This is a genomic window from Sphaerotilus sp. FB-3, assembly GCF_023706025.1.
GTDB lineage: Bacteria > Pseudomonadota > Gammaproteobacteria > Burkholderiales > Burkholderiaceae_C > Sphaerotilus > Sphaerotilus sulfidivorans.
On sequence record NZ_BQWE01000004.1, the window covers coordinates 1 to 55,616 of the forward strand.

General features: G+C 68.7%; 54 protein-coding genes and 1 pseudogene (1 of these 55 running past the window's edge). 20 read left to right on the top strand and 35 right to left on the bottom strand.

The features are described from left to right. Positions 1-241: 241 nt before the first annotated feature. Positions 242-2,023 (bottom strand): phosphoenolpyruvate--protein phosphotransferase, encoded by a 1,782-nt coding sequence (ptsP, locus tag NFT33_RS00595; RefSeq protein WP_251672549.1) that lies wholly within the window; start codon positions 2,021-2,023, stop codon positions 242-244. Between the two features lie 144 nt (positions 2,024-2,167). Between ptsP and NFT33_RS00600 the strand changes: the two genes are divergently transcribed. Continuing rightward, a complete protein-coding gene (locus NFT33_RS00600) occupies positions 2,168-3,031 on the top strand; it encodes a GNAT family N-acetyltransferase (RefSeq protein ID WP_149504352.1) in 864 nt (287 codons plus the stop codon). 19 nt (positions 3,032-3,050) lie between these two features. Here NFT33_RS00600 and NFT33_RS00605 read toward each other — a convergent pair whose 3' ends face one another. From NFT33_RS00605 to fliF, 16 genes are all read right to left on the bottom strand, one after another. Beyond that, complete coding sequence (locus NFT33_RS00605; RefSeq protein ID WP_251672550.1) at positions 3,051-3,323, bottom strand: HPr family phosphocarrier protein; 273 nt, start codon at positions 3,321-3,323, stop codon at positions 3,051-3,053. Then, on the bottom strand, positions 3,292-3,750 hold the full coding sequence (locus tag NFT33_RS00610) for a PTS sugar transporter subunit IIA (RefSeq protein ID WP_149504354.1): 459 nt from the start codon (positions 3,748-3,750) through the stop codon (positions 3,292-3,294). Before NFT33_RS00610 ends, NFT33_RS00605 begins: the two co-directional genes overlap by 32 nt. 67 nt (positions 3,751-3,817) lie before the next feature. Beyond that, positions 3,818-4,384 (bottom strand): hypothetical protein, encoded by a 567-nt coding sequence (locus NFT33_RS00615; RefSeq protein WP_251672551.1) that lies wholly within the window; start codon positions 4,382-4,384, stop codon positions 3,818-3,820. A gap of 51 nt (positions 4,385-4,435) precedes the next feature. Continuing rightward, on the bottom strand, positions 4,436-5,200 hold the full coding sequence (fliR, locus tag NFT33_RS00620; RefSeq protein ID WP_149504356.1) for a flagellar biosynthetic protein FliR: 765 nt from the start codon (positions 5,198-5,200) through the stop codon (positions 4,436-4,438). Positions 5,201-5,223: 23 nt separating this feature from the next. After that, positions 5,224-5,493, bottom strand: a complete 270-nt coding sequence (gene fliQ, locus NFT33_RS00625; protein WP_251672552.1) for a flagellar biosynthesis protein FliQ — start codon at positions 5,491-5,493, stop codon at positions 5,224-5,226. A gap of 34 nt (positions 5,494-5,527) precedes the next feature. Beyond that, entirely contained in the window at positions 5,528-6,277 is a 750-nt protein-coding gene (gene fliP / locus NFT33_RS00630; protein ID WP_220787122.1) for a flagellar type III secretion system pore protein FliP, read from the bottom strand. Positions 6,278-6,302: 25 nt separating this feature from the next. Beyond that, complete coding sequence (fliO, locus tag NFT33_RS00635; protein ID WP_251672553.1) at positions 6,303-6,713, bottom strand: flagellar biosynthetic protein FliO; 411 nt, start codon at positions 6,711-6,713, stop codon at positions 6,303-6,305. Further along, entirely contained in the window at positions 6,706-7,101 is a 396-nt protein-coding gene (gene fliN, locus NFT33_RS00640; RefSeq protein WP_149505318.1) for a flagellar motor switch protein FliN, read from the bottom strand. Before fliN ends, fliO begins: the two co-directional genes overlap by 8 nt. 43 nt (positions 7,102-7,144) lie before the next feature. Beyond that, positions 7,145-8,152: a flagellar motor switch protein FliM gene (gene fliM, locus NFT33_RS00645; protein ID WP_220787074.1), complete on the bottom strand. Its 1,008-nt coding sequence runs from the start codon at positions 8,150-8,152 to the stop codon at positions 7,145-7,147. Positions 8,153-8,188: 36 nt separating this feature from the next. Further along, positions 8,189-8,779, bottom strand: coding sequence for a flagellar basal body-associated FliL family protein (locus NFT33_RS00650; protein WP_251672554.1), 591 nt, complete (start codon positions 8,777-8,779; stop codon positions 8,189-8,191). A gap of 132 nt (positions 8,780-8,911) precedes the next feature. Next, on the bottom strand, positions 8,912-10,837 hold the full coding sequence (locus tag NFT33_RS00655; protein ID WP_251672555.1) for a flagellar hook-length control protein FliK: 1,926 nt from the start codon (positions 10,835-10,837) through the stop codon (positions 8,912-8,914). Positions 10,838-10,841: 4 nt separating this feature from the next. Next, entirely contained in the window at positions 10,842-11,300 is a 459-nt protein-coding gene (locus NFT33_RS00660) for a flagellar export protein FliJ (RefSeq protein ID WP_037481494.1), read from the bottom strand. A 20-nt stretch (positions 11,301-11,320) separates the two neighbouring features. Further along, positions 11,321-12,751: a flagellar protein export ATPase FliI gene (gene fliI, locus NFT33_RS00665; RefSeq protein WP_273469964.1), complete on the bottom strand. Its 1,431-nt coding sequence runs from the start codon at positions 12,749-12,751 to the stop codon at positions 11,321-11,323. Further along, the gene (locus NFT33_RS00670; RefSeq protein WP_251672556.1) at positions 12,748-13,605 is read right to left on the bottom strand and encodes a flagellar assembly protein FliH; all 858 of its coding nucleotides are present in this window, start codon (positions 13,603-13,605) and stop codon (positions 12,748-12,750) included. The genes fliI and NFT33_RS00670 overlap by 4 nt, the downstream gene beginning before the upstream one ends. Then, positions 13,589-14,584, bottom strand: a complete 996-nt coding sequence (fliG, locus tag NFT33_RS00675; protein ID WP_149504362.1) for a flagellar motor switch protein FliG — start codon at positions 14,582-14,584, stop codon at positions 13,589-13,591. Before fliG ends, NFT33_RS00670 begins: the two co-directional genes overlap by 17 nt. 21 nt (positions 14,585-14,605) lie before the next feature. Beyond that, complete coding sequence (gene fliF, locus NFT33_RS00680; protein ID WP_220787078.1) at positions 14,606-16,351, bottom strand: flagellar basal-body MS-ring/collar protein FliF; 1,746 nt, start codon at positions 16,349-16,351, stop codon at positions 14,606-14,608. Between the two features lie 163 nt (positions 16,352-16,514). On the opposite strand from fliF, the gene fliE reads away from it, so the two are divergent. Continuing rightward, entirely contained in the window at positions 16,515-16,853 is a 339-nt protein-coding gene (fliE, locus tag NFT33_RS00685) for a flagellar hook-basal body complex protein FliE (RefSeq protein ID WP_251672557.1), read from the top strand. Positions 16,854-16,949: 96 nt separating this feature from the next. Here the strand turns inward: fliE and NFT33_RS00690 are convergent, their stop codons facing one another. The 6 genes from NFT33_RS00690 to NFT33_RS00715 all read right to left on the bottom strand — a co-directional run bounded on the left by NFT33_RS00690 (position 16,950) and on the right by NFT33_RS00715 (position 23,247). Next, positions 16,950-17,669, bottom strand: a complete 720-nt coding sequence (locus NFT33_RS00690) for a flagellar brake protein (RefSeq protein ID WP_251672558.1) — start codon at positions 17,667-17,669, stop codon at positions 16,950-16,952. Positions 17,670-17,723: 54 nt separating this feature from the next. Then, on the bottom strand, positions 17,724-18,044 hold the full coding sequence (locus NFT33_RS00695; protein WP_149504366.1) for a flagellar protein FliT: 321 nt from the start codon (positions 18,042-18,044) through the stop codon (positions 17,724-17,726). Positions 18,045-18,123: 79 nt separating this feature from the next. Beyond that, entirely contained in the window at positions 18,124-18,507 is a 384-nt protein-coding gene (gene fliS, locus NFT33_RS00700; protein ID WP_251672559.1) for a flagellar export chaperone FliS, read from the bottom strand. 166 nt (positions 18,508-18,673) lie between these two features. Beyond that, positions 18,674-20,668 carry an O-linked N-acetylglucosamine transferase, SPINDLY family protein gene (locus tag NFT33_RS00705; RefSeq protein WP_251672560.1) on the bottom strand — a complete coding sequence of 665 codons (1,995 nt, stop codon included), beginning with the start codon at positions 20,666-20,668 and terminating at the stop codon, positions 18,674-18,676. 132 nt (positions 20,669-20,800) lie between these two features. Then, entirely contained in the window at positions 20,801-22,261 is a 1,461-nt protein-coding gene (fliD, locus tag NFT33_RS00710; RefSeq protein WP_251672561.1) for a flagellar filament capping protein FliD, read from the bottom strand. A gap of 146 nt (positions 22,262-22,407) precedes the next feature. Continuing rightward, positions 22,408-23,247 (bottom strand): flagellin N-terminal helical domain-containing protein, encoded by an 840-nt coding sequence (locus NFT33_RS00715; protein WP_251672562.1) that lies wholly within the window; start codon positions 23,245-23,247, stop codon positions 22,408-22,410. A 332-nt stretch (positions 23,248-23,579) separates the two neighbouring features. Here NFT33_RS00715 and NFT33_RS00720 point away from each other — a divergent pair, with 332 nt between their 5' ends. From NFT33_RS00720 to NFT33_RS00770, 11 genes and pseudogenes are all read left to right on the top strand, one after another. Continuing rightward, the gene (locus NFT33_RS00720) at positions 23,580-24,821 is read left to right on the top strand and encodes a hypothetical protein (RefSeq protein WP_251672563.1); all 1,242 of its coding nucleotides are present in this window, start codon (positions 23,580-23,582) and stop codon (positions 24,819-24,821) included. A 322-nt stretch (positions 24,822-25,143) separates the two neighbouring features. Then, positions 25,144-25,467, top strand: coding sequence for a flagellar transcriptional regulator FlhD (gene flhD / locus NFT33_RS00725; RefSeq protein WP_251672564.1), 324 nt, complete (start codon positions 25,144-25,146; stop codon positions 25,465-25,467). A gap of 38 nt (positions 25,468-25,505) precedes the next feature. After that, positions 25,506-26,041 (top strand): annotated as a pseudogene (gene flhC, locus NFT33_RS00730) (flagellar transcriptional regulator FlhC). Positions 26,042-26,250: 209 nt separating this feature from the next. Beyond that, positions 26,251-27,675 carry a glycosyltransferase gene (locus NFT33_RS00735; protein WP_251672565.1) on the top strand — a complete coding sequence of 475 codons (1,425 nt, stop codon included), beginning with the start codon at positions 26,251-26,253 and terminating at the stop codon, positions 27,673-27,675. A gap of 324 nt (positions 27,676-27,999) precedes the next feature. Beyond that, positions 28,000-28,827 carry a class I SAM-dependent methyltransferase gene (locus NFT33_RS00740; RefSeq protein ID WP_251672566.1) on the top strand — a complete coding sequence of 276 codons (828 nt, stop codon included), beginning with the start codon at positions 28,000-28,002 and terminating at the stop codon, positions 28,825-28,827. Between the two features lie 48 nt (positions 28,828-28,875). After that, positions 28,876-30,291, top strand: coding sequence for a hypothetical protein (locus NFT33_RS00745; RefSeq protein ID WP_251672567.1), 1,416 nt, complete (start codon positions 28,876-28,878; stop codon positions 30,289-30,291). A gap of 146 nt (positions 30,292-30,437) precedes the next feature. Continuing rightward, positions 30,438-31,295: a flagellar motor stator protein MotA gene (motA, locus tag NFT33_RS00750; protein WP_037481061.1), complete on the top strand. Its 858-nt coding sequence runs from the start codon at positions 30,438-30,440 to the stop codon at positions 31,293-31,295. Between the two features lie 39 nt (positions 31,296-31,334). After that, positions 31,335-32,282, top strand: a complete 948-nt coding sequence (gene motB, locus NFT33_RS00755) for a flagellar motor protein MotB (RefSeq protein WP_220787088.1) — start codon at positions 31,335-31,337, stop codon at positions 32,280-32,282. A gap of 36 nt (positions 32,283-32,318) precedes the next feature. Next, on the top strand, positions 32,319-32,717 hold the full coding sequence (cheY, locus tag NFT33_RS00760; protein WP_037481055.1) for a chemotaxis response regulator CheY: 399 nt from the start codon (positions 32,319-32,321) through the stop codon (positions 32,715-32,717). Positions 32,718-32,732: 15 nt separating this feature from the next. Further along, complete coding sequence (locus NFT33_RS00765) at positions 32,733-33,428, top strand: protein phosphatase CheZ (RefSeq protein WP_251672569.1); 696 nt, start codon at positions 32,733-32,735, stop codon at positions 33,426-33,428. Between the two features lie 106 nt (positions 33,429-33,534). Then, complete coding sequence (locus tag NFT33_RS00770; RefSeq protein WP_149504376.1) at positions 33,535-33,792, top strand: acyl-CoA-binding protein; 258 nt, start codon at positions 33,535-33,537, stop codon at positions 33,790-33,792. Here NFT33_RS00770 and NFT33_RS00775 read toward each other — a convergent pair. Further along, positions 33,770-34,900 (bottom strand): aminopeptidase, encoded by a 1,131-nt coding sequence (locus NFT33_RS00775; RefSeq protein ID WP_376744110.1) that lies wholly within the window; start codon positions 34,898-34,900, stop codon positions 33,770-33,772. The two genes, NFT33_RS00770 and NFT33_RS00775, sit on opposite strands and share 23 nt — an antisense overlap. A gap of 5 nt (positions 34,901-34,905) precedes the next feature. Then, positions 34,906-36,987, bottom strand: coding sequence for a molybdopterin-containing oxidoreductase family protein (locus NFT33_RS00780; RefSeq protein WP_251672571.1), 2,082 nt, complete (start codon positions 36,985-36,987; stop codon positions 34,906-34,908). Positions 36,988-37,552: 565 nt separating this feature from the next. Here NFT33_RS00780 and NFT33_RS00785 point away from each other — a divergent pair. The 3 genes from NFT33_RS00785 (at position 37,553) to NFT33_RS00795 (ending at position 40,432) form a co-directional block, all read left to right on the top strand. Beyond that, positions 37,553-38,746 carry a M20 aminoacylase family protein gene (locus NFT33_RS00785; RefSeq protein WP_251672572.1) on the top strand — a complete coding sequence of 398 codons (1,194 nt, stop codon included), beginning with the start codon at positions 37,553-37,555 and terminating at the stop codon, positions 38,744-38,746. A 131-nt stretch (positions 38,747-38,877) separates the two neighbouring features. After that, positions 38,878-39,450 carry a cysteine hydrolase family protein gene (locus NFT33_RS00790; protein WP_251672573.1) on the top strand — a complete coding sequence of 191 codons (573 nt, stop codon included), beginning with the start codon at positions 38,878-38,880 and terminating at the stop codon, positions 39,448-39,450. A gap of 7 nt (positions 39,451-39,457) precedes the next feature. Then, the gene (locus tag NFT33_RS00795) at positions 39,458-40,432 is read left to right on the top strand and encodes a GlxA family transcriptional regulator (RefSeq protein WP_251672574.1); all 975 of its coding nucleotides are present in this window, start codon (positions 39,458-39,460) and stop codon (positions 40,430-40,432) included. 21 nt (positions 40,433-40,453) lie between these two features. Here the strand turns inward: NFT33_RS00795 and pgi are convergent, their stop codons facing one another. Beyond that, a complete protein-coding gene (pgi, locus tag NFT33_RS00800; RefSeq protein WP_251672575.1) occupies positions 40,454-42,106 on the bottom strand; it encodes a glucose-6-phosphate isomerase in 1,653 nt (550 codons plus the stop codon). A gap of 16 nt (positions 42,107-42,122) precedes the next feature. Continuing rightward, complete coding sequence (tal, locus tag NFT33_RS00805; RefSeq protein ID WP_251672576.1) at positions 42,123-43,079, bottom strand: transaldolase; 957 nt, start codon at positions 43,077-43,079, stop codon at positions 42,123-42,125. A 3-nt stretch (positions 43,080-43,082) separates the two neighbouring features. On the opposite strand from tal, the gene NFT33_RS00810 reads away from it, so the two are divergent. From NFT33_RS00810 to NFT33_RS00820, 3 genes are all read left to right on the top strand, one after another. Next, positions 43,083-43,262 carry a hypothetical protein gene (locus NFT33_RS00810; protein WP_220787096.1) on the top strand — a complete coding sequence of 60 codons (180 nt, stop codon included), beginning with the start codon at positions 43,083-43,085 and terminating at the stop codon, positions 43,260-43,262. Positions 43,263-43,390: 128 nt separating this feature from the next. Next, positions 43,391-44,848: a glucose-6-phosphate dehydrogenase gene (gene zwf, locus NFT33_RS00815; RefSeq protein WP_149504384.1), complete on the top strand. Its 1,458-nt coding sequence runs from the start codon at positions 43,391-43,393 to the stop codon at positions 44,846-44,848. A gap of 61 nt (positions 44,849-44,909) precedes the next feature. Then, positions 44,910-45,761, top strand: a complete 852-nt coding sequence (locus NFT33_RS00820) for an SIS domain-containing protein (RefSeq protein ID WP_173806009.1) — start codon at positions 44,910-44,912, stop codon at positions 45,759-45,761. A 16-nt stretch (positions 45,762-45,777) separates the two neighbouring features. Here NFT33_RS00820 and NFT33_RS00825 read toward each other — a convergent pair whose 3' ends face one another. From NFT33_RS00825 to NFT33_RS00850, 6 genes are all read right to left on the bottom strand, one after another. Further along, positions 45,778-46,080, bottom strand: a complete 303-nt coding sequence (locus NFT33_RS00825) for an STAS domain-containing protein (RefSeq protein WP_251672577.1) — start codon at positions 46,078-46,080, stop codon at positions 45,778-45,780. Positions 46,081-46,091: 11 nt separating this feature from the next. Beyond that, complete coding sequence (locus NFT33_RS00830) at positions 46,092-46,727, bottom strand: MlaC/ttg2D family ABC transporter substrate-binding protein (RefSeq protein ID WP_251672578.1); 636 nt, start codon at positions 46,725-46,727, stop codon at positions 46,092-46,094. 127 nt (positions 46,728-46,854) lie between these two features. Next, positions 46,855-47,643, bottom strand: a complete 789-nt coding sequence (locus NFT33_RS00835; RefSeq protein WP_251672579.1) for an MlaA family lipoprotein — start codon at positions 47,641-47,643, stop codon at positions 46,855-46,857. Then, entirely contained in the window at positions 47,640-48,122 is a 483-nt protein-coding gene (gene mlaD / locus NFT33_RS00840) for an outer membrane lipid asymmetry maintenance protein MlaD (RefSeq protein ID WP_251672580.1), read from the bottom strand. Before mlaD ends, NFT33_RS00835 begins: the two co-directional genes overlap by 4 nt. A 33-nt stretch (positions 48,123-48,155) precedes the next feature. Further along, positions 48,156-48,944 carry a lipid asymmetry maintenance ABC transporter permease subunit MlaE gene (gene mlaE, locus NFT33_RS00845; RefSeq protein WP_251672581.1) on the bottom strand — a complete coding sequence of 263 codons (789 nt, stop codon included), beginning with the start codon at positions 48,942-48,944 and terminating at the stop codon, positions 48,156-48,158. Next, positions 48,941-49,753, bottom strand: a complete 813-nt coding sequence (locus tag NFT33_RS00850) for an ABC transporter ATP-binding protein (protein ID WP_251672630.1) — start codon at positions 49,751-49,753, stop codon at positions 48,941-48,943. The genes mlaE and NFT33_RS00850 overlap by 4 nt, the downstream gene beginning before the upstream one ends. Positions 49,754-49,925: 172 nt before the next feature. Between NFT33_RS00850 and NFT33_RS00855 the strand changes: the two genes are divergently transcribed. Then, positions 49,926-50,678: a methyltransferase gene (locus tag NFT33_RS00855; protein ID WP_251672582.1), complete on the top strand. Its 753-nt coding sequence runs from the start codon at positions 49,926-49,928 to the stop codon at positions 50,676-50,678. A 74-nt stretch (positions 50,679-50,752) separates the two neighbouring features. Here the strand turns inward: NFT33_RS00855 and NFT33_RS00860 are convergent, their stop codons facing one another. Beyond that, positions 50,753-52,225: a glutamate synthase subunit beta gene (locus tag NFT33_RS00860; protein WP_251672583.1), complete on the bottom strand. Its 1,473-nt coding sequence runs from the start codon at positions 52,223-52,225 to the stop codon at positions 50,753-50,755. Positions 52,226-52,253: 28 nt separating this feature from the next. Further along, positions 52,254-55,616 carry the 3' portion of a glutamate synthase-related protein gene (locus NFT33_RS00865; RefSeq protein ID WP_251672584.1) on the bottom strand. The gene runs 1,395 nt beyond the window's last position, so the window shows 3,363 of its 4,758 coding nt (coding positions 1,396-4,758); the start codon falls outside the window, past its right edge; its stop codon occupies positions 52,254-52,256.

Below are 55,616 nucleotides of genomic sequence, written 5' to 3' on the forward strand. Positions count from 1 at the left end.
TCACAAGGACCCGGATCCGAAGATCCGAGACACTCGCCTCAAACGCCCACGCTTATCGGCTGTTGATTTTTAAAGAGCTTGTCGCTGTCGTTTGCAGCGAGGAATCGAACTTTATCGACTCTTTCTTTCTTCGTCAAGACTTTTTGTTCTTTATTTTTGAACCCATCTTGCAAAGAAGGCCACCCGCCTCAGCGAGGGGCGAAATTTAGCACCTCCCGAGAGAAGGCGCAAGCACAGGATTTCAGACAGTCTGAGGGATCGCCGTCAAGGCACGCACGCGGCCGCTCGCCCAGACCGCACGAGGGTCTTCTGCTGCCAAGGCAAGGGCGGCGTGAGGCGCCAAGGGGGCGATCTCCGTGCGCAGGATGCGCTGCTTGATGGCGGGCAGCTGGCTGGGGTGCATGCTGAAGCTGCGAAGGCCGACAGCCAGCAGCATCTCGGTGAACTCGGCGTCACCGGCCATCTCGCCGCAGATGCAGACCTCCTTGCCCGCAGCGCGCGTGACCCGGATCGTCGAAGCCACCAGACCGAGAACCGCGGGATGCCAGGGATCGTAGAGATGGGCGACGCTCTCGTCGGCGCGGTCGATCGCCAGCGTGTACTGGATGAGATCGTTGGTGCCGATCGAGATGAAGTCGAAGTGCTTCAGGAAGATCGGCAGCATCAGCGCTGCTGCGGGCACCTCGATCATCGCGCCGACAGCGACATCGCCAAAGGCCGTGCCGTCACGCCGCAGCGACTCGCGGGCACGCTCGATCATGTCGAGCGCGGCACGAATCTCGCCGGGGTGGCTGATCATCGGCACCAGCAGCCGCACCGACCCGTGCTGCGCCGCACGCAGGATGGCGCGCAGCTGAACCATGAACATGCCCGGATCGGCCAGGCTCCAGCGGATCGCCCGCAGGCCCATCGCCGGATTGAGCGAATGCTCATGGCGCAGCTCGCTCAGGCTCATCCGGTCGAGCGGCTTGTCGGCGCCGATGTCGATCGTGCGGATGGTGACCGGCAGGCCGCGCAGCGCAATGACGACATCCCGGTAGGCCTCGTACTGCTCCTGCTCGTCGGGCAGCCGCCCGCCACGGTTCATGAACAGGAACTCGCTGCGGAACAGGCCCACGCCTTCGGCGCCGGCCTCGACCGCCGCGGCCGCATCCGACGGCAGCTCGATGTTGGCCAGCAGCTGGATGCGCTGCCCGTCCAGCGACACGGCGGGGCGATGGCGCAGCCGGGCCAGCCGATCGCGCTCGAGCTGTCCCTGACGCTGCCGGAAGCGATATTCCTCGAGGATCATCGGCGACGGATCGACGATGACCAGGCCGGCATCGCCATCGATGATGATCCAGTCGTCCTGGCGGATGATGCGGCTGGCATCGCGCGCGCCGACCACCGCAGGAATGTCCAGGCTGCGCGCGACGATCGCGGTGTGCGAGGTGCGTCCACCGACATCGGTGACGAAACCGCGAAAGACGCCGCCCTTGAACTGCATCATGTCGGCGGGAGAGATGTCGTTGGCCACCAGGACGACCGGCACATCGCCCTCGCACGACACCGGACCCAGCGCGGACCCGCCCCCCCGGCCCGAGTGCGCCGACAGCGTGCGGATCAGCCGCTCGGCGACCTGCTCGAGATCGGCCTTGCGCTCGCGCAGGTACTCGTCCTCCATCTCGTCGAACTGGCGAGACAGCATCTCGAGCTGGGCAGCCACCGCCCATTCGGCGTTGTAGTGCCGCTCCTCGATCCACTGGCGCGTCGCGCTGGCCAGCACCTCGTCGTGGAGCAGCATCAGGTGCACGTCCAGCAGGGCGACCAGTTCGGCGGGCGTGTCGCCCTGGACATCGAGCTTGAGCGCCTCGAACTCCCGGCAGACCTGATCGCGGGCCGCCTTCAGCCGGCGGATCTCGGCACCGACCTGATCCGCCTCGATGAAATAGTGGGCCACATCGACCCAGCTGGAAGCCACCAGCACCGCGCGCCCGATGGCCACGCCCCGGGAAACCGGCAATCCGAATACCTGAACGCTCATGGGGCCATGCTATCAGCGCCCCCCGCCCGCCCGCACCGGGATCGGCCCTCATCCGCAGGCCGACCCGTCATCGCGGCGTCATCGCCACGACATGCTCAGGTCACCGCACGGACCGAGCATCACGCCCATGACGAGGAGCGATCGATGAGGGAACTTCCGCTGCCCACGATGCCGCTGGCCGAGCTGCCAGCCGGCCGCCGCCGGGGACTTCTGCCGAGCCGGCCATCCACGCCGTCGCCGGCGGGCGCGGCCACTGCGGCGGCTGCGCCGGAACGGCTCAGCGTCGGCTGGGCACGGCACCAGGACGAGGTGCGCGAAGCCCAGCGGCTGCGCCATCAGGTGTTCGCGGTCGAGATGGGCGCCAGGCTGTCGCCGGTGAACGGCACGCCCGAAGGCCATGATGCCGACCTGTTCGACCCCTACTGCGAACACCTGATCGTGCGCTGCCTGGACGAGCGCTCGCCCCAGGCGGGCGAGGTCATCGGCACCTATCGGGTGCTGACGCCGCAGGCCGCGCGGCGCGTGGGCGGCTTCTACAGCGAGACCGAGTTCGACCTGACCCGGCTGCGCCCGCTGCGCGACCGCATGGCCGAACTGGGCCGCTCCTGCGTGCACGAGGACCATCGCCAGGGCGGCGTGATCCTGGGCCTGTGGGGCGCACTCGGCAGCTTCCTGGTGCGCAACGGCCTGGATTCGGTGATCGGCTGCGCGAGCATGTCGATGCGCGACGGCGGTCATGCGGCCGCCTCGCTGTGGGACCGTCTCTCGCGCACCCACCTGGCGCCGATCGAGCTGCAGGTGCGTCCACGCCTGGCGCTGCCGGTGGACGATCTGCGGCGCGACCTGCCGGTCGAGGCGCCGCCGCTGATCAAGGGCTATCTGCGCTGCGGCGCGACCGTGCTGGGCGCACCGGCCTGGGATCCGGACTTCCACACCGCCGATCTGCCGATGCTGCTGCAGCTGCGCGACCTGCCGGAAAAGTACCGCCGGCATTTTCTCGGCCACTGAACGGGCCGAGCCGCGGCTGTCAGCCGCCCTCGCCGAACTTGTCGTCGATCAGGGCGCGCAGGGCCTCCATCGCCTCCTGCTCGCGCTCTCCGCTGGTCTCGATCTCGATCTCGCTGCCGACACCGGCGGCGAGCATCATCACGCCCATGATGCTCTTGGCATTGATGCGGCGACCGTTGCGGTTGCTGATGAAGACATCGCAGGGGAAGCTGCCAGCCAGCTTGGACAGCTTGGCCGAAGGCCGGGCATGCAGCCCCAGCCTATTGCTGATGGTGATGGTGGTCTTGATCATGGGCACCGGGAAGAAAAGCCTGGTTCTGCGGCCGGGTCGAGGCGATCGGAAGCACGCCCTGCGCACCGCCCTGGACCGCACGGGCGAACAGCTCGTCCAGCCGTGCTCGGCCGGCATAGTTCAGCGTGCGCCACAGCATCGGCACGTTGACGCCGGCGAGCGCGCGCACCCGATTGCCGTCGACCAGCCTCTGCGCGATGTTGGAAGGCGTCGCGCCGAAGACATCGGTCATCACCAGCACCTCGGGATCATCGTCGAGCTCATCCGGCAGCAGGCTGCGCGCCTCGGCCTCGAGCGCCTCGGGGCTCATGTCGGGCAGCACGTCGAGCACGCGCAGCTGCTGCGCCTCGTCGGGAAAGGTGTGCGCCGCGATGGCCTTCAGCGCGGAAGCCAGCGGGGCGTGGGCGATGATCAGCAGACAGGCCATGGAACGATTGCTGCATTGCAAGGGTGCGGCATCATGCCATGCACGGCCGGTTCGTCACGCGCCCTGATCAAGGCGCCGGCCGCAGCGAGCCGATGAACTCCTGGGCACGGTCGCGCCAGCGCGACACCGGCTCGCCGCGGGTGATCGCGACCACCTGCAGCACCTGCAGGCCGCGCGCGGCGATCAGCACCTCGGCCTCGACCGCACGGGCATCGGCACCTCGCCCGCTCAGCAGCAGGCGCCGGGCCTCCTGCTGCGGAGTCAGGCCGGGGCCGGTCGCCTCCTGCGCCAGGGACTCCTCGGCCTGGAGATTGGCCGCCAGCCGGCTGCGCAGATGACGCAGCGTCTCGGACACCCGCGCCGGCTCGTCGATCTCGAAGAGGGTGACCGACCAGCCCAGGCCGCCGGCATCGCAGCTGGACATGCGTGCCGGCACGCTGCGCTCGAGCAGCCGCACCGCACGCTCGGCACGCTCGGGCCGGCAGGGAAACTGGATCACCAGGCCATCGGCCACCGCCACGTCGCGCCAGTCGAGCGCCGGCGCGCATCCGCCGCAGAGCAGGCCGGCTCCGGCCAGCAGCAGGACAGCACGGCAGCGGCGCAGTCGCGACAGGCAGGACACAGGCGTGAACATGCGCCGATTGTCGGCGGCCACATGCCCGGGCCGGCACCGGCCTTTCCCGCATCAGGGCTGGAACAGCCCGAGCAGCCGCTCGAGCACCGCCAGCATCGGGCGCTGCAGCAGCGGCAGCGTCAGCAGCAGCCCGAGCAGACCGACCGAGATCGTCACCACGAAACCGATCGAGAAGATCTGCAGCTGCTGAGCCACCCGGGAAATCACGCCCAGCACCAGGTTGACGAACAGCAGCATGGCCACCGTGGGCAGCGCGATCCACAGCCCGTAGCGGAACAGCTCCGCCCCCCAGACCTGGGGCTGGATGCTGAGCAGCAGATCGAAGGGATGGTCGGTGACCGGGAACTGGTGGAAGCTGGCCACCACCACCTCGACCAGCAGCAGATGCCCGTTGATCACCACGAAGAGCCAGGCGGCCATGGTGTTGAACAGCCGCGCCGACACGGTGCTCTGCCCGCTGGTGGTGGGATCGAAGAAGGTCGCGAAGTTCAGGCCCATCTGCAGGCCGATGACCTCGCCGGCGAACTCGATCGCGGTGAACACCACCTTGGCCGCGAAGCCGATGGTCACGCCGATGAAGACCTGCTGGACCACCATCGCCAGCGCGGTCGGGGTGTCGAGCGGCAGCACCGGCATCGGCGGCAGCACCGGCTGGGCGCACAGCGCCGTCAGCAGGGCCAGGCCGATGCGCGCGCGCACCGGAATCACCCGCATCGACAGCACCGGCGCGGCCGCGAACAGGCCCAGAATGCGCAGCAGCGGCCACAGCAGCGGCACGATCCACTGCAGCAGCTGCGCCTCGCTGAAGCCGATCACCGCAGGCGCGCCCGGGCCGGGCCTCAGCCGACCATCGAGGGAATGGCCTGCAGCATGCGCCGCAGGTACTCGACCAGCGTGGTGATCATCCACGGCCCGACCACCAGCAGCACCACCACCCCGGCGACGATCTTCGGCACGAAGGACAGCGTCGACTCATGCAGCTGGGTGGCGGCCTGCAGCACGCTGATCGTCAGACCGACGGCCAGGATGACCAGCAGCATCGGGGCAGCCACCATCAGCAGGATGGTCAGCGCCTCCTGGCCGATGGTGAAGACGAGGGAGGAATCCATCAGGGCGGTCCTGGAGCAGCGCGGCGGGTGCCGGTCAGGTGGCGAAGCTCGCCGCCAGCGAACCCAGCAGCAGGTTCCAGCCGTCGGCCAGCACGAAGAGCATCAGCTTGAAGGGCAGCGCCACCAGCACCGGCGACAGCATCATCATGCCCAGGCTCATCAGCACGCTGGCCACCACCATGTCGATGACCAGGAAGGGAATGAAGATCAGGAAGCCGATCTGGAAGGCCGACTTCAGCTCGCTGGTGACGAAGGCCGGCACCAGCACCCGCAGCGGCACCTGCTCGGCCTTGACCGAGGCATCGATGCGGCCGAGTTTCATGAACAGCGCCATGTCGGACTGGCGGGTCTGCTTGAGCATGAACTGGCGCATCGGCACCTCGGCGCGAGAGGCCGCCTCCTCGAAGGTGATCTGCGCGGCGGCGTAGGGCTTGTAGGCCTCGGTGTAGACCCGGTCGAGCGTCGGCCCCATGACAAAGAGCGTCAGGAACATCGACAGGCCGATGATGACCTGGTTCGGCGGGGAGGACTGGGTGCCCAGCGCCTGGCGCATCAGGCTCAGCACGATGACGATGCGGGTGAAGCCGGTCATCATCATCAGCATCGCCGGCAGGAAGGACAGCGAGGTGAGGATCAGCAGCGTCTGCACCGGCACCGAGTAGGTGCTGCCGCCACTGCCCTGCCCCACCACGATCGGCAGGCCGCCCGGCGTGGCCGGCGTGTTGGCCAGCACCGGCGCGGCGGCCAGCAGCGCGGGCAGCACGGGCAGCGCCAGCCGGGCCATCCGGACCAGAAGCGGCTTCGGCGATTCAGCTCGCATGATCGTTCTCGCGGACGGGCTGCACCGGCCCGGAGCGGCGCCAGCCCTCGAGCAGCCGCCGGAAGGCCGCATCGACCGGCGGCGCATCGGCGGCAGGAGCGGCATCGGCCGGGCCGGCCGGCAGCTGGTGCAGAACCGAGACCTGCTGCGCGGTCACGCCCAGCAGCAGCCGGCAGCGTGCCTCGCCCTCGCCGACCTCGACCAGCACCAGGCGCTGCTGAGGCCCCAGCGGGGTCTGCGACAGCACCCGCATCAGCGGTGCGGCCGCCGCACCCGACCGGAGACCGCCCCAGCCGCTGCGGCGCAGCAGCCACAGCGCCGCGGGAATCGACAGCAGCACCAGCGCCAGCCAGAGCAGCGACATCAGCGACGGCCCCACGGCCACGCCCCCGTCAGCCACCGCGGGAGAGCCGGCGCATGCGCTCGCTCGGCGTCACGATGTCGGTCAGGCGCACGCCGAACTTCTCGTTGACGACCACCACCTCGCCCTGGGCGATCAGGTAGCCGTTGACCAGCACATCCATCGGCTCGCCGGCGACGGTGTCGAGCTCGACCACCGAGCCCTGCGCCAGATGCAGGATGTTCTTGATCGGAATGCGGGTGCGGCCCAGCTCGACAGTGAGCTGCACCGGGATGTCGAGGATCAGGTTCAGATCCTTGCCCCCGGCCATGCCGGCGGCGCCGCCACCGCGCGGACCGCTGTCGAAGTCGGCGAACGGTGCCGGCGTGCCGTAGGCACCCGGATCGGACGGTTTTTCCTCGAGCGCGGCCGCCCACTCGGCGGCCATCGCGTCCTGTTCTGACAGGTCAGTGAGGTCGACCGAGGGATTTTCAGGCATTTTGATCTCCTATCCAGCTGACCTGCTGGTTGGTCAGCACACGCTCGATACGGATGGCGTAGTGGCCGCCGGAGGTGCCGTAGCCCGCCTCCAGCACCGGCACGCCGTCGACATGGGCCTTGATGGTCTTGCCCAGATCGAGCTCGATGAAGTCGCCGACCTTCATCGCCAGCAGCTGCTCGACGGTGGCGGGCGCCTTGGCCAGCTCGGCGACCAGCTCGACCTCGGCCGACTGGATCTGGTCGGACAGCAGGCTGATCCAGCGCTTGTCGGCGCCGGGCGCCTCGCCCTGGTTGTTGCTGCGCAGCACATCGCGGATCGGCTCGACATTGGCGTAGGGAATGCACACCCGCACCGAGCCCACCGACTCGCCAATCTCGATGGTGAACACCGTGGACACCACCACATCGCCGGCGGCGGCGATGTTGACGAACTGCGGCTGCATCTCCGATCGCTGGTAGGTCAGCTCCAGAGGATAGATGCCCTGCCAGGCCTTGTTGTATTCGCGCAGCAGGATCTCGACCATGCGCATGATGACGCGCTGCTCGGTGCCGGAGAACTCGCGGCCCTCGATGCGCGCCGGGAACTTGCCCACCCCGCCGAACAGCGCATCGATGAAGGCGAAGATCAGCGTGGGGTCGCAGACGAACAGCGCCGAGCCGCGCAGCGGCCGCATCGAGACGACGTTGAAGTTCGTCGGCACCATCGTCTCGCGCAGGAAGGCGCTGTACTTCTGCACCTTCACCTCGCCGACCGAGATCTCCAGATTGCGCTGGGCGAACTCGGTCAGCGCCGGCATGACGTTGCGGGAGAAGCGCTCGTTGATCACCTCGAGCATCGGCATGCGTCCGCGGACGATGCGATCCTCGCTGGCGAGGTTGTACTCGCGCACCGTGCCCTTGGGCGGACGCACGCCCTCGGTCTCGGCGACGGGAACATCACCGGTCATGCCCTGCAGGAGGGCGTCGACCTCATCCTGGGACAGGTTCTGCTGGCTCATGGGGTGCTCGCTGCGAAACCGGGCGCCGAGCCACGCTCACTGGACGATGAAGCTGGAGAAATGGACCTGCTGGACGGGGTTGTAGACCGGCGCACGCTTGCGCTTCTTCTTGCCGTCGTCCTCGCTCTCGTCGTCGATGTTGATGCCCATCGGGCGCACCACCTCGCGGGCGATCTCGGCGGCGAGCTGCTCCTTGCCCTCGCGGCCCTGCAGCTCGGCGGCGGTCTTGTGCGACAGGATCATCAGCACCGCGTTGCGGATCGCCGGCATGTAGGGCTTCATCTCCTCGGCGAACTTCGGGTCGTCGATCTCGAGGGTCACGCCGATCTGCGCATAGCGGTCGGCATCGCGGTCGGCCAGGTTGACGACGAACGGGTCCAGCGGCATGTAGGCCGGCGGCAGCTTCGGGTCGCGCTTGGCCGGCTTGGGTTTGGCGGCGGCGTGGGCTTCCTCGCCACCTTCCTCGGCCGCGGCAGCCTCGGCCTCGGCAGCCTTCTTCTTCCAGATCATGAAGCCTGCGCCGCCACCGCCCAGCAGCAGGACCACGACCACGCCGATGATGATGAAGAGCTTCTTGGAATTCTTCTTGGGAGCGGGTTGTTCCGCGCTCGCTGCCGCAGCCGACATGTCCTTCTCCTGCTGGTTGAGCCCCCCGCACGAGGGGCATCCGGATAGGGACGATTATTTGAAAACGGGGCGGGTGGCGAAGATCGGAAAAGCGCAGCAAAACCGGCGATTGATCCGACCCGCCCCGAAGGCTCAGGCAAACAGGTCGAGGCCGCCGGCGCGTGTAGGCGATCGGCGCACCGGTGCGGGCTCGACCGGATCCGCAGGGCGTGCCCGCCCTTCGGGCAGGTCGACGACAAAGCCGCTGCCCTGGCGGGACGAGGCCTGCTGGCCGCCGGCATCACGCGCCCGGCCCTCCTGGAAGGCGCCCGAGCCACCGGATCCGCCCGAACCGCCGGCCAGCGAATCGGAGCTGGCGCCCGACGAGGCCACCGGCGCGGTCTCGCCCACCGAGCTGCTGCCCAGCGACAGTCCGTCCTCGCCCAGCGCCGCCGCCAGTGCCGGCAGCGACTGCTCGAGCTGCTGACGGGTGGCCGCCTGGGTGGCGGCGAAGTCGACCGAGGCCACCGACCCCTCGATGGCGATGCGCACCGACACCGGCCCCATCTCGACCGGATTCAGGTGCAGCGTGACCTCGCGCAGCCCGTGGCGCGACAGGCTGGCGTGCTGTGCGACATGCGCCACCATCTCGTCGGCGAAATCAGGATGGCCGAAAGGCGTCTCGACACGCGACTCGGCCACGACCGCCGGAGCCGCCGACGCCGCGCCCTGGGCCGGCACCGTCGCCTGGGCCTGCGCCAGCGCGCCCACCCAGTCCTGGGCCGCTCCGGCAGGATCGAGACCCGCGGCCGGCTCGGTGCGATCGCTCGGCGCGGTGGAGCCGGTGCGCAGCGCCTCCAGGCCGGCGCCGATGCTCGGGCCGATCGGCATGCGGCTGTCGGTCGAACTGACCGCACTGCTCTGGGGCGCGGCTCGGGCCGGATCGGCCTGTACAGGCGTCGGCGATCCGGCAGCGACCACGGCGGCGGTGGCGGCCTGAGTCTCAGGCGCATGGCCGGACAAGGCCCGCGCCCCACCGACCTGTGCGGCTGCCTGCAGCCGCAGCGAGGCCTGCAGGGCACGATCGGCCGCAAGAGCAGCTTCGGAGGACAGCCTGTCGGACGAAAGAATCGGGCGATCGCTGCGCGTCTGCGGCCCTTCCACCGTACGCGCGGAACGACCGGACTGCCGCGAGAAAGCCGTTTCCCCCAAGGCCGCCAGAGCCGGACGGGCTTCGGAGGAGGCCAGCGCGCCGGCTGCTGAGGCACGGGCGGCCTCTGCGACAGACATGCTGTCCTGCAGACGCTGCTCCGGGACGCGGCCGGCCGGCGGCAAGGCCTCGCTGAAATCCGTGACAGGAGCGGCTCCGGGCATGGAGGCCTCATGGACGGCGGTCGCGCCGGGCATCGCACCGGCCCCGCGCTGCAGACGAGCCGGTTCACTGGTGGCCACCGGCGAGAACACCGGATCAGCAGATGCCCCGGTCGTCGTCTGCGGCGGAGCCATCTCGGACACCGACAGCAGCGTGGAGCCCGGTGCGGGCACCGCAGCCGGATCCGGCATCGGCGGCAGCTGCAGCTCGGGCGCTGGCGGCAGCAGGCCGTGCTCCATCCGCCAAGGCGCGTCGGCCTCGTCGGCGACCGGCTCCGGCTCGGCGGCGACGTCGCCCGGCGCTTCGATCTCGGCCGGCTCCCCTGAAGACGCCAGCAGCGCAGCAAGCCGATCAGCCGAGAGCCCTTCAGCGCCGGAGCCGGCATCCGCCAGCGTCGCGCGTGCAGAAGCCGTCTCGCGCCCGGCAGCGGCATTCATGCGCAGCCGCAGCAGCGCACTCAGGCTCAGCCCCCCCAGCGAAGTGCCGCCGCCCTCGCCTGCAGCCAGCGGCGATCGGTCCGCGGCTTCGGGATCTCCAGGCACTGCGGTCGGCGCCGTGGCGGCACCGGTCATCGACGATGACAGCAGACCGGCGAAGGTCGTGCCTGCGCCCGAGCCCCCCTCGGCAGAGGATGCGGCCCCCGATGGGGCTCCACCACGGCCGGCACGGGCCGGCAGCGGGGACAGATTGAGCAGGGATGGATCCATCGCGTCATCCGCCGTGGCCGGCGGCCTCCTGAAGTCGGTTCCAGGCCATGCGCGAGGCGCGCTCGTCGATCTGGCGCTGCTCCTGGCGGTCCTGGTGGTGGCGGACCGCATCGGTGCGGCGCTTGATCAGCTTGTTGATCGCGGCGACCCGGCGTTCGGCCTCCAGCGTCTCGGACTGGCGATGCGTCAGCACCTGCCGGGCCCGGTCGACCTGGGCGGACTGCATCGACACCGCCTGGTGCAGCCGGTCGGTGAAGGCGTGGTGGCACTGCACCAGCGGCATGGTGACCGACTGGCGCATCGCGCTGCTCCAGCGCGACTGGTGATCGCGGCTGTAGGTGGAGAGCTGTTCATGCTGGCGCAGCGCCGCGTCCAGCGCCGCATCGGCGCGACGCTGCTGGGCCAGCGCGGCATCGCGCTGGCGTTCGGCATGTTCGAGCAGGGTGACGAGGGACTGGGTCATCGATGGACTTCGGTCGGGGTTCAGACGCGGGTGATCTGGCGCAGCATCGCGACGCTGTCGCGCAGCTGCGCCCGGGCATGGGTGTCCTGCTGCAGCAGCGCCATCATCGCGGGCTGCGACTTGACGGCGGCATCGAGCTCGGCATCGTGGCCCGGCACATAGGCGCCGAGCTGGATCAGGTCGCGCGCCTTGCTGAGCTTGGACAGCAGCTTGCGCATCTGCCGCGCCGCGGCGATGTGCTCGCGCGGCACGACGTTGTTCATCACCCGCGAGATCGAGCGCTCGATGTCGATGGCCGGATAGTGGCCCGACTCGGCCAGCTCGCGCGACAGCACGATGTGGCCGTCGAGGATGCCGCGCGCGGCGTCGGCGATCGGATCCTGCTGGTCGTCGCCCTCGCTCAGCACGGTGTAGAAGGCGGTGATCGAGCCCTGGCCGGGGCGGCCGTTGCCGCTGCGCTCGACCAGCTGCGGCAGCTTGGCGAAGCAGCTCGGCGGATAGCCCTTGGTGGCTGGCGGCTCGCCGATGGCCAGCGCGATCTCGCGCTGCGCCATCGCATAGCGGGTCAGCGAGTCCATCAGCAGCAGCACGTCCAGGCCCTGGTCGCGGAAATGCTCGGCCACCGCGGTGGCGTAGGCCGCGCCCTGCAGCCGGCTCAGCGGCGGCGCGTCCGCCGGCGCGGCCACCACCACCGAGCGCGCCCGGCCGTCCTCGCCCAGGATGTCCTCGATGAATTCCTTGACCTCGCGGCCGCGCTCGCCGATCAGGCCGACGACGATGACGTCGGCCGCGGTGTAGCGCGCCATCATGCCCAGCAGCACCGACTTGCCCACGCCGGTGCCGGCGAACAGGCCGATGCGCTGGCCCTTGCCGACGGTCAGCATCGCGTTGATCGAGCGCACGCCGGTGTCCAGCGGCGTGCGCACCGGATCGCGGTCCATCGCGTTGATCGGCCGGCGCACCAGCGGCATCGGCTGCACGCCCGTCAGCGGCCCGCCGCCGTCCATCGGCCGCCCGCCCGCGTCGACCACCCGGCCGAGCAGGCCGTTGCCGATCGGCAGATGGCAGGAGCGGTCCTCGGTGCGGCGCCACATGTGGCGGCTCTCGCCAAGCTCGAGCGCAGGCACCGGCACCTCCATCGGCACCACCCGCGCGCCGCTGGCCAGACCGTGGATCTCGCCGGCCGGCATCAGGAAGGCGCGGTCGCCGGTGAAGCCCACCACCTCGGCCTGCACCGGCGGCTGGCCCGGCATCAGCACCTCGCACAGCGAGCCCACCGGCACGCGAATGCCGACCACCTCGAGCACCAGACCGGTCACCCGCACCAGCGTGCCCTGCACCAGCAGCGGCGCATCCAGGCTGGCGCGCTCGTGCATTTCCTCGAGGAATCGCACCCAGCGTCCGGGAATCTCGCCGGGTGCCGGACGGGCGCCATCGCGCATCGCCGTCATGAATGCGCTCCGTCACCCGAAGGATCGGCCAGCGACAGCGGACCGAGTGCGGCCATCGCACGCGCCCAGCGGGTGGCCACCCGCGCGTCGACCGTGCCCAGGTCGGACTCGACCAGGCAGCCGCCGCGCTCGATGTTCGGATCGGCCACCAGCCGGGCATGGCGGGTGCTGAACAGATCGCCGCAGCCCTGCTCCACCGCCACCAGATCGGACGGATTGAGCCGCACGCGGATGTGGCGCGCCGACAGCAGCACCTCGCCCAGCGCCTCCTGGGTGACACGCACCACCGCTGCGGCCGGCGTCTGCAGCTCGGTGCGCAGCACCTGGCGAGCCACCTGCAGCGCGATGCCGGCCACCCGGCGCGCGATCGCCTGGTCGAGCCCGTCGAGCTGGCGCTGGAACTGCTCCAGCGCCGCGGCGATCGGCACGCCGACCTCGGCCTCATGCTGCTGGCGATAGTCCTCGAGCGCGTTCAGGCCCTCCTCGCGGCCGATCCGCAGCCCCTCGTCGCGACCGAGCGCACGACCCTTCTCGAACGCCTCCTCGGCCAGATGGCGCGCCCGGGCCTGCTCGGCCTGGCGCGTCTCCTGGACCGCACGCAGCACCTCGGGCGGCGGCGCCGGCGGCTCGGCCGGCGGCGTCGGCTCGCCGCTGCGGCGGGCACGGGTCGCGGCCGGCACATCGAGCCGCCCCGGACTCCAGCGCACCACGTCGCCGAGTTCCTCGCGCGGAATGAAGCGGGTGAGCGAAGGCGGCACCGCCGCCGGAAGCGCCTGCAGGTCGATCGGCGCGAAGCCGGGATCGCGCGCCTGGCGCTGCACCCGCTCGGCGAAGGACTCAGAGGAACTGGCCATCGCTGCCTCCGCCCAGCATCAGCTGACCTTCGTCCGACAGGCGCCGGGCGATCTGCAGGATCTCCTTCTGCTCGGCCTCGACCTCGGCGACCCGCACCGGGCCGCGCGAGGCCAGATCCTCGCGCAGCATCTCGGCGGCGCGGCTGGACATGTTGCGGAAGATCTTCTCGCGCAGATCGTCGGTGGCGCCCTTGAGCGCGACCAGCAGCGACTCGCTCTGCACTTCCTTGAGCAGCGCCTGGATGCCGCGGTCGTCCACGCGCATCAGGTCGTCGAAGGTGAACATGCTGTCGGTGATCTTCTGCGCCAGCTCGGAGTCGGTCTCGCGGATGTAGTCCAGCACCGAGGCCTCGATCGCGGTGCCCAGCAGGTTGAGCACCTCGGCCGCGCTCTTGACGCCGCCCATGTTGGCCTTGCGCATGCGATCGCCGCCGGCCAGCACCTTCGACAGCACGTCGCTGAGCTCCTTGAGCGCCGCCGGCTGCACGCCGTCGAGCGTGGCCAGGCGGATCATCACCTCGTTGCGGTGCCCCTCGGGGAAGCGGCGCAGCACCTCGCTGACCTGCTCCGGCTCGAGGTGGACCAGGATGACCGCGACGATCTGCGGATGCTCGCGGCGCAACAGATCGGCCACCGCGGCCGGATCCATCCACTTGAGGTTGTCGATGCCCGGTGCGTCATTGACCCGCACGATGCGGTCGATCAGCAGATTGGCCTTGTCGTCGCCCAGTGCGCGGCGCATCACCCGGCGCACATACTCGTCGGTGTCGAGCTCGAGCAGGCCGGCGTCATGCACCTGCTCCTCGAAGCGCAGCAGCACCCGCTCGTAGCGGTCGCGCTGGATCGTCTTGGTGCGGGCCATCTTCTCGCCGAGCTTCTGCGCCTCCTTGGGCGTGAGGTGGCGGAAAACCTCCGCGGCCTCCTCCTCGCCCATCGAAATCAGCAGGATCGCCGCGTCCTCGAGTCCCTGGTCATCCATGGATCGACATCCTCGTGTTCATCATTCGGCTTCGGTGCCATTGACCCAGCCGCGCAGGATGCGCGCCACTGCGGCCGGATTCTTGCGGGTCAGGTCGCGCACCTCGTTGAGGCGGCGATCCGACGGGCTGAGTTCCTCCGGTGCGGCCAGGGCCGGCGTCGTGCCTGCGGCGCCACCGGTGCCGGCATCGGTCAGCGCCGGCAGCTCCTCGACATCGTCGACCACCGCATCGAGGCGGTTCTTCTCGCGCTCGAGCTCCTCGGCCTTGCGCATGTCGCGCAGCACCGGCCGGATCACGCCGAACACCACCGCCAGGCCGAGCGCCACCAGCGCCAGCGGCACCGCCAGCGTGCGCACCATCTCGAGCAGCTGCGGCTGCTTCCACAGCGGCAGCTCCGAGGTGTCGACCTCGACCGGCCGGAACGGCGCGTTGACCACCTTCACCGTGTCGCCGCGCTCCTTGACGAAGCCGACGCTCTCCTGGACCAGCGCGGTCAGCTTGTCGAGTTCCTCCTGCGACAGCGGCTGCGAGGTCGGCTGACCCTTCTTGTCGGTGCCGGCGCGGTGGTTCACCACCACCGCCACCGCCAGGCGCTTGACCGTGCCCGTGGCGGCGCGCACCACCCTCACCGTCTTGTCGACCTCGAAATTGGTCACCGCATCACGCCGGCCGCTGGAAGTGACCGCTCCAGCGGCGCCCCCCATCGGCTGCATGGTCTGGGCGGTGCCATTGACCGGTGCGCTGGCACCGGCCACCGGCTGGTTCGAGGCCGCACCGGGCACCCCCCCGACCATCTGGCCGCTGCCGGCGCCGCCGATGTTCTCCGAGGTCTGCGAGCTGCGCACCGCCGCGGGCTGGCCGCCCTGGTTGGGCCGGAATTCCTCGGTGGTCGACTCGGTCTGCGAGAAATCGATGTCGGCCGACACCTGGGCGCGCAGGTTGTCGCGTCCGATCACCGGCTCGAGAATGTCGAGAATGCGCTTCACATAGGCCTGCTCGACCCGGCTGACATGCTGCACCTGGGTGGCATCGAGCATGTTGGTCGCGCCGCTGCCGTCCTGAGCCTCCGACAGCAGCGCGCCGGTCTGGTCGAGCACGCTGACCGCCCGCGGGCTCATCTCCGGCACGCTGGCCGACACCAGATGCACGATGCCGGCGATCTGGGCCCGGTCGAGCGTCTGCCCCGGATACAGCGTCAGCAGCACCGAGGCGCTGGGCTTCTGCTGGTCGCGGAAGAAGCCGTTCTGGTTCGGGATGGCCAGATGGACGCGCGCGGCCTCGACCGCCGACAGCGCGGTGATCGAGCGCACCAGCTCGCCCTCGAGGCCGCGCTGGAAGTTGAGCCGCTCCTGGAACTGCGTCGTGCCGAAGCGGGCGCCATCCATCAGCTCGAAGCCGACCGCCGAGCCCTTGGGCAGCCCGGCCTGGGCCAGCTTCAGCCGCACGTCATGCACCTGGTCGGCCGGCACCAGCACCGCGCCGCCGCCCTCGCTGAAGCGATAGGGCACATTCATCTTCGACAGCTGCGCGACGATCGCGCCACCGTCCTTGTCGGAGAGGTTCGAGAACAGCACCCGGTACTCGGGGCGGCTGCTCCAGAGGACCGAGGCGACGATCAGGGCCAGCATCGCCGCGACGCCGCCGGCCAGCATCGCCTTGCGGCGCGGGGGCAAGGCCCCAAAGCGCTCCGTCAGCCGGGTCGGCCCGACCGCGAGGGTCGACGACTGGGGCGCAGTCAGTGTGGTCGGGCTGCTGGAGAGGTCCATGTCCATGTGTCAGTGGTCGCATGCCAGGACGGTCATGCCTGAACTGGATTATTCGGAGACCTGAGCCTCACGATGGTCCGAACAGCTTCGCGAACCCCGGGTTCTTCATACCATGTCGGCAGGAGCCGGCGCGTAGGATGCCCAAGCTGTGGAGGTACACCTCATGGACGTCAGACTCAAGCCCTTCGACTTCTCCCAGGCCCTGACCCGCACCGGTGCGCTGACCGATGCGGCAGGCGCGACGAATGCCGCCCGCCGCACCGCAGGCAGCGAACGCCGCGAGGACTTCTCCGGCGTGTTCAGCCATGCGCTGAAATCCGTCAGCGCCGCACAGAACGAGGCCGGCCGGCTGCAGCGCGAGGTCTCGCTCGACAGCTCGACCGTCTCGATCGAGGAGACGATGATCGCCATGCAGCGCTCCAACATCGGCTTCCAGATGGCGCTGCAGGTGCGCAACCGCGTGGTGCAGGCCTACAGCGAAGTGATGAGCATGCAGGTCTGAGCGCGACCGCCATCCAGAAGCAATGCAAAAGGCCCTGGCAGCCGTCAAGCTGCCAGGGCCTTCTTCATGGGACGTCCCGGATCAGTCCAGTCCGGGTCAGAGCGTCAGCAGGCGCGAACGGCGCTGGGTCTGGTCGATGTAGCGCTGCAGCTCGCGCTCGGTCACCAGATCGAGTCCGGCCAGCTCGCAGCCGATGCGCCAGTAGGCGCCGCCGATCGCCTCGACGCGCGACACATGCGAGATCACCAGGCCGGTGTTGATGCGGGTGCCGGCATCGAGCTCGAGCAGCACGTTGGGCAGGCGCTGCCCGCGCTGGAACAGCTCCAGCGGCTCGGCCAGCATCAGCGCCACGCCGGTGTAGCTCAGGTCGATGATGCGCAGCTCGAGCTGGCGACCGGCCAGCTCCGGATGCGCCATGCAGGCCTGGGCCCGGCCGCGTCCGATCGGCTGCACCCGGAAACTGCTGCGGCGCTGGAAGCGGAAGACCTCGCGCGGATAGGAGGCATTGAGCACGCTGCCGACGCGGCCGTTCACCAGCACCAGATCATCGACATCGAACTGGATCTTCACATTGTCCAGATAGGCGGTGGCGGTGAGATCGCCCGCACAGACCAGCCGCTGGACCGCCTCGGCCTTGGGATCGACGGAGAACACCAGCACCTGGTGCTCGCTGTCCTCGGCCCACAGCGAGGTGGAATAGGTCGGCAGGTCGGCCCCGCCCAGCGACACCGGAATGTCGTTCTGCACCATCTGCCGCAGCAGCGCACGAATCTCCACCTGCGAGCGCACCCGCAGATCGGCACTGGCCGCCGGCATCGCGCAATCGCGCCTTCGGATCGAACCGTCTCGTGACATCGCGCCTCCCTGCGCTCAGTGCAGCACGTTGTGCCCGGGATGAACGAGCATGCTGTCGAGATCCTCCAGCCACGGCTCGGCCAGGATGCGGATCTCGGCGTCGTTGCGCAGGATGCGCTGCATGATCCGGGACTTGACCTGGACCTCGTCGCAGGCCAGCCGGTTCTGGTGATCGGCCGCATGCTTGAGCTGGGAGATCAGGACGGCGCAGGCCCCTTCGAGCTTGACGACCCGATCCCAGTTGCCGACGCGGGCCGCCTCCAGCATGTCGGCGCTGGCCTGCTCGATGGCTTCGTAGTACTGCAGCAGCGGGCTCTTGCGGACCGGATCCGGCATCGGGTGTCGGGCAGTGGCGGCTTTGGACATGGTGGACCTATGGGAACACGTGGTGCGGCGGACGCAGCGAGCGTCCGGGTCAGGCCCTCGCCCCGCGTGCCACCTGCGGACCGATCTCGACCCAGGCCTCGCGGATCGGCCGGATCAGCCGGTCCGCTTCCTCGAGGATCGAGACGTCGTTGCGCAGGTTGGCCAGCGTCAGGCGCGAAATCACGTAGCTGTAGAGCGCGTGAAGGTTGTGGGCCACGTCGCCACCGGCCTCCAGGTCGAGGGCGGCCCGCAGGCCCTCGTCGAGGATGCGCACCGCCCTGCCGATCTGCTGGCACTTCACTTCGATCAGCTTCGCCTGCATGGCCAGCCGCGCTCGTCCGACGGATTCCAGGAAACCATCGAACAGCATCAGCACAAGCTGATGCGGCGAGGCCGCTTCCACCTGGGTCTCGAGACCGACCTGGGCGTACATGCGGGCGAACTGCTGCGCGCGACCGAAGGGAGATGACACCATGGCAGGAGAGAATGCGCTGTGATACATGGCTGGGTTCTTCTCGGGAACTGGGGCGATGGCGAACAGTTGTCACTGTCTTATCGTCGCGCCCGCGCCCCGACTTGAAGCATTGGCAGGGGTGGATTCAGGACAGTTCCGCGGCCAGCGGGGCGGGAGGCAGGCCAGCGTCCTGGCGCGCGACCATGCGCAGCAGCAGCCGCTCCAGGTCGCGCGCGAAGCGCCGGCCATCGAACAGGGGCGAATCGGTGCGAGCCTGCTCGAGCCGCAGGCGAAGCGCCGCGCAGGCCCCGGGCTCGGTCGCCAGCCGGATCGCCTCGGCGATGTAGCGGTCGATGTCGTCGCAGGCCAGATCGGACAGGCCCAGCGTGCCCAGCAGACTGCCCGCGACCCGGGAAGCAAAGCTGCGGCCCGTCAACGCCAGCACCGGCACGCCGGCCCACAGGGCATCGCTGGCGGTGGTGTGGCCGCCGCAAGGGTAGGTATCCAGGCACAGATCAGCCAGCGGCAGGCGGGCGCGGTGCAGATCGGCACGCAGGAAGGGCGCGAAGACCAGCCGCGCCGGGTCCAGACCGCGAGCCTGCGCCTCGGCGCGCAGACGCTGACGGGCCGGCTCGTGCTCGACCAGCAGCCACAGCACCGAGCCCGGCACCGCCTGAAGGATCCGGCACCAGGCCTCGAAGACCTCCGGCACGATCTTGTAGGGCATGTTGAAGCTGGCGAACACGAAACTCGCCTCGGCCGGCAGTCCGCACTGCGCGCGGGTCGGCGGCTCAGGCCGGCTGCGCGTGCTGTCGTTGGGCTGGTAGCAGTGCGGCATCTGGGCGATCCGCTCGGTGAAATCGGGCTGGGCCTCCAGCGGCGTCACCACCGGATCGCCGATGAAGTAGTCGATGAACGGCGCGCCCGTGGTGCCCGGATAGCCCAGCCAGGACACCTGCACCGGCGCCGGCCGGTGGGCCATCACGTCCATGCGTGCACCCAGCGTGTAGCCCTTCATCTCGATCAGCACGCCGATGCGGTCATCGCGGATGCGCCGCGCCAGATCGCCCGAGGTCAGATCGGCCGTCTCGCACCAGGCGGTCGCGGCGGCACGGATGCGCGCGCGCAAGGCCGAGCCGTCATCCGGACCGCCCGAGTACAGCCACAGCTCGAAGCGCTCCCGGTCGATCGCCTCGAGACATTCGGCGACCAGGATGGCGGTGGCATGGTTGTGGAAATCGCTCGACACCAGGCCGATGCGCACCCGGCCCTGCGGGCGCGGCACCTTCATTTCCGCCCGGCGCGGCACCGCCGCCATGCGGCCGGTCTGCTGGCGGCAGGTCAGGCGCGAAGCCCAGTGCAGCACCTCGGGGTCGTCGGTGAGCGTGATCAGCGGAAAGCCGTTGACGACCCCCGGCAGGGTCTGGCCCTCGGTGGCCTCGACACGCTGGATGCACTGAGCAAGGCGATCGAAGTCCTCGGCCAGACCGGCCCAGTCGCAGGCCCAGGAACTGGCATGGGCCGCGCCCACCGCCGCACCGAGATCCCGCGGCTCGTCATCGAGCAGCATGCGATGGCACAGCGCCGCCTCGGCATGGCTGCCGTGCTTCATGAAGCCATGCGCCATGCCGAGCAGGGCCTGCCGGCGGATCGACCGGTCCGGACCGGCCAGCGCCAGCGCCATCGAGCAGGCCTTGACCGTGCCCTCGAAGTCGAACAGCTTGATGCGGGCCTTGGCCAGCGCCAGATGCCAGCGGGCATCGCGCTCCACCGAGGCATCGAGCGACTCCAGCACCCGGACCACCTCGGCATTGCGGTGGCGCTCGAGCAGCAGGTCGGCCAGCAGCTGGCAGGTTCCCGCGCTGGAGCGGTCGAGCCGGAAGGCCTGCTCGAGATGGCGGATGCTGTCGTCGATCAAGCCCAGGGCATGCTCGCACTGGGCCAGCCGGGCCCAGTGGATCGCCTGCCCGGGCGACTGCCGCGTCGCAGCGAGAAACTGCTCGCGTGCCGCCTTCAGCTGGCCGCGGGACTGCAGTTCCTGTCCGCGATGCGAGGCCGCGCCGCCGGGGTCTCGACGACCGGGCACGCTGCGCCCCCGGTCCGACACGACCGGACGCGCATCGACAGAGGAAAGACTCATGGGAATGCCTCTGAAAGGTGGAGTGACGACTGGACCGATCGAGTCTGTCACTTCCCCCGTCGAGGCATGGCCCGATAAGGCGTGCGTCACACGCCAGTTCGACGAGCGTCGCGATGGCGGTGGGCGCCGGGATCAGTAGTAGTAGGAGCGGCTCAGCGAGGTGGCCAGGTTGTTGACGGCGGTTCCCAGGGAATTGAGGTTGGACATCCGCTTGTCGAGCGACTGGTACTGCTTGTTCAACCGGTCCTCGATGCCGGTCAGCCTCAGCTCCATCGCGTCCTGCTTGTCCTGGTTGCGCTTGAGCTCGGTGCGCAGGCCGTCGGTGCGCGTCTGCAGCGCGCCATCGGTCCCCAGCACACCGTCCGCGTACTTGCGGAACCGCTTCATCACGCCGGTCAGCGCCGTCGTGCTGCCGTCGCCCCCGTTGAGCAGTTCCTTCACCTGGGTCGGATTCTCGAGTGCCGCATCGAGCTTCGACGACTTCAGCTCCAGCTTTCCGGACGCGTTGATCGACACGCCGATGTCGGACAGCCGCTTCAGGCTCCCGCTGTCGCTGCCTCCGAAAGCCTCGAACACCATCTGCCGCATCTGGCTCTGGATGCCCACGGCCGTGCGGTCGGCCTGCAGCTTGCCGGCCGTCTTCGTCGCCGCGTCGTACTTCGTCTCGCTCTTGATCGTGTCGGACAGGCCGTTGAACGCACTGATGAAATCGTTGATCGCCGTCTTGACATCCGAATGTTCGGCCGCGACGGCCAGCTCGACCGGCGTGCTGCTGGTCTTGCTCAGCTTGATCGACAGACCCTCGATCGCGTTGTCGATCGTGTTCGAGGCCGAGCTGATCGACAGGCCGTTGATCAGCACCTGCGCGTTGCCGGCCACCTGATTGCGCGACATCGGCGAGGCCGTGGTGGCGTCATAGGCCAGGGCCGAGAGCCCGGTGGCCGCGTTGCCGTCGTCGCTGGTCTCGTTGACGGCAATGCGGAAGGCATTCTCCTCGCCCGTCTTCGTCGAGCGCAGCGTCAGCCGGGCCCCCGACGCATCGGTCACGATGCCGGCGGTCACGCCGGCGTTGGCCTTGTTGATCTTGTCGCGGATCGAGCCCAGCGAAGTCTCTCCGGCGCCGATGCTGATCGTGACCGGCGTCGCGCCCGACTTCGCGCTGAAGCCGGTCGGCGGCGTCCCCCCGGTCCAGCTGCCCAGCTCGATCGTCATCGACCCCTCCGACAGCGTCGCGCTGCTGCCCGAGAACACCGAGCTGCTGACCGTCTGCGTCGTCGCCAGCGCATTGACCTGCAGCGAGTGGGATCCTGCCGCCCCGCTCTTGCCGCTGACCGGGGTGACCGTGGCCACCGAGGCATCGGAGACCGTCGTGCTGGTCTGACCCCACAGCGACGTCGAGTTGAAGGCGGCCGACTTGTCGCGCAGCGTCGACAGCGCGCTCTGGATCTTGCCGAACGACGAGATCTGGGCATTGATCGAGCTCTGCGTGCTCTGCAGCGTCTTTAGCGGCTGGCGCTCGATGGCCATCAGCTGGCTGACGATCGAGCTGACGTCGAGACCACTGCCCAGACCGGACGCGGTAATGGAAGCCATGAAAACTACTCCTGAAGACTGAGGACGCTCGCGACGAGTTCAAGCACGAACGCGCAGAACGGACGGGCCGATCTGCGCGCAGAGGGAATCGACAGAAGCAGCCCGGGCCTCGGCCCGGACCACCTGCTGATCCGGATCAGGCCGGATCAGCGCAGCAGCGACAGGACCTGCTGCGGCTGCTGGTTGGCCTGGGCCAGCATCGTGTTGCCCGCCTGCGAGAGCACCTGGGCCCGCGACAGGTTCGCAGATTCGACCGCGAAGTCCGCGTCGGTGATGCGGCCGCGTGCCGAGGTGATGTTCTCCTGGCTGGTCGCCAGGTTGGCCACCACGCTCTCGAAGCGGTTCTGCACCGAGCCCAGGTTCGAGCGGGCCGAGGTCACCTCGTCGATCGCGGCATCCAGGTTCGAGATGGTCGTCAGGGAGGCCGCGACCGTCGAGATCGAGGCAGCCGTGCCAGTGATGGCCGCAACCATGCCGGTGCCTGCGGTCATGTTGCGCAGCGCGACCGTGATGCGGTCGGTGGCATCGGTGTCGGTACCGATCTGGAAGGCCATGCTGGTGGCCGCCGAGTTCAGCAGGTTCTTGCCGTTGAACTTGGTGCCTTCGAGCACGCGGCTGACTTCGGTCGCCAGCGCAGTGTATTCCTCGTTCAGGTTGACACGGTCGCTGGTGTCGTTGGTGGAGTTGGCCGACTGGACCGCCAGCTCACGCATGCGCTGCAGGGACTCGCCGACCTTGCCCAGGGAACCTTCAGCCGTCTGCGCCATCGAGATCGCATCGTTGGCATTGCGCGTCGCGACGGTCATGCCGCGAACCTGCGAGGTCATGCGCTCAGCGATGGCCAGACCGGCCGCATCATCCTTGGCCGAGTTGATCCGCAGGCCGGTCGACAGACGCTGCATCGAGGTCGACAGCGAGCCCTCGGTCGACTGCAGAGCGCGCTGAGCGCTCAGCGAGGCCATGTTGGTGTTGATGGTGGTAGGCATAGCTACTCCAGTGATGTCTGATGCTGATGAGCTTGGTGCCGCTCCCGGCACCTGATCGGCTCGTCGCACATGGGGTCCGAGCCGTACTTGAGTTTTCGACGACTCGCCGCCCGGCTTGAGGCTGAACTGAGCATTTTTTCACCCCAGTTCTTGCCTCCGCACACCAAGGCACATCAGCACATGCCCTCCACGCCCGCCGTCAATCTGTCAAGAAGAACACCAATTGGTACCACTTCAACTGCGCAAAAGTGAAACATTCGGTGCTAGAAACGCTCGCAACCTTCTTTGCGTGACGCCATGCCGGCGGACACGCCTGCTCCGGAGACTTCCTCATGATCAACCTCGTCGTCGCCTGCCTGGGGCAGGACATCCGCTGGATCGACGAGCTGCCCGCCTCCTGCGGGATCAGGCTTCACGCGCCACTGCATCCCGATGCCACCGCCGGCCTGCACCGGCCGGTCCAGCGCGTGTCGGCCGAAACTGACACCAGCGCGGCGGAGATGCATCTGCGCCACCTGCTGGCCCTGCCGGGCGGTGCGCCACGCGATCTGACCGTGTTCTGCGACGGCCAGCCCTTCGACGCGGCACCGGCCCTGCTCGATCTGATCGACAGCGAGGACGAATGGAGCGACGTTCAGCCCCTGGGCGCGCCCCTGGCGCTGCGCGATCTGCCGGAAGCCGAACTGGCGCAGCATCCCGGCCAGCGCGACTGGATGGGCGGGCTGCCGGTGGAGCCGCAGCATTTCTGCCCCCGCAGCCTGTCGACGCTGGGCGGGCGCGACGCGGAAGCACAGTGGCTCGCCCGCCAGTACCGTCGCCTTCATGGGCTGGACCGGGGCACGCATCTGCTGGGGCATTTTCTCGACCTCTGCGGCCTGGGCGAGCTGGCGAGGGCCGCTCGCCGCAGCGATCTGGGCCGCCGGGCCCCGGGCGGCATTCTCGCGGTGCGACAGACGGTGCTGGAGGCCACGGTGCGGCAGCACCGCCAGGCGCTGGACCATGTGCTCGAGCGGGTGCTGCCCGGACAGCCCGTCCATGCTCGCCTGTGGGAACACGTCTGGCTGCATCTGTTCGGTCTGCCCTTCGTCACGCTGGAGGCCTTGCCGCGCCCGCCGGCCCCACCCGCCCCGGCCCGACTCGATGCCGCGATGGCTCGCGCGATGGCCTCGATCGACGCCACGCTGGCGCGCGCCACCGGCGGCAGGCCCAGCACCGTCACGCCGGCGCCCTTCCACCTGCCCGCCCGGGCGATCGCAGCCCGTGCGCCAGCGGCACCGATGGACGAGGCCATGCGGGCTTTCGGTCGAGGCGATTTCGAACAGGCCGCCCGTCAGGCACGCCAGGAGCTGATGCGGGCACCCGACCAGGAGCACAGCCGTTTCATGCTGGCCATGTCGCTGGCTGCCCAGGGACGCAGCAACGAGGCCCTGGACCAGTTCGAGCGTCTGCTGGGCCGGGGCGAGCAGGACATGCTGTCCTCGCGACCCGCGCCGCAGGCCACGCCCGCACCCTCCGCACCGAGCAGCACCGGATCGTCCGCGGAAGACCGGAATTCCTCACGCTTTTCCGGCTGACATGCGCATCGCGATCCGTACGGCACGACCTGTTCCCGCTGACAGGGTGGCCGTTTCCAGGCTTCGCTGATGGCAATGAAAATCCACGAAATTTCACACTCGGAGCGATTTCGGGACATGCCGACGCCCGAAATGTCCGACGCAGGATGACGGCCTGTAGGAAGTTGCCTGACACGCTAACGGAATCAGGGGGACTCGAGGCACGGAAGAGGGATGATGTTCCCGCCCAGTTCGGCTCTTCAGAATCCGCTCCATCGACACACCGCCCCGCAGCACAGCAGCCGCCGGGCAACCCCGACAGACACACCGCCAGGAGCAAGCCATGAATTCCGACCAGATCCTCGCCGAAATCCGCGAAGCCAACCTGTCGTACCTGATGCTGGCCCAGAGCCTGATCCGTGCCGACCGCGAGCAGGCCCTGTTCCGCCTGGGCGTCTCCGAGGAGACCGCCGCGCTGCTGGAAGCCCTGTCGCCGGCCCAGATGCTGAAGATCGCCGCCTGCAACACGCTGCTGTGCCGCATGCGTGCCGACGACGATCTGGTCTGGGGCCTGCTGACCAACCACGGCAAGAGCGCCGCCAACGAGGGCGTGTCGCGCCTGCACGCCAGCATCCTGATGGCCGGCCGTCACTGCGAAGCCGCCTGATTCCGGATCCGGACCCGCGACGCGAGGGGAACACGACCATGAAGACCAAGAGCATCCTCACCGAAGCCCGCCAGATCGAGCGCGCCGTCACGCTGATCAAGCTCGGCGCCCGCCTGCAGGTGGTCGAGTCGGAGACCGATCTCTCGTACGAGCGACTGCTGCGCCTGTACAAGGAGTCGCCGGCAAGTCGCCGAGCAAGGGCCAGCTGCCCTTCTCGACCGACTGGTTCATGACCTGGCAGCCCAACATCCACGCGTCGCTGTTCCTGAACACCCACGAATACCTGAACAAGGTGGCCGAGCTCGAGGAGATCGACACGGTCATCAAGGCCTACCAGCTCTATCTCGAGCAGACGCAGGCCCAGAACCTCGAACCGCTGCTGTCGATCACCCGGGCCTGGCGGCTGGTGAAGTTCGTCGACAACGGCATGCTGACGATGACGAAGTGCTCCAAGTGCGCGGGCAGCTTCGTCACCCATCCGCACGAGATCGCCAAGCACTTCGTCTGCGGCCTGTGCAACCCGCCGGCACGCGCCGGCAAGGGCAAGGCCAGCGGGTCGCTGCAGCTGCACTGATCGATCCGCCTTCCTGATCCCTGATTTCTTGTCTCCTCCCTTGCACCTCGAGCGGTGCAGTTCGGGGCCCGGTCATGCCGGGCCCTTTTTTCTTGAAGCGCCAAGATGCCTGCATCTTTGGTGCTTTTTTTCACTACAGCTCATTAGCACAACGCCGGATGATCAATATCTGAATGCCCTAGTCCTTGCCTAAACGGAGGCCAAATTAAATGATCCCGAAAATTATTCACATAATCTGGATCGGCGATGATTCCATCCGCCCAGACAACTGCATCCAGACCTGGATTGACATGAATCCCTCATGGTGCATAAAAATATGGGGAAATGAGGATTTAAAAACATATGGATGGCACAACGCACACCACATGAAATCCATGTTCAGCAAAGAGATCAATGGGGTGGCGGACATGATGCGATGGGAAATACTCTATAACGAAGGTGGATTATTAGTTGATGCGGATAGCTCGTGCTGCGCTCCACTCGATGAGTGGCTGCTCGATCTTGAGGCATTCGCCTGCTGGGAGAATGAAATCTGCAGGCCTGGGCTAATAGCGGCGGGGTATGTTGGCACAGTGCCGGAAAATCCATTTTTTGGGCAAATAATACAAGATATCAAATCCGAGCCCAGCGTCATTAGCGACATGGCGTGGAAAACAGTTGGCCCACTACGGTTAACTCAGTCTCACAAGAAATACTCCTACACAAACCTCACTATATTACCGAGCCACTTTTTCATACCGGAACATTTTTCAGGCATAAAGTACACAGGAACCGGGAAAGTTTACGCACAGCAATACTGGGGAAGCACCAAGAAAATTTATCAAGAACTAAACAAAGAACAGTTGCCGACTGGAAGAGATGGCGGTCCAATAGATAGCTCTTCTGCACCTGCACCTGCACCTGCACCTGCACCTGCACCTGCACCTGCACCTGCACCTGCACCTGCACCTGCACCTGCACCTGCACCTGCACCTGCACCTGCACCTGCACCTGCACCTGCACCTGCACCTGCACCTGCACCTGCACCTGCACCTGCACCTGCACCTGCGGCAAGAAAAAACTACTTTCACCAAACAATTGAATTGGGAAAAGAGCTTTTAGGCAGATCGAGATTAGACGTCTTCACACAAATATGTTCAGGAAAAAATGTACTGCATATTGGGTGCGCAGACTGGCCAATCACAGACATAAAGCAAAACCTCCACATTCAACTGGATAAGGTATGCAACAGTCTTGACGGCTTCGATATAAATACTGAAAGCTTCAGTACACTCCAAGAACACATCCGCGGAGAATTATTCAGTGACCTCACTCAAATCAAGAAACAATACGACATCGTACTTATACCCGAGGTAATAGAACATGTACCAAATATACAGATATTTCTTGAGCAAATTCATCAAATAGATGCCAGGAATTTTATAATTACAGCGCCCGATGCATTTCAATGCAAAGATCGCCACTTTGCTTACGACTCGACATCAGAGCAGTTTACAGAAATTATTCACCCGGATCACAACTGCTGGTTTAGCGCCTACACGCTCAAAAATACAATTAAAAAATATACACCATGGAAAATACATGGCCTATGGCTATTCAACAACATATCCATAATGTTGATTGCGGAAAAATAATGTGCAATAATTCACTAGGCTGACCAGCGCACATTCAGAAAATCTCACAAACGCCGAAAACATAGCTGTGGCATGGCAGTGAGCGAGCGTCATGCCACTCCCTGTGATCGTTTGCCAGTCTCCCTCGGTGTCAGAACACCGTTTGCACGGACCCGAGCCTCGCGCCCGGGTCCGTTTTTCTTGGGTCGCCAGATCGGCATGGGCGAAAAAACCGCCGGATAGATCAGCCTCCATCGCGGAGCGGACAGACGACACCCCCCCTAGTCTCCAAGGCTGCCGAGGATGGCGTCCGCCTCGTTCCCGGCCCGCCCGGAGTGCCTGACCATGTCCGCCCTGCCCGACCTGTCCCGCCGCCAGAAACGCCGGCTCGCCCGCCATCCGGAGCGCCCCGGCGGCGCCCGCGAGGCACGTTCATCTGCGCCCCCCCGCCGCACCCTGCCCTGGCCCCTGCCCGCCCTGCTGGCCTGGGCGCTGGCCTGGAGCCTGTGGATCACCGCAACGTCGAACGGCCTGCCGGCGGCGGCCGGCTTCGTGCTGGCCACGCTGTCGGCCGGGCTGTTCGCGATCGGCGCGCGCACCCGGTGGCGGCTGCTGATGACGCTGGGCGGCTTCCCGCTGTCGCTGGCGCTGTCCGGGCTGGCCCAGGGCGTGGCCGCCGCCCTGTGGCTGCTGCCGCTGGCGCTGCTGGCTGCGGCCTACCCGCTGCGCGCCTGGCGCGATGCACCGCTCTTTCCGACCGAAGCCGATGCGCTCGAAGGGCTGGAGACGTTGGTGCCGCTGCCCCCGATGGCGCGGGTGCTCGATGCCGGCTGCGGCCTGGGCCACGGCCTGCAGGCGCTGCAGAAGGTCTGGCCGGATGCCCGGATGGAAGGCATCGAATGGAGCTGGCCGATCCGGCTCGCCGCAGGCCTGCGCTGCCCGTGGGCCCGCATCCGCCAGGGCGACATGTGGGCCGCCTCCTGGGCCGAGCATGATCTGGTCTACCTTTTCCAGCGCCCCGAGAGCATGAATCGCGCCGCCGAGAAGGCGCTGGCCGAGATGCGCCCGGGCAGCTGGCTGGTCAGCCTGGAGTTCGACGTGCCGGGCATGCGCCCGCACGCGCGCCTGCAGAACGAGGGGCACCGGCCGGTCTGGATCTACGCGATCCGCTGACCCATCCGCCCGACATCGTCCAACCGCACGATCCCGGATTCATCCCGCATGTCGATGCTCCTGACCGACGACTCGCCGGTGTGCGCGTCCGCCCCCGTCCGCCCGCCCCGCCCCCCGATCGAGATGCGACAGGCCGATCCGGCCGGTCGCCTGCCCAGGCCGCCCGACGGCCGCTGGCTCGCGGTGCTGCCACCGGCTCGGCAGGTGCTGGCGGTGGGCGAGGAGGCCGCGCTGCTGGCCCCGTGGCATCGGCAGCAGCATGCCCAGGCCCGCTGGCAGGCCGTGCCGCTGCCGGTGGGCGGCGAGGCGCTCGCACCGGCCCTGCCACCGGCCGGATCGATCGACCTGCTGCTGCTGTCGCCGGGCTTCTTCGCGCTGACCGATGCCGACCGCTGGCTGGCGCGGCTGGGCGAGTGCTGCGCGCCCGGTGCCCGGCTGAGCCTGGCACTGGACAACGGCTGCACGCTCGAGCGCATGGCCCGGCTGCTGGAGGCAGGGACGGCCGCCGCCGGCGATCCTCAGCATGATCTGGCACGCGCCCATGCGCCAGCCACCGTCTACAAGCTGCTGCTCGATGCCGGCTGGCTGCCGCACCTGGCCGCGCACGAGCCGGTCGAGACCGCCGATCCGGCCTTCGCGCAGGGCGTGCGCCAGCTCGCCAGCCTGCTCGGCCTGGGCGAGGGCTGCGTCGACGAGGTGCACCGGATGCGCCGGCTGCATGTGCTGGCCCGCCGCGACGATGACGGCCGGGCGGCCGCAGCGCTGCCGCCACGCACGAGCGCGCCCTTCGCCGTCGTCGTGCCCACCACCGACGAGGCACAGCTGCGCGCCAACGTGCTGGCCTCGCCAGGACTGCGCGAGGTCAACGCCCGCATCGCGGTGTGCCGCGGCGCCACCAGCCCCGGCGACGCGATCGCGCAGGCCGAGGCCGCCTGCGAGGCCGACTGGCTGCTGCTGTGCCACCAGGACGTCTATTTCCCGCCCGGCTTCGGCCAGCGGCTTTCGGCCGAACTCGAGGCCATTCCCGCGCACGAGCGGCCGCGCACGCTGCTGGGCTTCATCGGCGTCGGCGTCGATGCGCAGGGGCAGCGGCTGATGCGCGCCGGCCAGGTCATCGACCGGCTGATCCACATGGATCATCCCGGCTCGGGCGTGGCGCTGTCCTTCGACGAGGTCGCCATCGTCGTCTCGCGCGGCTCGATCCACCGCATCGCGCCGGAAATGGGCTGGCATCTGTGGGCCACCGACCTGTGCCTGACGGCGATCTCGCAGCACCGGGTCATGCCGCGGCTGCTGTCGCTGCCGCTGTTCCACAACTCGCGCACCGGCTGGGGCCTGCCCGAGGCCTTCGTCGATTCGGCCGAGCGGCTGATCGCCCGCCATCCGGCCTTCGCGCCGATCCACACGCTGTGCGCGACGCTGACGCCGGAATTCGTCGCGAGTCGGCGGGCATTGCGCCGCTGATGGACCGCGCGAGCCGCGCTTTTGCCGATCTAGCCCGGCTCAAGTGACCCGAATCCGCACCGATATGCAAATCATGCCTGCGATCCGCGCAACGCCCGAGGCGTGCTGCGCCGGAACGCTGAGCCTCCACTGAGGAGTCAGGATCCATGTTCGTCATCGTCGGGTGGCTCGTCGCCATCGGTTGCATCTTCGGCGTGTACATCGTGCACGGCGGCAACATCCAGGTCATCCTGAAGGCCCTGCCCTTCGAGATGATCACCATCTTCGGCGGCGCGCTGGGCGCCTTCGTCGCGAACAACCAGCCCAAGGTGCTCAAGGCCACCGGCAAGGGCCTGGGCGCCTGCTTCAAGCCCTCCAAGCACTCCAAGGCCCGCGCGATGGAGCTGCTGGCCATGCTCTTCGAGATCCTGCAGAAGACCCGCAAGGAAGGCCTGATGTCGATCGAGAAGGACATCGAGGATCCGCACAGCTCGGCGCTGTTCCAGAAGTTCCCGGTGGTGGGCAACGACCACCATGTGACCGAGTTCGTCTGCGACTACCTGCGCATGATGGTCTCGGGCAACCTCAATGCCCACGAGATCGAGTCGCTGATGGACACCGAGCTGGAGACCCATCACCACGAGGCCCACGCGGCCGCAGCCGCCATCGCCCGACTGGCCGGCGCCCTGCCCGCCTTCGGCATCGTCGCGGCGGTGCTGGGCGTGGTCAACACCATGGGCTCGGTCGGCCAGCCGCCGGCGGTGCTGGGCGGCATGATCGGCTCGGCGCTGGTGGGCACCTTCCTGGGCATTCTGCTGGCCTACGGCTTCGCCGAACCGCTGGCCGGCCTGCTCGAGCAGAAGATCGACGAGGACGGCAAGGAGCTGCAGACCATCAAGACGGTGCTGCTGGCCTCGATGCAGGGCTACGCGCCGCAGATCGCCATCGAGTTCGGCCGCAAGGTGCTGTACTCGACCGAGCGACCGACCTTCACCGAGCTCGAGCAGCACGTGAAGAAGAAGTGACGCGGGAAGCGATCGCGAGCATGAGCACGGGAGCACGCCATGGCCGGTGACGCCAAGAAACTGCAGCCGATCATCGTCAAGAAGGTCAAGAAGGGCGGCCACGGCGCCCACGGCGGCGCCTGGAAGATCGCCTACGCCGACTTCGTGACCGCGATGATGGCCTTCTTCCTGCTGATGTGGCTGCTCGGCTCCACCACCGAGGGTGACAAGAAGGGCCTGCAGGACTACTTCCAGTCGCCGCTGAAGATCTCGCTGCTGGGCGGCGGCTCCGGCGCGGGCGACGCCTCCTCGGTCGTCAAGGGCGGCGGCACCGACCTGACGCACACCAACGGCCAGGTCCGCAAGGGCGACATCGAGGCCGAGAAGAAGACCTTCAACCTGCAGGCGCTCAAGGCCACCCAGGCCCAGGCCGAGCAGGAGCGGCTGCATGCACTCAAGCAGCGCATGCAGAACGTCATCGACGCCTCGCCGCAGCTGCGATCGCTGAAGTCCCAGGTGCGCCTGGACATGACCCGCGAAGGACTGCGCATCCAGATCGTCGACGACCAGAATCGACCGATGTTCGACAGCGGCTCCGACATGGTCAAGCCCTACATGCGCGATGTGCTGCAGGCCATCGGCAGCGTGCTCAGCGAGGTGCCCAACCGGCTGACGCTGGAAGGTCACACCGATGCCAAGCCCTTCTCCGCCGGCGTGGCCGGCTACAGCAACTGGGAACTGTCGAGCGACCGCGCCAACGCGTCGCGGCGGGAGCTGGTCGCCGGCGGGCTGGACAACGACCGGATCCTGCGGGTGCAGGGCCTGGCCTCGAGCATTCCGTTCAACAAGCAGGATCCCCTCGACCCGGTGAACCGACGCATCAGCCTGATCGTGATGACTCGCGATGCCGAGGAGCGCTTCTTCTCGTCGACCGATGCCGCGCAGCCCGCAGAGGAAGGCGCAGCGCCGGATTCCGCTTCCTCAAGTCCGGCCTCGGCCGGTCGATAAACCCCACGCGGCCACCCTCCAGCACAAGGATCTGTCATGCCTTCCTACTCCGACCTCCGCTATCTTGTCGTCGATGACTTCTCCACGATGCGCCGCATCGTGCGCGGCCTGATCAAAGAGATGGGCGGCCAGTTCATCGAGGAAGCCGAGGATGGCGTCAACGCGCTGCAGGTGCTGCGCGCCAACAAGATCGACTTCGTCGTCAGCGACATCAACATGCCCAACATGGACGGCTTCGAGCTGCTCACGCAGATCAAGCAGGATCCGGCGCTCTGCCACATCCCGGTGCTGATGGTGACGGCCGAGGCGCGCAAGGAAGACATCGTGCGCGCAGCCCAGATCGGTGCGGCCGGCTACATCGTCAAGCCCTTCACCAAGGCGACCCTGGAAGAGAAGCTGTCGAAGATCATCCAGCGCATGACCGTGACGGCCTGAGCCCGGGAGCACGCCATGACACAGAACGTGCCCATGGTCGCCGCATCGCCCCAGGTGATCCAGCAGATCGGCGAGCTGACCCGGATGCTGCACGACACCATCGAGCAGCTCGGCGTGGTGAACGTGGGCGTGATGCCGGAGCTGCAGGCCGCCACCAGCGCGCTGCCGGACGCCCGCAGCCGGCTCAACTACATCGCCAACAAGACCTCGGACGCCGCCAACCGGGTGCTGAACTCGGTCGACGACGCCAAGGTCGAGCATCAGCAGCTGATGTCGGAGTCGCGCCGGATCATCGAGGCCATCGACGCGGACGCCGGCATCGACGCGGGTGTGCGCGATCTGGTGCACCGCCACATCGGCAACCTGAACGCCTCGTGCGAACGGATCGACGAGCATCTGACCAACATCATGATGGCCCAGGACTTCCATGACCTGACCGGCCAGATCATCAAGAAGGTCGTGCGCGTCACCAACGAGCTCGAGGCCAACCTGGTCAAGCTGCTGCTCGACCTGCACCCCGAGCATGTCGAGCAGGCGGTCGCCGAAGTGGCCGCTGCCGCGCCCTGCCCGGCTGCGCAGGCCGCGCCGGCCGTGCCCGCAGCCCCCGCCAAGCCCAGCGAGCTCGAGGGCCCGGTGGTCGACGGCACCCGCACCGACGTGGTCACCGACCAGAACGAGGTCGACGACCTGCTGGCCCGCATGGGCTTCTGAACACCGCCGGTCGCCGAGGCGACAGGATCCCGCCGAGGCCGTGATGCCCGGGCCCTACACTGGCCCGCCTGTCACGGCCTCGCCGTCTTTCCGGAGTTCCCTCGCCATGTCCGACCTGAATGCCCTGTTCCTGCAAGCCGTCGCCGACTCGAAGCAGCTGCCCGAGCGGCCCGACAACATGACGCTGCTGAAGATCTACGCGCTCTACAAGCAGGCCACCGAGGGCGATGCCTCGGGCGACCGCCCCGGCATGACCGACTTCGTCGGCCGCGCCAAGTGGGACGCCTGGAAGGCACTGGCCGGCACCGCCGGAGTGCAGGCGCAGCAGCAGTACATCGACCTCATCGAGTCGCTGAAGGACTGAGCGCCGCGCCGGCCCGCGCCGTCAGCGCGGCCAGCACCGCGTCGCGCTCGGCCTTCGGGCGCGCGGCCAGATCCTTCACCGCGGCATGGAAGCGCGGCCAGTCGCGGCCCTCGCGCTCGAACAGTGCCTCGAAGGCCGGCACCTGCTGGTTGTAGGCGGCCAGCACGCCGAGCTTCGCGTTGCTGACGTTCTCGAACCAGGCGTCATAGGCCCGGTCGCCGCCCCACTGCCCGTCGCGCCAGCGTGCGTACTCGTCCCGCAGCGCGGCGATCAGCTCGGCCTTGCGCCGACGCTTGTCGTCGTCGGAGGCGGTGCTCCGGTAGAGCGCATCGAGCCGCTCGCGTGCAGCCATCGTCATCGCGCGGAACTCGGCGCGGCGGCGGTCGGCCCGTTCGGTCTCGGCGATCAGATCGGCGCGGCCGCGCTGCTGCAGCCACTGGCGACTGCCCAGACGCTCGACCGCGGTGGCATAGGACTCGTTGAAGGGGGTGTCGTCGGCCGCGTAGGCGACCTGGTGCGCCAGCTCATGGAAGACCAGCCGCGCCAGTTCCACCTCGCCGTGGCGCAGGAAGGTGTTGAGCAGCGGATCGGCGAACCAGTCGCCCGGCAGCTTGCCCAGCGTCGAGTAGGCCGGCACGCCGTAGACACTGACCTCCCAGCCGCGCTCGCGCAGCGCGGTGGCCAGCGTCTCGGCCTCGGCCCGGTCGAAATAGCCGCGGTAGCCGACACAGCCCAGCACCGGAAAGCACCAGGTCTTGAGCGTGAGCGACAGCTCCGGCGCCGCCACCACGTTCCACACCGCCGCCGGCCGGCCGAGATCGGCGTAGCGGCGGTAGCTGGCGTTGTCGGGCAGCGCCAGCGCGCGGCTGGCGTAGTCGCGGATCTCGCGGCCCAGCTCGAGCCGGCGGCGCAGGTCGGGCGCCAGCGCCGGATCGGCCAGCACCGCGTCGACCGGTCGCGCTGCCGCCAGCATGCCGAGGTGCCCGCGCACCGACTGCCAGAAGTAGCCCGGCCGCCAGGCCGAGTCGACATCGTCGGCGGCGGTGGTCGCACAGCCCGCCAGCACCAGGCCTGCGGCGGCCAGCGCCAGCGCGCGCAGCCCTGTCAGCGGCCTCACGCCGCCGCCTCCACCTCGACCAGCACATCGTAGAAGCACGGCGCCTGGCCGATGTCGGTGAGCTTCTGGTGCGTGAGCTCGTTGACATTGGTGCCGCGCATTCCCAGCTTGCGCCACCAGATGCCCAGTCCGTTGACCACGCCGGGCCGCGCGCGGGTGCTCACGCGCGCGGTGCAGTGGTAGCTGCCGCGATCGTTGAAGACCCGCACCGGCGCGCCGTCCTGCAGCCCGCGCGCCGCAGCATCGTCCGGGTGGATCTCGACGATCGGCTCGGCTTCGATGTCGCGCAGGCTCTTCACGTTCACGAAGGTCGAGTTGAGGAAGTTGCGTGCCGGCGGCGAGATCATCGCCAGCGGATAGCGCGCCGCCAGTTCCGGCGCCGACGCGACCGACTCCCACGGCGGCACGAAGTCCGGCAGGCCCCAGCCGGGCACGTCGATGCGCACCCGCCCGTCCGGCGTCGGAAAGCCGCCGTCGGCGAACGGCGCATCGGGAATCGGCAGGCTGATCCAGCCGGGCGAGGCCTTCAGCGCCTCGAAAGTCACCGCGCCGCGCAGCGTCTGCGCAGCCAGCGTCTCGTCGCTGTCGCGGAAGCACGGCTCGTCGAAGCCCATCGCGGCGGCCAGGCGGCGGAAGATCTCGGTGTTGGGCAGCGCCTGGCCGAGCGGCGAAATCGCCGGCTCGTTCAGCAGCACGTCGGTGTGGCCGTAGCTGGTGTGCAGGTCGAGGTGCTCGAGCTGGGTCGTCGCCGGCAGCACCCAGTCGGCGTGGTCGGCGGTGTCGGTCAGGAAGTGCTCCAGCACGACGGTGAACAGATCGTCCCGCGCGAAGCCGCGCGCCACCTTCGGCGACTCCGGCGCCACCGCGACCGGGTTGCTGTTGTAGACGATCAGCGCCTCGACCTTCGGGCCGAAGTCGGGCGAGGCCTCGCGCAGCAGGTCGTCGCCGATGGTGCTCATGTTGATCGTGCGCGGCACGCGGCCGGCGAGCAGGTCCGGGCGCTGGCGCGCCGCATCGTCGCGCACCGACGCGAACCAGCCCGAGGCGGACAGCAGCAGGCCGCCGGCGCGGTGCCGCCACGCCCCCGTCAGGCAGGGCAGCAGCGCGATCAGCCGCGCCGCGTTGCCCCCGCCGCGGGTGCGCTGCATGCCGTAGTTCAGCCGGATCGCCGCCGGCCGGGTCGTGCCCAGATCGCGCGCCAGCGCGCGGATCGCGTCGGCGTCCAGGCCGCAGACCTCGGCCGCACGCTCCGGCGTCCAGGCCTGCACCCGCTCGCGCAGGGCCACCCAGCCGGCCGCATCCACATGCCGGGCGATGTAGTCATGATCGAGCCAGTCGTTCGCCACCAGCTCGTGCATCAGCGCCAGCGCCAGCGCCCCGTCGGTGCCGGGCCGCAGCTGCAGGTGCACGTGGCACTTGTCGGCCGTCTCGGTGCGGCGCGGGTCGATGCAGACCAGCTTCGCCCCGGCGCGCTTGGCCGCCTGGGCGAAGGTCCAGAAATGCAGGTTCGACGCGATCGAATGGCTGCCCCAGATGACGATCAGCCGGCTCTCGGCGAAATGCCGCACCAGCATGCCGACCTTGCCGCCATAGGTGGCCGCCAGCGCGTCGCCGCCGGCCGAGGCGCAGATGGTGCGCTCGAGCTGCGAGGCGCCCAGGCGGTTGAAGAAGCGCGCCGCCATGCTCTCGCCCTGCAGCAGGCCCATCGTGCCGGCGTAGCTGTAGGGCAGGATGGCCTCCGGGTCGCGCGCGGCGATCGCCTTCAGCCGGCCGGCGATGTCGGCCAGCGCCTCGTCCCAGCTCGCCAGCTCGAAGCGGCCCGCGCCCTTCGGGCCCACGCGGCGCAGCGGCGTCAGCACGCGCTCGGGGTGATGGGTGCGCTCGGCGTAGCGCGAGACCTTCGTGCAGAGCGCGCCATGCGTCGTCACATGCTCGGCGCGGCCCTGGATGCGCACGACCCGCCCGGAGGCGTCGTCCACGCTGACCTGCATCGCGCAGGTGTCGGGGCAGTCGTGGGGGCAGGCGGCGCGGACGGTGCGCAGAGAGTCGCTGACGGGGACGCGGGTGGGGATGCTCATGGGACGGGATGATTCCAGAAATCCACAGCTCAAGCAGGTAGTTCCCCCGGCCATGTGCCGATGAATACGCCTTCAGGCCGCCGCCCCTTGTCGACCGGGAAAAGACATCGCGGAGGGCTGTTGACAAGCGACTACGCTCGGCCCTTTTTCAGGAGTCCTTCGATGATGACCGCGTGTGAAGTACTGATAAACGGCGCTTGGATCGCTTGCGCATTTACCGTTTCCCTCAGACCTCCAATTCCCGTGTCAGGGCCAAACGGAACGCGGAGTTGGCAACGTCCGGAGCACACGATCGAGCTGCGCGGACTCAACACCGATTTGGCAAACGCACTGACAGGCCAGTGCCGCATCAGGAGCGACCAAGGCGAGGGAGTCTGCTTCGACTTTCAACCTAGATCGAATGGCATTGCAGCCAAGGTCGAGTGGGACGAATGACGCTCGGTCTGCGCTTTGAGCAGCAAGCACCCTGACCTTTCACACGGTCATCGCCCATGCACGCATGGGCGACCATACCGCTAAGATGGCCCGACCCGAAGCCGTCATCCCGTCCGCCATCCCGCCCGCCATGAACGCCCCCGATCTCGCCCCCATCGTCGCGATCCGACGCGACATTCACGCCCATCCGGAACTCTGCTTCGAGGAGGTGCGCACTGCCGACGTCATCGCGCGCACGCTCGAGGGCTGGGGCATCGAGGTGCACCGCGGGCTCGGGCGCACCGGCGTGGTCGGCACGATCCGCGGCAGCGCACCCGGCGGCTCGAACCGCGCCATCGGCCTGCGCGCCGACATGGATGCGCTGCCGATGACCGAGCACAACACCTTCGCGCACGCCAGCCGCATTCCGGGGCGCATGCATGCCTGCGGCCACGACGGCCATGTGGCGATGCTGCTGGCCGCCGCGCAGGCGCTGGCCGCGCACCGCGAGCGCTTCTCCGGCACCGTCCACTGCATCTTCCAGCCCGCCGAGGAAGGCGGCGGCGGCGCGCGCGAGATGATGAAGGACGGCCTGTTCGAGCGCTTCCCCATGGACGCGATCTTCGGCATGCACAACTGGCCGGGCCTGGCCGCCGGCGACTTCGCGATCTGCAGCGGCCCGATCATGGCCTCGAGCAACGAGTTCCTGATCCGCATCACCGGCAAGGGCTCGCACGCGGCGCTGCCGCACAACGGCATCGACCCGGTGCCGGTGGCCTGCCAGATGGTTCAGGCCTTCCAGACCATCGTCACCCGCAACAAGAAGCCGATCGATGCGGCTGTCATCTCGGTGACGATGATCCACGCCGGCGAGGCCACCAACGTCGTGCCCGACGCCTGCGAGATCCAGGGCACGGTGCGCACCTTCACGCTGGAGGTGCTCGACCTGATCGAGCGGCGCATGGACGAGATCGCGCGCCACACCGCGGCGGCCTTCGGCGCCAGCGTGGTGTTCGAGTTCCAGCGCAACTACCCGCCCACGATCAACCACCGCGACGAGGCCGAGTTCGCCCGCGCGGTCATGCGCGAGGTGGCCGGCGCCGAGCAGGTGCATGAATTCGAGCCGACGATGGGCGCGGAGGACTTCAGCTTCTTCCTGCAGGCCCAGGCCGGCGCCTATTTCATGATCGGCAACGGCGACGGCACGCACCGCGAGCACGGCCACGGCCTGGGCCCGTGCAACCTGCACAACCCGACCTACGACTTCAACGACCAGCTGATCCCGAAGGGCGCCGCCTTCTGGGTGCGGCTGGCCGAGCGCTGGCTGGCGCAGCCGGCGGCCTGAACCCCGCGGCGCGAACGGACGGCGGTGTGCATGTCCGTTTCGCGTCGCATCCGGTCCGTCGGCGACCGGACGGCGTGCGTGCTGCAGGCGACGATGGCGGCCATCCCGAACCGCTTTTGAAGGAGCCCGCGATGTCCCTTGCCGACCTGCCCTGCCCCGCCGCCCTGCTGCTGATCGACGTGCAGGAATCCTTCCGCGCCCGCGCCTACTGGAACGAGGCCGAGGCGCAGCCCTTTCTCGCGGCCGTCAACCGGCTGGTGAACGGCTGCGTCGAGCGCGGCATTCCGGTCGTGCGCGTGCTGCACGGCGACGGGCCGGACACGCCCGACAACCCCTTCTCGGCGTCGAGCGGTCGGGTGCGCCCGCTGGAAGGCCTGGCGGACTTCGACGCGGCGCTGAGCTTCGTGAAGGCGCGCCACAGCGCGCTGGTCGGCACGCCGCTGGCGGTGTGGCTGCACCAGCACGGCATCCGCCACCTGATCGTCGCCGGCATCCGCACCGAGCAGTGCTGCGAGACCACCACCCGCCACGCCAGCGACGAGGGCTGGACGGTCGACTACGTGACCGAGGCGACGCTGACCTTCGACATGACGACGCCCGCCGGCGAGCGCCTGAGCGCCGCGCAGATCCGCGAGCGCACCGAGACCGTGCTGGCCGGGCGCTTCGCGACGATCCGCCGGGTCGAGGAGCTGGTCGGCGCATGAGACGGCCGTGATCGACGTCGTCTTCCTCGTCCTGCCCGACACGCTGCTGCTCGACCTGGCCGGGCCCGCGGAGGCCTTCCGGCTCGCCAACCAGGCGCTGCGCCGACGCGGGCGGGCGCCGGCCTTCCGGATGCGCCACATCGGCCCGCAGCCGCAGACCGCCTCGTCGGTCGGGCTGATGCTCGGCGGGCTGGAGCCGCTGCCCGCCGGCTTCGATCCGGCGCAGCCGACCTGGCTGGTGCTGCTGGACCGGCCGGGCGAGGTGGGCGAGGTGGTCGGCGCGACGCCGGACTGGCTGGCCGCGCGCGACTGGCTCGGCTGGGTGGTGGCACCACGGCTGACCCCGCCGGGCACGCCGGCCGGGTCCCTGCGGCTGCTGACGGTGTGCAGCGGCGCGCTGCTGGCGGCCGACGCCGGACTGCTGGCGGGCCGGCAGGCGACGACGCACCACGAGCTGCTCGACGGGCTGCGCCGGCTCGCGCCCGCGGCGAAGGTGCTGGCCAACCGGGTCTTCGTCGACGACGGCGCGGTGCTGACCAGCGCCGGCATCACCGCCGGCATCGATCTGGCGCTGCATCTGGTGCGCCGGCACTGCGGCGAGGACATCGCCGCGACGGTGGCGCAGGTGATGGTGGTGTTCGCGCGGCGCGGGCCGCAGGCGCCGCAGGACTCCGGCCTGCTGGCACACCGCGATCACCTGCACCCGGCGCTGCACCGGCTGCAGGACGCGGTCGCCGCCGCGCCGGCCGAGGACTGGGACGCCGCGCGCATGGCGGCGGTCGCGCATGTCACGCCGCGCCACCTGGCGCGGCTGTTCCGCGAGCACACGTCCTTGAGCGCCCGCGGCTGGCTGGAGCAGGTGCGCGCGACGCTGGCCGCGCAGGCGCTGCGTCAGGGCCGCGACGAGCGCGAGGCGGTGGCGCTGGCCGGCTTCTCGAGCCCGCGCCAGATGCGCCAGGCGCTGGCGCGCCAGCGCGCCTGACGCCCGCCCCGGATCAGCGCATCAGCCCAGCAGCCGGTCCAGCAGCGCCGCGGTCGAGCCGTCCAGCCCGGCCGTGTCGCCGGTGGCGAAGCGCGGCAGCAGCTGGCTGCACAGCGCCTTGCCCAGCTCCACGCCCCACTGGTCGAAGCTGTTGATGCGCCACAGCGCGCCGCTGGTGAAGACGCGGTGCTCGTAGAGCGCGATCAGCGCGCCCAGCGCCGCCGGCGTGAGCTGGTCGAGGACCAGCGTCGTGCTCGGCCGGTTGCCGGGAAAGGTGCGGTGGCGTGCGACCGTGGTCGCGTCCAGCGCCTTCGAGGCGGTCGGCGCGGATTCGCCCATCGCCTCGTCGGTCGACTTGCCCAGCATCAGCGCCTGGCTCTGCGCCAGGCAGTTGGCAAGCAGCTTGTGGTGCTGGTCGGCCAGGCCGGCGCGCACGCCCTCGGGCAGCTCGGCGATGCCCTCGGCGCGGTAGCACGGCGTCTTCACCGCGACGAACTCCACCGGGATCACGTCGGTGCCCTGGTGCAGCATCTGGAAGTAGGCGTGCTGGCCGTTGGTGCCGGCCTCGCCCCAGACCACCGGCGAGGTGCCGAAGGGCAGCGGCTCGCCGTCGAGGTCGACGCTCTTGCCGTTGGACTCCATCTCCAGCTGCTGCAGATAGGCCGGCAGCCGGCGCAGGCCCTGGTGATAAGGCGCGACCGAGCGGCTGGAGAAGCCCAGGAAGTTGCGGTACCAGACATCGAGCAGGCCGAGCTGGATCGGCAGGTTCTCTTCCAGCGGCGCCTCGGCGAAGTGGCGGTCCATCGCATGCGCGCCGGCCAGCAGCGCGCGGAAGTTCTCCGCGCCGACCGCCAGCGCGATCGGCAGGCCGATGGCGCTCCACAGCGAATAGCGCCCGCCGACCCAGTCCCAGAAGCCGAAGGTGGTCGTGATGCCGAACTTCGCCGCCGCCGCCACGTTGGTGGTGGTCGCGGCGAAGTGCTTCGCGATCGCCGCCTCGCCGCCCTCGCCGTAGCCGGCCAGGAACCAGGCGCGGGCCACCGCCGCGTTGGCCATCGTCTCCTGCGTCGTGAAGGTCTTGGACGCGACGATGACCAGCGTCTCGCGCGGGTCCAGCCGGCGCAGCACCGGCGCGATGTCGTGGCCGTCGACGTTGGAGACGAAGTGCAGCGTCAGCGCCGGGCTGGTGTAGGCGTCCAGCGCCGGCACCACCATCTGCGGCCCCAGATCGGAGCCGCCGATGCCGATGTTGACCACATGGCGGATGCCGCTCGCGGCGGTGTCGCGCACCTGCTCGACATAGGCGAGCATGCGGTCGAGCACCTCATGCACCTCGTCGCCGAACGGGGCCGCACCGCGCGGGGCGCGCAGCGCGGTGTGCAGCACCGCGCGGCCTTCGGTGTGGTTGATCGGCTCGCCGGCGAGCATCGCGTCGCGGCGCTGCTCGATCCGGCACTCGCGCGCCAGCGCCAGCAGCAGCGCGCGGGTGTCGGCGTCCCACAGGTTCTTCGACAGGTCGGCGAAAACCTCCGGCGCCTGCAGCGAGAAGGCCCCGGCGCGGCCCGCGTCGGCCGCGAAGGCCTGGCGCAGGTCGAGGGCGCGGCCGGCGCCGGCATGGTGGTCGGCCAGGCGGGCCCAGGCCTCGGTGCGGTCGCAGCGCGGTGCGGTGCTCATCGTGCGCGCTCCCGGCTCAGGCGGCCTGCAGGTCGAGGATCATGCGGTCGAGCTTGCCCGCGTCGACCGCGAAGGCGCGGATGCCCTCGGCGAGCTTCTCGGTGGCCATCGCGTCCTCGTTGAGCGCCCAGCGGAAGGCGGCCTCGTCGAAATGCACCTCGTCGATCGCGGCATCCCGGGCGGCCGCGGCGTCGAGCGCGCGCGCCACCGGGGCGTCGGCGCCCTGCAGCTGCGCCAGCAGGTCCGGGCTGATCGTCAGCAGGTCGCAGCCCGACAGCGCGTTGATCTGGCCGACGTTGCGGAAGCTCGCGCCCATCACCTCGGTGGCGATGCCGAACTTCTTGTAGTAGGTGTAGATCTGGCTGACCGACTTCACGCCGGGGTCGTTGGCGCCGGCCATCGCGGCCTCGTTCCACTGGGCGCCGGCGGACTTCTTGTACCAGTCGTAGATGCGGCCGACGAAGGGGCTGATCAGCTGGATGCCGGCGTCGCCGCAGGCCACCGCCTGGCAGAAGGCGAACAGCAGCGTCAGGTTGCAGCGGATGCCTTCCTTCTCGAGCTGGCGCGCCGCCTCGATGCCCTCCCAGGTGGAGGCGATCTTGATCAGCACCCGCTCGCGCGGGATGCCCGCGGCCTCGTACAGCGCGATCAGGCGGTGCGCGCGCGCGACCGTGGCGGCGGTGTCGAAGCTCAGGCGCGCGTCGACCTCGGTCGAGACGCGGCCCGGCACCACCTTCAGGATCTCCAGGCCGAAGCGCACCAGCACCTCGTCGACGATCTCGTCGAGCGCGCGGCCGCGGTGCGCCGCCACCGTCTCGGCCAGCAGCGGCGCGTACTCGGGCTGCTGCACCGCCTTCAGGATCAGCGACGGATTGGTCGTCGCATCCTGCGGCGCGAACTGGGCGAGCTGCTTGAAGTTGCCGGTGTCGGCGACGACGGTGGTGAACTGCTTGAGCTGATCGAGCTGATTCATGGCGTGGGCGTGCTGAAGGACACGAGATGGTGTGAGAAGCGCCGCATCTCGGCGGCACTGCAGGCCGACATTAGAACCCGAGTCGGCAGCCGCATCGGTCACCGGCTGGAACAAGCCGGTTACCGGATCGTGCTGCGCTGCACGATCCGCCTCGCCCCTGCCCGCATCCGGGGGCCGGATTGACCGGTCGAAGAAACTGATGCATCATGATTCTTGAAACCGGGTTACATCCGGTCCTTCTCTCGGTCTCCCTTCCCTTCCGGCCCGGCCCTCGACGACGCACCGCGGCCCCAACCTCCCGAGGCATGTCCATGTCCTTCGATCTCGTCTTCTTCGGTGGCACCGGCGACCTGACCTGGCGCAAGCTGATGCCCGCGCTGTTCCAGGCCTTCCGCCACGGCAAGCTGCCCGCCGGCGGCCGCATCCTGGCGGTGGCGCGCGACCAGCGCACCGACGAGGAATACCGCGCCTTCATCAAGGAGCGCTTCCACGAGGTCGACAGCTCCAAGCGCCCGAGCGACGAGGAGTTCGCCCGCTTCGCCGAACTGCTGCACTACCGGCGCATGGACCTGTCCAAGCCGGAGGACTACGCCGGCCTGAAGGACTGGCTGGACGCGCGCGGCGCCGACACCGTGGTGCTGTATCTGGCCACCAGCCCGCACCTGTTCCCGGCGATCTGCGAGCAGCTCGGCGCCGCCGGCCTGAACGCGCCGCACATCCGCGTCGTGCTGGAGAAGCCCCTGGGCCACGACCTGGCCAGCGCGCAGGAGATCAACCGCGTGGTGCGCTCGGTCTTCCGCGAGGAGCAGGCCTTCCGCATCGACCACTACCTCGGCAAGCCGAGCGTGCAGAACCTGATGGCGCTGCGCTTCGGCAATGCGCTCTTCGAGCCGCTGTGGCGCCGCGAGAGCATCGCCAACATCCAGATCACGCTGTCGGAATCGATCGGCGTGGGCACGCGCGGCGACTTCTACGACCGCACCGGCGCGCTGCGCGACATGATCCAGAACCATGCGCTGCAGCTCCTGACGATGATCGCGATGGAGCCGCCCTCCACCAGCGACGCCGACGCGATCCGCGACGAGAAGCTCAAGGTCCTGAAGTCGCTCAAGCCCTTCACGCCGGAGTCGGTCGCGCGCGACGTGGTGCGCGGCCAGTACCGCGCCGGCAGCGTCGGCGGCCAGGCGGTGCCGGGCTACCAGCAGGAAGTGAAGGTGCCGGCGGGCAGCCACTGCGAGACCTTCGTCGCGCTGCGCACCGAGGTGCAGAACTGGCGCTGGGCCGGCGTGCCCTTCTACCTGCGCACCGGCAAGCGGCTGGCCGCGCGCGACGCGCAGATCGTCGTGAACTTCCGCCCGGTGCCGCACCCGATCTTCCCCGGCGCGCAGCGCGCCAACAAGCTGGTGATCAAGCTGCAGCCGGAGGACGGCCTGGAGCTGCACCTGCTCGCGGCCAAGGGCAGCGGCACTTCGGAGTCGCTGGCGCCGGTCTCGCTGGACCTGGACTTCGACAAGGCCTTCCCGACCGAGCGCGTCGGCGCCTACGAGCGCCTGCTGCTCGACGCGATCGCCGGGCGGCTGAACCTGTTCGTGCGCAGCGACGAGCAGGAGCAGGCCTGGCGCTGGGTCGAGCCGATCCTCGACGCCTGGGAGCGCGAGCGTGTCAGCGGCGGCGAGGGGCCGCGCGGTTATGCTGCCGGCAGCTGGGGCCCCGCCGCGGCCAGCGCGCTGGTCGCCCGCGACGGCTTCGCCTGGAGCGAGGAACAGTGAGTTGAACCATCCGACGTCATCTTCGTCACCGGTCGGCAGCGGCGTGAACGCGCTGCCGCCGATGCTCGACCGCATCCGCGCCTCGCTGCCGGCGCTGTCGCCGGCCGAGCAGCGCGTGGGCAAGCTGGTGCTGGCCGACGCGCGCAGCTTCGCCAGCCTGCCGGTGGCGGAACTCGCCGAGCGCGCCCATGTCAGCAAGCCGACCGTCGTGCGCTTCTGCCGCAGCGTCGGCTATGACGGCCTGGCCGACTTCAAGCTCAAGCTCGCCGGCACGGTCAACGAGGGCGTGCCCTTCGTGCACCGCTCGGTCGACGAGGACGACAAGCCGGCCGATCTGGTCGTCAAGGTCATCGACAACGCGGTCAGCGCGCTGCTGAAGTACCGCAACGACGCCGCGGCGCACGCCTTCGAGCGCGCGATCGACGCGCTGACGCAGGCCGCGCGCGACAAGCGCCGCATCGAGTTCTACGGCGTGGGCAACTCCGGCATCGTCGCGCACGACGCCGAGCACAAGTTCTTCCGCCTCGGCGTGCATGCGGTCGCCTACAACGACGCGCATGTGCAGGTCATGGCCGCGACCATGCTCGAGCCGGGCGACTGCGTGGTCATCATCTCGAACTCGGGCCGCAGCCGCGACCTGCTCGACGCGCTGGAGATCGCGCGCCGCCGGGGCGCCACCACCATCGTCATCACCGCCAGCGGCACGCCGCTGGCGCATCAGGCGCATGTGCTGCTGAGCGTCGACCATCCCGAGGACTACGACCGCTACAGCCCGATGGTCAGCCGCCTGCTGCACCTGACGGTGATCGACATCCTGACCACCGGCGTGGCGCTGCGCCTGGGGCCGGACCTGCGTCCGATGCTCCAGGACATCAAGCGCAACCTGCGCGCGAAGCGCTACACGGCGCCCTGAGCGCTTCCGGGCGGCTTCAGGCCGGCGAGGCGGCCATGCCCAGCAGCCCGGCAACCCCGTAGAGGCCGGCCAGTTCGGCCAGCCGGGCCGGCACGCGCTCGACGCGCAGCTGCCGGCCTGCGGCTGCAGCCCGGCGCTGCAGCTCCAGCAGCACCGCCAGCGCGCTGGAGTCGAACTGGCCGAGCGCGCCGGCATCCAGCACCAGCACATCGCCGGCCGGTGCGGCAGCGATGCGCGAGCCCAGATCGACCGCGGCAGCGCGGGCCTCCGCCAGCGTCAGACGGGCCGGCAGTTCGAGTCGCGCGGTGGCAGCGCTCATGACCCGGATCCTCAGCTCTTGGCCGCGGCGGCGGCCTTGTTCTTCTCCGCCAGCTTGGCGATCAGCCCGTCGATGCCGGAGGCCGAGATTTCCTGCGCGAAGCTGGCACGGTAGGTCTCGACCAGCCAGACGCCCAGCACGTTGACATCGTGGATCTTCCAGACATCGCCCTGCTTGGCCAGGCGGTAGTCGAGCTGGATCGGATCGCCCTTGCCCTTGACCTCGGTGCGCACCGTCACTTCGGTGTCCTCGGGCCTGGCGCGCAGCGGCTTGAGCTCGACGGTCTGGTCCTTGATCTGCGACAGCGCGCCGGCATAGGTGCGCACCAGCAGGGTCTTGAACTCCTCCTGCAGGCGCTTCTGCTGCTCCGGCGTGGCCTGGCGCCAGTGGCGCCCCACCGCGGCCGAGGTCATGCGCTGGAAGTCGACATTGGGCAGGATCTTGGCATCGACCAGGGCCATGACCTTCTTCGTGTCACCGCCCTGGATGGCCTTGTCGGCCTTGACGGTCTCGATGACCTCGCCGGACATCAGCTTGATCCAGGCGTCAGGTGCGGTCGGCGCCTGGCTCTGCGCCTGGGCGACCGAGGTGGCCAGCACCAGTGCAGCCGTGGCGATCAGCGTGGACCAGCGGGATTTCGTCAGCATGGATTTCCTTTCTTTCATGCCCCTCGACCGGGGCATGGCATCTTCAACGGACCGCATGACATCCGGTGGACAGCAGGCGGCCTCAGGTCAGAGCGGTGCAGCGGCGGCGCGGTTCCCGCACAGTCTGTCAGTTTCCTGAAGCCCGGGACGCCGGCGGCTCGGCGGCCGCGGCGGAAGCCGGGGCTGCAGGAGTCTCAGGAGCAGGCGCGGCGACGGGCGGCAGGTCGTCCTCGTCGTCCTCCTCCGGCGGGTTGCCGTCGTAGACCAGGCTGCGGCGGCGCTGCAGGTAGGCGGTGCGCACGAAGGCGTACTTGTCGAGCGCGATGTCGTCGAGCAGACCGGTGGTCGACAGCAGGCCGGCGCGGGTGCTGACCAGCCGCAGCGCGGTCATCGAGTTGCGCGTCACCGACACATTCACCAGCGACTCGGGCGTGGCCAGCATGTCGACCGGCAGGCCGACCGAGTCGCGCACCGTCGAGGGGCCCAGCAGCGGCCAGACGATGTAGGCGCCGGGCGGCACGCCCCAGCGGCCCAGGGTCTGGCCGAAGTCCTCGCCGTGGCGCTCGAAGCCGAGCTCGGTGGCGATGTCCATCACGCCCATGAAGCCGAAGACGGTGTTGGTGCCCACCCGCATCACATCGCTCAGGCTGTCGGCGACACGGCCCTGCAGCAGCAGGTTGACCGCCGACCAGGCGTCCTTCAGGTTGCCGAAGAAGTTGCTCACCGCGATCTGCGCCGGCGTGGGCAGCACCGCGCGGTAGACCTCGGCAGTCGGCTTGAGCACCGCCGAGTCGACCGCCTCGTTGAAGGCGAAGACCTTGCGGTTGAGCGGCTCGAGCGGATCGGGGCGCTGGGCGGTGGCGCAGCCGGCCAGCAGCGCTGCGGCCGTCAGCGCGCAGAGTGCGGCGCGCCTCATGGCTTCGCGGCCGGCGCGTCGCTGGCGTCGGCGGCCTTGCTGTAGAGGAACTGGCTGATCAGCGTCTCCAGCACGATCGCCGACTGGGTCTGCGTGATCGTGGCGCCGGCCACCAGGTTCTGCTCGGAGGCGCCCGGCTCGATGCCAAGGTACTGCTCGCCGAGCAGGCCGGCGGTCAGGATCTTCAGCGAGCTGTCCTTCGGGAAGGCGTAGCGCTGCTGCATCTCGATCTCGACGCTGGCCTGGTACATCTTGTCGTCGAAGCCGATCGAGGTGACCCGGCCGACCACCACGCCGGCGCTCTTGACGGCCGCACCGGCCTTCAGGCCGCCGATGTTGTCGAAGCGTGCGCTGATGCGGTAGGTCGGGTCGAAGGACAGCGACAGCAGGTTGCCGGCCTTCAGGGCCAGGAACAGCAGGGCCGCCGCGCCGATCACGACGAACAGGCCGACCCAGATATCGTTGCGGGATTTCTGCATGGATTCTTTTCCTTCGATCTTCGGATCGTGGACTCAGATCGAGAACATCAATGCGGTCAGGACAAAGTCCAGACCGAGCACCGCCAGCGAGGCCATCACCACGGTGCGGGTGGTCGCGCGGGCCACGCCCTCGGGCGTCGGACGGCAGGCGTAGCCCTGGCGCAGCGCGACGAAGGTGACGGTCAGACCGAAGACGATGCTCTTGATCGCCCCGTTGCCGACATCCTTGAACACATCGACGCCGCCCTGCATCTGCGACCAGAAGGCGCCGGCATCGACGCCGATCAGCAGCACGCCCACCACCCAGCCGCCGAGGATGCCCACCGCGCTGAACACCGCCGCCAGCAGCGGCATCGCGATCAGTCCGCCGACGAAGCGCGGCGCCAGCACCCGGCGCACCGGATCGACCGCCATCATCTCCATCGCCGCGAGCTGCTCGCCCGACTTCATCAGACCGATCTCGGCGGTGAGCGCGGTGCCGGCGCGGCCGGCGAACAGCAGCGCGGTCACCACCGGCCCGAGTTCGCGCACCAGCGACAGCGCCACCAGCAGGCCCAGCGCCTCGCTCGAGCCGTAGCGCTGCAGCGTGTAGTAGCCCTGCAGCCCCAGCACGAAGCCGACGAACAGGCCCGACACGCCGATGATCGCCAGCGAGTGGTTGCCCAGGAAATGGATCTGGTCCGACACCAGCCGCAGGCGCGCCAGCGCCGCAGGCACCAGCGCCAGCAGGCGCAGCAGCAGCCGCGCGGCGTCGCCGATGTCGGCCAGGCTGCCGCGCACCGCTGCGCCCAGGCGCGCAAGCAGCTCGAGCGGGCCGCTCACCGACCTGCCCCCAGGCCGAAGTCCTCGGCGATCGGCGCGGCGGCGTAGTGGAAGCGCACCGGGCCGTCCGGCGCGGCACTGACGAACTGCCTCACCAGCGGATCGTCGCTGCGGCGCAGCGCCTCGGGCGAGCCCTGCGCGGCGATGCCGCCGTTGGCGATGAAGACGACATGGTCAGCGATCGAGAAGGTCTCGTCGACATCGTGCGAGACGACGATGCTGGTCACGCCCAGCGCGTCGTTGAGCTGGCGGATCAGCCGCGCGGCCACGCCCATCGAGATCGGATCGAGGCCGGCGAAAGGCTCGTCATACATGATCAGCTCCGGATCGAGCGCGATCGCGCGCGCCAGCGCGACCCGACGGCTCATGCCGCCGGAGATCTGGCTGGGCATCAGGTCGCGCGCGCCGCGCAGGCCCACCGCGTCGAGCTTCATCAGCACCAGGTCGCGGATCATCGGCTCGGGCAGGTCGGTGTGTTCGCGCAAGGGGAAGGCGACGTTGTCGAACACCGACAGGTCGGTGAACAGCGCGCCGAACTGGAACAGCATGCCCATGCGCCGACGCATCGCCATCAGGCCGGCGCGGTCGAGCGAGCCGATCTCGGTGCCGTCGAACAGCACCTGACCGACCGAGGCCTCGATCTGGCGGCCGATCAGGCGCAGCACCGTGGTCTTGCCGCCCCCGGAGGTGCCCATCAGCGCGACGACCGCGCCGCGCGGCACCACCAGATCGACATCGCGCAGGATGACGCGGTCGCCATAGCCGCAGGTCACCCCGCGCAGCTCGACCAGCGGCGCAGGCGTGGACAGGGAAGAAGGAGAGGATGCAGGCAAGGCGGCCAAAGGCGGCAAGAAGGACAAGGAGGAAAAGACGGAAAAGGTTCACGCCTGAAGGCGATGTCCCGATGATAGGGGAAAGCTCCGATGCGAGTTTGAAGAACAGTCGCCGGCCTGCGTCATCATGTCGACCATGATGTCGCCCATGACGCCGCCCCTTCTGCCCACGCCCTTCGACGAGCTGCGCCGCGGTCGTCTGCCCGCCACGATGGCCACCATGCTGTCGCCCTTCTCGGTCGACGAACATGAACGCCATGTGGTCGCGCTGGCCGAGGACGGCGGGCGCAGCCCGGTGCACGGGCTCGAGATCGACACGCCGCCGGGGCTGTATCGCCCGCATGCGGCCTCGAGCAGCCAGTTCATCCTGCGCACGCTGCTGCGCGAGCGCCCGCGTCTGGGCCGGCTGCTGGAGCTGGGCTGCGGCACCGGCGTGCTCGGGCTGACGCTGCTGCACCAGGGCCTGGCCGACGAGGTGCTGATGCTCGACGTGACCGACGCGGCGGTGCACGCCACCCAGGCCAATCTGGAGCGCGCCGGCCTGGCCGCACGGGCCCAGGTGCGCCAGGGCGACCTGTTCGCACCGGTGGCCGGTCCGGCACCGCAGCGCTTCGACAGCGTGCTGTTCAACCTGCCGCTGATGCACGCCGACCATGGCGGCCGACGCCATCCGGCGCTCGATGACACCGCCGGTCAGCTGGCCTGGCGCTTCTTCGAGCAGCTGCCTGCGCATCTGGCCCCCCAGGGCCGCGCCTTCTTCTCCTACGCCAACATTTCCGACCCGGCGCCGCTGGAGGCGCTGGGCGAGCAGATGGCGGTCGAGCTGCTGGCGGCCGAATGGGTCGCGCGCAGCGGCTTCTGGCTGTTTGTCTACGAGGCGCGCCCCAAGCGCCCGCAATGACACAGGCCGCCCGGAGGCGGCCTGCAGCAGCACATCCGGGGCGCACGGCCCCGGCGGCATCGAGCGATGCGTGATCAGCGCGGCAGCGTGGTCGAGCCCATCAGGAACTCGTCGACCGCGCGGGCGGCCTGGCGGCCTTCGCGGATCGCCCAGACCACCAGCGACTGGCCGCGGCGCATGTCGCCAGCGGCGAAGACCTTGTCGACGCTGGTCCTGTAGCCGCCGTCGATCTCGGTCGTGGCCTTGATGTTGCCGCGTGCATCCTTGGCCACGCCGAAGGAGTCCAGCACCGAGGCGACCGGATTGACGAAGCCCATCGCCAGCAGCACCAGATCGGCCTTGTATTCCTTCTCGGTGCCGGGGATCTCGACCAGCTTGCCGTCCTTGAACTCGACATGCACGGTCTTCAGGCCGGTGACCTTGCCATCCTTGCCGACGAATTCCTTGGTGGAGATGGCGAACTCGCGCACGCAGCCTTCCTCGTGGCTCGAGGAGGTGCGCAGCTTCAGCGGCCAGTAGGGCCAGACCAGCGGCTTGTTCTCCTGCTCGGGCGGCTGCGGCATCACCTCGAACTGGGTGACGCTGGCGGCGCCGTGGCGGTTGGAGGTGCCCACGCAGTCGCTGCCGGTGTCGCCGCCACCGATGACGATGACATGCTTGCCGTCGGCGCGGATAAGATCCTTCTCCTTCACCTTGCCGCCGTCGTTGACCTTGTTCTGCTGAGGCAGCAGCTCCATCGCGAAATGGATGCCCGACAGCTCGCGGCCCGGGATCGGCAGGTCGCGCGACTGCTCGGAGCCGCCGGTCAGCAGCACCGCGTCGAACTCGGCCTTCAGGCTCTCGGCGCTGACGGTTTCCTTGGCCCAGTTGGTGACCTTGGAGCCCTTCGGCCACTCGCCGACGACGACGTTGGTGCGGAACTTGATGCCTTCGGCCTCGAGCTGCTTGACGCGACGGTCGATGTGGCCCTTGTCGAGCTTGAAGTCGGGAATGCCGTAGCGCAGCAGGCCGCCGACCTTGTCGTTCTTCTCGAACACGGTCACCTCATGGCCGACGCGCGCCAGCTGCTGGGCCGCGGCCAGACCGGCCGGGCCGGCGCCGACGATGGCGACCTTCTTGCCGGTCTTGACCTTGGCCGGCTGCGGCTTGACCCAGCCTTCGGCCCATGCCCGGTCGATGATCGCGTGCTCGATCGACTTGATGCCGATCGCGTCGCCGTTGATGTTGGCCACGCAGGCGGCCTCGCACGGCGCCGGGCAGATGCGGCCGGTGAACTCGGGGAAGTTGTTGGTGCTGTGCAGCACCGTGATCGCGTTCTGCCAGTCCTGGTGATAGACCAGGTCGTTGAAGTCCGGAATGATGTTGTTGACCGGGCAGCCGTTGTTGCAGAACGGCGTGCCGCAGTCCATGCAGCGCGCGCCCTGGACCTTCGCCTGCTCGGGCGTCAGACCGATGACGAATTCCTTGTAGCTCTTCAGGCGCTTCTCGACCGGCTCGTAACCTTCTTCGATGCGCTCGTACTCGAGGAAACCAGTGACCTTACCCATGATGCGTTCAATCTCGAAGAAGAGGTGATTACTTGGCCGGGACCGTCTGGGCCTTGCCGTCGCCCTTCACGTCGCCCTTGGCGCGCGCGATGGTGGCGTCGGCAGCCTTGGCGGCATTGATCTCGGCCAGCGCGCGCTTGTACTCGGTCGGGAAGACCTTGACGAACTTCGCGCGAGCCTCGCTCCAGTTGTCGAGGATGTCGCGGGCCCGCAGCGAGCCGGTCCAGCGGTGGTGGTCCTCGATCAGCTTCTTCAGCAGCGCCTCGTCGGTCTGGCCCTTGTGCCAGACGGCGAAGTCGGCCGTCTTCTCCTGCTCGGCGGCGGGCAGCACCTTGTCCAGCGCGACCTGGGCGGTGTTGCAGCGGGTCGAGAACAGGCCGTCCTCGTCATAGACATAGGCCACGCCGCCCGACATGCCGGCCGCGAAGTTGCGGCCGGTCTTGCCCAGCACCACCGCGGTGCCGCCGGTCATGTACTCGCAGCCGTGGTCGCCGGTGCCCTCGACCACCGTGGTGGCGCCCGACAGACGCACCGCGAAGCGCTCGCCGGCCACGCCGCGGAAGAAGGCCTCGCCGCTGGTGGCGCCGAACAGCGCGGTGTTGCCGACGATGATGTTCTTCGAGGCGTCGCCACGGAACTCGATCGACGGACGCACCACGATGCGGCCGCCCGACAGGCCCTTGCCGGTGTAGTCGTTGCCTTCGCCGATCAGGTAGAAGGTGATGCCGCTGGCCAGGAAGGCGCCGAAGCTCTGGCCGCCGGTGCCCTCCATCTGCACGAACACCGTCTCGTCGGGCAGACCGTCCGGATGGTGCTTGATCAGCTCGCCCGAGAGCATCGCGCCCACCGAGCGGTTGACGTTGCGCACGTCTTCCATGAACTGCGTCTTCTCGCCCTTGTCGATCGCGGCCTTGGCCTTGGCGATCAGCTTGTGGTCGAGCGCCTTCTCCAGGCCGTGGTCCTGGTGGTCCACATGGCGGCGCGGCACGTCGGCCGGCACCGGCGGCTGGAAGAAGACCTTCGAGAAGTCCAGGCCCTTGGCCTTCCAGTGCGAGATCGCCTTCTTCGTGTCGAGCAGATCGGCGCGGCCGACCAGATCGTCGAACTTGCGGATGCCCAGCTGCGCCATGATCTGGCGGGCTTCCTCGGCGACGAAGAAGAAGTAGTTGACGACATGCTCGGGCTTGCCCGAGAACTTCTTGCGCAGCACCGGATCCTGCGTGGCCACGCCCACCGGGCAGGTGTTCAGGTGGCACTTGCGCATCATGATGCAGCCCTCGACCACCAGCGGCGCGGTCGCGAAGCCGAACTCGTCGGCGCCCAGCAGCGCGCCGATGACCACGTCGCGGCCGGTCTTCATCTGGCCGTCGGCCTGCACGCGCACACGGCCGCGCAGGCGGTTGAGCACCAGGGTCTGCTGGGTTTCAGCCAGGCCCAGCTCCCACGGCGTGCCGCAGTGCTTGATCGACGACCAGGGCGAGGCACCCGTGCCGCCGTCATGGCCGGCGATCACGATGTGGTCGGCCTTGCACTTGGTCACGCCCGCGGCGATGGTGCCCACGCCCACTTCCGACACCAGCTTGACCGAGATGTCCGACTTCGGGTTGACGTTCTTCAGGTCGTGGATCAGCTGCGCCAGATCCTCGATCGAGTAGATGTCATGGTGCGGCGGCGGCGAGATCAGGCCCACGCCCGGCACCGAGTGACGCAGCTTGCCGATGTACTCGGAGACCTTGCCGCCCGGCAGCTGACCACCCTCGCCCGGCTTGGCGCCCTGGGCCATCTTGATCTGGATCTGGTCGGCCGAGACCAGGTACTCGGTCGTGACGCCGAAGCGGCCCGACGCGACCTGCTTGATCTTCGAGCGCAGGCTGTCGCCGGCCTTCATCTCGTAGTCGGCCTCGATCTGCTTGGCACCGATCACGTCCGACACCTTGGTGCCGGCGTTGATGGGAATGCCCTTGAGCTCGTTGCGGTAGCGTGCCTGGTCCTCGCCGCCTTCGCCGGTGTTGGACTTGCCGCCGATGCGGTTCATCGCCAGCGCCAGCGTCGAGTGGGCTTCGGTGCTGATCGAGCCCAGCGACATCGCACCGGTGGCGAAGCGCTTGACGATCTCGGCCGCCGGCTCGACCTCCTCGATCGGGATGGCCTTGGTCGGATCCAGCCTGAACTCGAACAGGCCGCGCAGCGTCAGGTGACGGCGGCTCTGGTCGTTGATGATCTGGGCGTATTCCTTGTAGGTGTCGAACTTGCCCGAGCGCGTGCTGTGCTGCAGCTTCGCGATCGCGTCCGGCGTCCACATGTGCTCCTCGCCGCGGGCACGCCAGGCGTACTCGCCGCCCGCGTCCAGCATCGTCGCCAGCACCGGGTCGTCCCCGAAGGCGGCGATGTGGTTGCGGATGGCTTCCTCGGCGACCTCGAACACGCCGATGCCCTCGACCTGGGTCGGGGTGCCGCGGAAGTACTTCTGCACGAAGTCCTTCTGCAGACCGATGGCCTCGAACAGCTGCGCGCCGCAGTAGGACATGTAGGTCGACACGCCCATCTTCGACATGATCTTCGACAGACCCTTGCCGATCGCCTTGACGTAGTTGTAGATGGCCTTGTCGGCGGACAGGTTGCCCGGCAGCTCCTTGTGCATCTCGACGAGGGTTTCCATCGCCAGATACGGGTGCACCGCCTCGGCGCCGTAGCCGGCCAGCACCGCGAAGTGATGCACTTCGCGCGCCGACGCGGTCTCGACCACCAGGCCGGCGGTCGTGCGCAGGCCCTCGCGCACCAGGTGGTGGTGCACCGCGGAGAGCGCCAGCAGCGCCGGAATCGCCACCAGCTCGCTGTCCATCCAGCGGTCGGTGATGATCAGGATGTTGTGGCCCGACTTGATCGCATCGACGGCTTCAGCGCACAGCGACGCCAGCTTGGCCTCGACGCCGGCCTTGCCCCAGGACAGCGGATAGGTGATGTTCAGCTCATAGGGCTTGAACTTGCCGCCGGTGTGGCGCTCGATGTTGCGCAGGCGCGCCATGTCCTGGAAGTCCAGGATCGGCTGCGAGACCTCCAGGCGCATCGGCGGGTTGACCGCGTTGATGTCGAGCAGGTTCGGCTTCGGGCCGATGAAGCTGTTGAGCGACATCACGATCGCTTCGCGGATCGGGTCGATCGGCGGGTTCGTGACCTGGGCGAACAGCTGCTTGAAGTAGTTGTACAGCGGCTTGTTCTTGTCCGACAGCACCGCCAGCGGGCTGTCGTTGCCCATCGAGCCGATGCCTTCCTCGCCGTTGGCGGCCATCGGCGCCATCAGGAACTTGATGTCTTCCTGGGTGTAGCCGAAGGCCTGCTGGCGGTCGAGCAGGCTGACCTCGCTGGCGATCGGCGCGGCATCGGCCGGCAC

Excerpts from the sequence above, each read along its gene's own strand:
- pgi (WP_251672575.1), bottom strand. The coding sequence starts at position 42,106 with ATGAGCACCGCACCGCGCTGCGACCGCACCGAGGCCTGGGCCCGCCTG.
- fliP (WP_220787122.1), bottom strand. The coding sequence starts at position 6,277 with ATGGCCCGGCTGGCGCTGCCCGTGCTGCCCGCGCTGCTGGCCGCCGCG.
- NFT33_RS00780 (WP_251672571.1), bottom strand. The coding sequence starts at position 36,987 with ATGAGCATCCCCACCCGCGTCCCCGTCAGCGACTCTCTGCGCACCGTC.
- ptsP (WP_251672549.1), bottom strand. The coding sequence starts at position 2,023 with ATGAGCGTTCAGGTATTCGGATTGCCGGTTTCCCGGGGCGTGGCCATC.
- fliQ (WP_251672552.1), bottom strand. The coding sequence starts at position 5,493 with ATGGATTCCTCCCTCGTCTTCACCATCGGCCAGGAGGCGCTGACCATC.
- NFT33_RS00825 (WP_251672577.1), bottom strand. The coding sequence starts at position 46,080 with ATGAGCGCTGCCACCGCGCGACTCGAACTGCCGGCCCGTCTGACGCTG.
- flhD (WP_251672564.1), top strand. The coding sequence starts at position 25,144 with ATGAATTCCGACCAGATCCTCGCCGAAATCCGCGAAGCCAACCTGTCG.
- NFT33_RS00660 (WP_037481494.1), bottom strand. The coding sequence starts at position 11,300 with ATGACCCAGTCCCTCGTCACCCTGCTCGAACATGCCGAACGCCAGCGC.
- NFT33_RS00820 (WP_173806009.1), top strand. The coding sequence starts at position 44,910 with ATGCTCGACCGCATCCGCGCCTCGCTGCCGGCGCTGTCGCCGGCCGAG.
- fliI (WP_273469964.1), bottom strand. The coding sequence starts at position 12,751 with ATGACGGCGATGCGCGATGGCGCCCGTCCGGCACCCGGCGAGATTCCC.
- NFT33_RS00855 (WP_251672582.1), top strand. The coding sequence starts at position 49,926 with ATGACGCCGCCCCTTCTGCCCACGCCCTTCGACGAGCTGCGCCGCGGT.
- fliM (WP_220787074.1), bottom strand. The coding sequence starts at position 8,152 with ATGAGCCAGCAGAACCTGTCCCAGGATGAGGTCGACGCCCTCCTGCAG.
- NFT33_RS00615 (WP_251672551.1), bottom strand. The coding sequence starts at position 4,384 with ATGTTCACGCCTGTGTCCTGCCTGTCGCGACTGCGCCGCTGCCGTGCT.
- cheY (WP_037481055.1), top strand. The coding sequence starts at position 32,319 with ATGCCTTCCTACTCCGACCTCCGCTATCTTGTCGTCGATGACTTCTCC.
- NFT33_RS00695 (WP_149504366.1), bottom strand. The coding sequence starts at position 18,044 with ATGCCGGATCCGGTCCGCAAGAGCCCGCTGCTGCAGTACTACGAAGCC.
- fliD (WP_251672561.1), bottom strand. The coding sequence starts at position 22,261 with ATGGCTTCCATTACCGCGTCCGGTCTGGGCAGTGGTCTCGACGTCAGC.
- NFT33_RS00600 (WP_149504352.1), top strand. The coding sequence starts at position 2,168 with ATGAGGGAACTTCCGCTGCCCACGATGCCGCTGGCCGAGCTGCCAGCC.
- fliE (WP_251672557.1), top strand. The coding sequence starts at position 16,515 with ATGGACGTCAGACTCAAGCCCTTCGACTTCTCCCAGGCCCTGACCCGC.
- NFT33_RS00860 (WP_251672583.1), bottom strand. The coding sequence starts at position 52,225 with ATGGGTAAGGTCACTGGTTTCCTCGAGTACGAGCGCATCGAAGAAGGT.
- NFT33_RS00610 (WP_149504354.1), bottom strand. The coding sequence starts at position 3,750 with ATGGCCTGTCTGCTGATCATCGCCCACGCCCCGCTGGCTTCCGCGCTG.
- NFT33_RS00790 (WP_251672573.1), top strand. The coding sequence starts at position 38,878 with ATGTCCCTTGCCGACCTGCCCTGCCCCGCCGCCCTGCTGCTGATCGAC.
- fliG (WP_149504362.1), bottom strand. The coding sequence starts at position 14,584 with ATGGATGACCAGGGACTCGAGGACGCGGCGATCCTGCTGATTTCGATG.
- NFT33_RS00650 (WP_251672554.1), bottom strand. The coding sequence starts at position 8,779 with ATGTCGGCTGCGGCAGCGAGCGCGGAACAACCCGCTCCCAAGAAGAAT.
- NFT33_RS00765 (WP_251672569.1), top strand. The coding sequence starts at position 32,733 with ATGACACAGAACGTGCCCATGGTCGCCGCATCGCCCCAGGTGATCCAG.
- NFT33_RS00785 (WP_251672572.1), top strand. The coding sequence starts at position 37,553 with ATGAACGCCCCCGATCTCGCCCCCATCGTCGCGATCCGACGCGACATT.
- NFT33_RS00745 (WP_251672567.1), top strand. The coding sequence starts at position 28,876 with ATGTCGATGCTCCTGACCGACGACTCGCCGGTGTGCGCGTCCGCCCCC.
- NFT33_RS00655 (WP_251672555.1), bottom strand. The coding sequence starts at position 10,837 with ATGGATCCATCCCTGCTCAATCTGTCCCCGCTGCCGGCCCGTGCCGGC.
- NFT33_RS00720 (WP_251672563.1), top strand. The coding sequence starts at position 23,580 with ATGATCAACCTCGTCGTCGCCTGCCTGGGGCAGGACATCCGCTGGATC.
- NFT33_RS00605 (WP_251672550.1), bottom strand. The coding sequence starts at position 3,323 with ATGATCAAGACCACCATCACCATCAGCAATAGGCTGGGGCTGCATGCC.
- fliN (WP_149505318.1), bottom strand. The coding sequence starts at position 7,101 with ATGGCCGCCGAGTGGGCGGCCGCGCTCGAGGAAAAACCGTCCGATCCG.
- NFT33_RS00735 (WP_251672565.1), top strand. The coding sequence starts at position 26,251 with ATGATCCCGAAAATTATTCACATAATCTGGATCGGCGATGATTCCATC.
- tal (WP_251672576.1), bottom strand. The coding sequence starts at position 43,079 with ATGAATCAGCTCGATCAGCTCAAGCAGTTCACCACCGTCGTCGCCGAC.
- fliF (WP_220787078.1), bottom strand. The coding sequence starts at position 16,351 with ATGGACCTCTCCAGCAGCCCGACCACACTGACTGCGCCCCAGTCGTCG.
- zwf (WP_149504384.1), top strand. The coding sequence starts at position 43,391 with ATGTCCTTCGATCTCGTCTTCTTCGGTGGCACCGGCGACCTGACCTGG.
- NFT33_RS00830 (WP_251672578.1), bottom strand. The coding sequence starts at position 46,727 with ATGCTGACGAAATCCCGCTGGTCCACGCTGATCGCCACGGCTGCACTG.
- NFT33_RS00670 (WP_251672556.1), bottom strand. The coding sequence starts at position 13,605 with ATGGCCAGTTCCTCTGAGTCCTTCGCCGAGCGGGTGCAGCGCCAGGCG.
- NFT33_RS00770 (WP_149504376.1), top strand. The coding sequence starts at position 33,535 with ATGTCCGACCTGAATGCCCTGTTCCTGCAAGCCGTCGCCGACTCGAAG.
- mlaD (WP_251672580.1), bottom strand. The coding sequence starts at position 48,122 with ATGCAGAAATCCCGCAACGATATCTGGGTCGGCCTGTTCGTCGTGATC.
- NFT33_RS00690 (WP_251672558.1), bottom strand. The coding sequence starts at position 17,669 with ATGCCGGCGGCCAGTGCCGATCTGCGGGTGCGCTCGCAGGTGGAGATT.
- NFT33_RS00715 (WP_251672562.1), bottom strand. The coding sequence starts at position 23,247 with ATGCCTACCACCATCAACACCAACATGGCCTCGCTGAGCGCTCAGCGC.
- motA (WP_037481061.1), top strand. The coding sequence starts at position 30,438 with ATGTTCGTCATCGTCGGGTGGCTCGTCGCCATCGGTTGCATCTTCGGC.
- NFT33_RS00835 (WP_251672579.1), bottom strand. The coding sequence starts at position 47,643 with ATGAGGCGCGCCGCACTCTGCGCGCTGACGGCCGCAGCGCTGCTGGCC.
- fliS (WP_251672559.1), bottom strand. The coding sequence starts at position 18,507 with ATGTACGCCCAGGTCGGTCTCGAGACCCAGGTGGAAGCGGCCTCGCCG.
- NFT33_RS00740 (WP_251672566.1), top strand. The coding sequence starts at position 28,000 with ATGTCCGCCCTGCCCGACCTGTCCCGCCGCCAGAAACGCCGGCTCGCC.
- NFT33_RS00705 (WP_251672560.1), bottom strand. The coding sequence starts at position 20,668 with ATGAGTCTTTCCTCTGTCGATGCGCGTCCGGTCGTGTCGGACCGGGGG.
- motB (WP_220787088.1), top strand. The coding sequence starts at position 31,335 with ATGGCCGGTGACGCCAAGAAACTGCAGCCGATCATCGTCAAGAAGGTC.